Source organism: Micromonospora sp. DT47 (genome assembly GCF_049844475.1).
GTDB lineage: Bacteria > Actinomycetota > Actinomycetes > Mycobacteriales > Micromonosporaceae > Micromonospora.
The window spans coordinates 1-56,907 of the sequence record NZ_JBNCLC010000004.1 but is presented as its reverse complement, the minus strand read 5'-3'; the positions used below and the strand labels follow the sequence as shown (position 1 = coordinate 56,907).

Annotated in this window: 53 protein-coding genes, 1 tRNA gene, 1 other RNA gene and 1 pseudogene (1 of these 56 only partly in view); 37 read left to right on the top strand and 19 right to left on the bottom strand. The window is 72.2% G+C overall.

The window, feature by feature from the left end; genetic code table 11:
- The 8 genes from nfi to ahcY form a co-directional block, all read left to right on the top strand.
- A protein-coding gene (gene nfi / locus ACLQ2U_RS07405; RefSeq protein ID WP_425749800.1) for a deoxyribonuclease V crosses the window boundary here: on the top strand, window positions 1-81 show its end. 615 nt of this gene lie to the left of the window's left edge; 81 of the gene's 696 nt are visible here — the last part of the coding sequence; the start codon falls outside the window, past its left edge; its stop codon occupies window positions 79-81.
- A 250-nt stretch (window positions 82-331) separates the two neighbouring features.
- A complete protein-coding gene (locus ACLQ2U_RS07400) occupies window positions 332-1,477 on the top strand; it encodes a hypothetical protein (protein ID WP_425749799.1) in 1,146 nt (381 codons plus the stop codon).
- 69 nt (window positions 1,478-1,546) lie between these two features.
- Window positions 1,547-2,929, top strand: coding sequence for a phosphomannomutase/phosphoglucomutase (locus ACLQ2U_RS07395; RefSeq protein WP_425749798.1), 1,383 nt, complete (start codon window positions 1,547-1,549; stop codon window positions 2,927-2,929).
- 60 nt (window positions 2,930-2,989) lie between these two features.
- A complete protein-coding gene (locus ACLQ2U_RS07390) occupies window positions 2,990-3,175 on the top strand; it encodes a Trm112 family protein (RefSeq protein ID WP_425749797.1) in 186 nt (61 codons plus the stop codon).
- Window positions 3,172-4,368 carry an SIS domain-containing protein gene (locus ACLQ2U_RS07385; protein WP_425749796.1) on the top strand — a complete coding sequence of 399 codons (1,197 nt, stop codon included), beginning with the start codon at window positions 3,172-3,174 and terminating at the stop codon, window positions 4,366-4,368. The genes ACLQ2U_RS07390 and ACLQ2U_RS07385 overlap by 4 nt, the downstream gene beginning before the upstream one ends.
- The gene (locus ACLQ2U_RS07380; RefSeq protein ID WP_425749795.1) at window positions 4,365-5,372 is read left to right on the top strand and encodes a cation diffusion facilitator family transporter; all 1,008 of its coding nucleotides are present in this window, start codon (window positions 4,365-4,367) and stop codon (window positions 5,370-5,372) included. Before ACLQ2U_RS07385 ends, ACLQ2U_RS07380 begins: the two co-directional genes overlap by 4 nt.
- Before the next feature lie 2 nt (window positions 5,373-5,374).
- The gene (manA, locus tag ACLQ2U_RS07375; RefSeq protein ID WP_425749794.1) at window positions 5,375-6,541 is read left to right on the top strand and encodes a mannose-6-phosphate isomerase, class I; all 1,167 of its coding nucleotides are present in this window, start codon (window positions 5,375-5,377) and stop codon (window positions 6,539-6,541) included.
- A gap of 278 nt (window positions 6,542-6,819) precedes the next feature.
- A complete protein-coding gene (gene ahcY, locus ACLQ2U_RS07370) occupies window positions 6,820-8,307 on the top strand; it encodes an adenosylhomocysteinase (RefSeq protein ID WP_425749793.1) in 1,488 nt (495 codons plus the stop codon).
- Between the two features lie 90 nt (window positions 8,308-8,397).
- Here ahcY and ACLQ2U_RS07365 read toward each other — a convergent pair whose 3' ends face one another.
- Entirely contained in the window at window positions 8,398-8,556 is a 159-nt protein-coding gene (locus ACLQ2U_RS07365) for a hypothetical protein (protein WP_425749792.1), read from the bottom strand.
- A gap of 292 nt (window positions 8,557-8,848) precedes the next feature.
- On the opposite strand from ACLQ2U_RS07365, the gene efeU reads away from it, so the two are divergent.
- Genes efeU through efeB form a run of 3 tightly spaced genes read left to right on the top strand, consistent with a single transcriptional unit; the run spans window position 8,849 to window position 12,224 of the window.
- Window positions 8,849-9,724 (top strand): iron uptake transporter permease EfeU, encoded by an 876-nt coding sequence (efeU, locus tag ACLQ2U_RS07360; RefSeq protein ID WP_425749791.1) that lies wholly within the window; start codon window positions 8,849-8,851, stop codon window positions 9,722-9,724.
- Window positions 9,725-9,753: 29 nt separating this feature from the next.
- Complete coding sequence (gene efeO, locus ACLQ2U_RS07355) at window positions 9,754-10,887, top strand: iron uptake system protein EfeO (RefSeq protein ID WP_425749790.1); 1,134 nt, start codon at window positions 9,754-9,756, stop codon at window positions 10,885-10,887.
- Between the two features lie 23 nt (window positions 10,888-10,910).
- Entirely contained in the window at window positions 10,911-12,224 is a 1,314-nt protein-coding gene (gene efeB, locus ACLQ2U_RS07350) for an iron uptake transporter deferrochelatase/peroxidase subunit (protein ID WP_425749789.1), read from the top strand.
- Between the two features lie 18 nt (window positions 12,225-12,242).
- Here the strand turns inward: efeB and ACLQ2U_RS07345 are convergent, their stop codons facing one another.
- Window positions 12,243-13,214: an RDD family protein gene (locus tag ACLQ2U_RS07345; RefSeq protein WP_425749788.1), complete on the bottom strand. Its 972-nt coding sequence runs from the start codon at window positions 13,212-13,214 to the stop codon at window positions 12,243-12,245.
- A 36-nt stretch (window positions 13,215-13,250) separates the two neighbouring features.
- On the opposite strand from ACLQ2U_RS07345, the gene ACLQ2U_RS07340 reads away from it, so the two are divergent.
- The gene (locus ACLQ2U_RS07340) at window positions 13,251-14,300 is read left to right on the top strand and encodes a stage II sporulation protein M (RefSeq protein WP_425749787.1); all 1,050 of its coding nucleotides are present in this window, start codon (window positions 13,251-13,253) and stop codon (window positions 14,298-14,300) included.
- Window positions 14,301-14,308: 8 nt separating this feature from the next.
- Here ACLQ2U_RS07340 and ACLQ2U_RS07335 read toward each other — a convergent pair whose 3' ends face one another.
- Genes ACLQ2U_RS07335 through ACLQ2U_RS07315 form a run of 5 tightly spaced genes read right to left on the bottom strand, consistent with a single transcriptional unit; the run spans window position 14,309 to window position 19,473 of the window.
- The gene (locus ACLQ2U_RS07335; RefSeq protein ID WP_425749786.1) at window positions 14,309-15,619 is read right to left on the bottom strand and encodes a DUF58 domain-containing protein; all 1,311 of its coding nucleotides are present in this window, start codon (window positions 15,617-15,619) and stop codon (window positions 14,309-14,311) included.
- Window positions 15,616-16,590, bottom strand: a complete 975-nt coding sequence (locus ACLQ2U_RS07330) for an AAA family ATPase (protein ID WP_425750126.1) — start codon at window positions 16,588-16,590, stop codon at window positions 15,616-15,618. The genes ACLQ2U_RS07335 and ACLQ2U_RS07330 overlap by 4 nt, the downstream gene beginning before the upstream one ends.
- An 11-nt stretch (window positions 16,591-16,601) precedes the next feature.
- The gene (locus ACLQ2U_RS07325; protein ID WP_425749785.1) at window positions 16,602-18,011 is read right to left on the bottom strand and encodes a DUF4350 domain-containing protein; all 1,410 of its coding nucleotides are present in this window, start codon (window positions 18,009-18,011) and stop codon (window positions 16,602-16,604) included.
- Complete coding sequence (locus ACLQ2U_RS07320) at window positions 18,008-18,628, bottom strand: DUF4129 domain-containing protein (protein ID WP_425749784.1); 621 nt, start codon at window positions 18,626-18,628, stop codon at window positions 18,008-18,010. Before ACLQ2U_RS07320 ends, ACLQ2U_RS07325 begins: the two co-directional genes overlap by 4 nt.
- The gene (locus ACLQ2U_RS07315) at window positions 18,625-19,473 is read right to left on the bottom strand and encodes a hypothetical protein (protein ID WP_425749783.1); all 849 of its coding nucleotides are present in this window, start codon (window positions 19,471-19,473) and stop codon (window positions 18,625-18,627) included. Before ACLQ2U_RS07315 ends, ACLQ2U_RS07320 begins: the two co-directional genes overlap by 4 nt.
- 219 nt (window positions 19,474-19,692) lie before the next feature.
- Here ACLQ2U_RS07315 and mtrA point away from each other — a divergent pair, with 219 nt between their 5' ends.
- The 5 genes from mtrA (at window position 19,693) to hpf (ending at window position 25,585) form a co-directional block, all read left to right on the top strand.
- Window positions 19,693-20,382: an MtrAB system response regulator MtrA gene (gene mtrA / locus ACLQ2U_RS07310; protein ID WP_425749782.1), complete on the top strand. Its 690-nt coding sequence runs from the start codon at window positions 19,693-19,695 to the stop codon at window positions 20,380-20,382.
- A 12-nt stretch (window positions 20,383-20,394) separates the two neighbouring features.
- Window positions 20,395-22,152, top strand: a complete 1,758-nt coding sequence (gene mtrB / locus ACLQ2U_RS07305; protein WP_425749781.1) for an MtrAB system histidine kinase MtrB — start codon at window positions 20,395-20,397, stop codon at window positions 22,150-22,152.
- Window positions 22,149-23,987, top strand: a complete 1,839-nt coding sequence (locus ACLQ2U_RS07300) for an LpqB family beta-propeller domain-containing protein (protein WP_425749780.1) — start codon at window positions 22,149-22,151, stop codon at window positions 23,985-23,987. The genes mtrB and ACLQ2U_RS07300 overlap by 4 nt, the downstream gene beginning before the upstream one ends.
- Before the next feature lie 7 nt (window positions 23,988-23,994).
- Window positions 23,995-24,702, top strand: a complete 708-nt coding sequence (locus ACLQ2U_RS07295; RefSeq protein ID WP_425749779.1) for a ComF family protein — start codon at window positions 23,995-23,997, stop codon at window positions 24,700-24,702.
- 250 nt (window positions 24,703-24,952) lie between these two features.
- Window positions 24,953-25,585 (top strand): ribosome hibernation-promoting factor, HPF/YfiA family, encoded by a 633-nt coding sequence (gene hpf / locus ACLQ2U_RS07290; protein ID WP_425749778.1) that lies wholly within the window; start codon window positions 24,953-24,955, stop codon window positions 25,583-25,585.
- A 74-nt stretch (window positions 25,586-25,659) separates the two neighbouring features.
- Here hpf and ACLQ2U_RS07285 read toward each other — a convergent pair whose 3' ends face one another.
- Together ACLQ2U_RS07285 and ACLQ2U_RS07280 are read right to left on the bottom strand one after the other, a co-directional pair.
- Complete coding sequence (locus ACLQ2U_RS07285) at window positions 25,660-26,769, bottom strand: GNAT family N-acetyltransferase (RefSeq protein WP_425749777.1); 1,110 nt, start codon at window positions 26,767-26,769, stop codon at window positions 25,660-25,662.
- Window positions 26,766-27,920, bottom strand: coding sequence for a GNAT family N-acetyltransferase (locus ACLQ2U_RS07280; protein WP_425749776.1), 1,155 nt, complete (start codon window positions 27,918-27,920; stop codon window positions 26,766-26,768). The genes ACLQ2U_RS07285 and ACLQ2U_RS07280 overlap by 4 nt, the downstream gene beginning before the upstream one ends.
- 169 nt (window positions 27,921-28,089) lie before the next feature.
- Here ACLQ2U_RS07280 and secA point away from each other — a divergent pair, with 169 nt between their 5' ends.
- Window positions 28,090-31,008: a preprotein translocase subunit SecA gene (secA, locus tag ACLQ2U_RS07275; protein WP_425749775.1), complete on the top strand. Its 2,919-nt coding sequence runs from the start codon at window positions 28,090-28,092 to the stop codon at window positions 31,006-31,008.
- A 154-nt stretch (window positions 31,009-31,162) separates the two neighbouring features.
- Here the strand turns inward: secA and ACLQ2U_RS07270 are convergent, their stop codons facing one another.
- Window positions 31,163-31,759: an Rv3235 family protein gene (locus ACLQ2U_RS07270; RefSeq protein ID WP_425749774.1), complete on the bottom strand. Its 597-nt coding sequence runs from the start codon at window positions 31,757-31,759 to the stop codon at window positions 31,163-31,165.
- Window positions 31,760-31,861: 102 nt separating this feature from the next.
- Window positions 31,862-32,089 (bottom strand): helix-turn-helix transcriptional regulator, encoded by a 228-nt coding sequence (locus ACLQ2U_RS07265; RefSeq protein ID WP_425749773.1) that lies wholly within the window; start codon window positions 32,087-32,089, stop codon window positions 31,862-31,864.
- 196 nt (window positions 32,090-32,285) lie between these two features.
- Here ACLQ2U_RS07265 and ACLQ2U_RS07260 point away from each other — a divergent pair, with 196 nt between their 5' ends.
- Complete coding sequence (locus ACLQ2U_RS07260) at window positions 32,286-32,795, top strand: DUF6912 family protein (protein WP_425749772.1); 510 nt, start codon at window positions 32,286-32,288, stop codon at window positions 32,793-32,795.
- A gap of 30 nt (window positions 32,796-32,825) precedes the next feature.
- On the opposite strand, the gene ACLQ2U_RS07255 is transcribed toward ACLQ2U_RS07260, so the two are convergent.
- The gene (locus ACLQ2U_RS07255; RefSeq protein ID WP_425749771.1) at window positions 32,826-33,851 is read right to left on the bottom strand and encodes a hypothetical protein; all 1,026 of its coding nucleotides are present in this window, start codon (window positions 33,849-33,851) and stop codon (window positions 32,826-32,828) included.
- A 354-nt stretch (window positions 33,852-34,205) separates the two neighbouring features.
- Here ACLQ2U_RS07255 and pruA point away from each other — a divergent pair, with 354 nt between their 5' ends.
- The 10 genes from pruA (at window position 34,206) to ACLQ2U_RS07205 (ending at window position 43,070) form a co-directional block, all read left to right on the top strand.
- Window positions 34,206-35,834 carry an L-glutamate gamma-semialdehyde dehydrogenase gene (gene pruA, locus ACLQ2U_RS07250; RefSeq protein ID WP_425749770.1) on the top strand — a complete coding sequence of 543 codons (1,629 nt, stop codon included), beginning with the start codon at window positions 34,206-34,208 and terminating at the stop codon, window positions 35,832-35,834.
- Between the two features lie 235 nt (window positions 35,835-36,069).
- Entirely contained in the window at window positions 36,070-36,585 is a 516-nt protein-coding gene (locus tag ACLQ2U_RS07245; protein ID WP_425749769.1) for a helix-turn-helix transcriptional regulator, read from the top strand.
- A 70-nt stretch (window positions 36,586-36,655) separates the two neighbouring features.
- Complete coding sequence (gene prfB, locus ACLQ2U_RS07240) at window positions 36,656-37,777, top strand: peptide chain release factor 2 (protein WP_425749768.1); 1,122 nt, start codon at window positions 36,656-36,658, stop codon at window positions 37,775-37,777.
- Between the two features lie 118 nt (window positions 37,778-37,895).
- Window positions 37,896-38,576, top strand: a complete 681-nt coding sequence (ftsE, locus tag ACLQ2U_RS07235) for a cell division ATP-binding protein FtsE (protein WP_425749767.1) — start codon at window positions 37,896-37,898, stop codon at window positions 38,574-38,576.
- A gap of 70 nt (window positions 38,577-38,646) precedes the next feature.
- On the top strand, window positions 38,647-39,522 hold the full coding sequence (ftsX, locus tag ACLQ2U_RS07230) for a permease-like cell division protein FtsX (protein ID WP_425749766.1): 876 nt from the start codon (window positions 38,647-38,649) through the stop codon (window positions 39,520-39,522).
- Between the two features lie 138 nt (window positions 39,523-39,660).
- Window positions 39,661-40,140, top strand: a complete 480-nt coding sequence (gene smpB / locus ACLQ2U_RS07225; protein ID WP_425749765.1) for an SsrA-binding protein SmpB — start codon at window positions 39,661-39,663, stop codon at window positions 40,138-40,140.
- 105 nt (window positions 40,141-40,245) lie between these two features.
- Window positions 40,246-40,621, top strand: a transfer-messenger RNA (tmRNA) gene (ssrA, locus tag ACLQ2U_RS07220).
- Between the two features lie 81 nt (window positions 40,622-40,702).
- Window positions 40,703-41,380 (top strand): hypothetical protein, encoded by a 678-nt coding sequence (locus tag ACLQ2U_RS07215; protein ID WP_425749764.1) that lies wholly within the window; start codon window positions 40,703-40,705, stop codon window positions 41,378-41,380.
- Window positions 41,381-41,596: 216 nt separating this feature from the next.
- Window positions 41,597-42,061, top strand: a complete 465-nt coding sequence (locus ACLQ2U_RS07210; protein WP_425749763.1) for a hypothetical protein — start codon at window positions 41,597-41,599, stop codon at window positions 42,059-42,061.
- A 40-nt stretch (window positions 42,062-42,101) separates the two neighbouring features.
- Window positions 42,102-43,070, top strand: a complete 969-nt coding sequence (locus ACLQ2U_RS07205) for a hypothetical protein (RefSeq protein WP_425749762.1) — start codon at window positions 42,102-42,104, stop codon at window positions 43,068-43,070.
- Here the strand turns inward: ACLQ2U_RS07205 and mdlC are convergent, their stop codons facing one another.
- Complete coding sequence (gene mdlC, locus ACLQ2U_RS07200) at window positions 43,071-44,666, bottom strand: benzoylformate decarboxylase (RefSeq protein WP_425750125.1); 1,596 nt, start codon at window positions 44,664-44,666, stop codon at window positions 43,071-43,073.
- A 133-nt stretch (window positions 44,667-44,799) separates the two neighbouring features.
- Window positions 44,800-45,603: an S-methyl-5'-thioadenosine phosphorylase gene (locus ACLQ2U_RS07195; protein WP_425749761.1), complete on the bottom strand. Its 804-nt coding sequence runs from the start codon at window positions 45,601-45,603 to the stop codon at window positions 44,800-44,802.
- Between the two features lie 150 nt (window positions 45,604-45,753).
- On the opposite strand from ACLQ2U_RS07195, the gene ACLQ2U_RS07190 reads away from it, so the two are divergent.
- From ACLQ2U_RS07190 to ACLQ2U_RS07155, 8 genes are all read left to right on the top strand, one after another.
- A complete protein-coding gene (locus ACLQ2U_RS07190; RefSeq protein WP_425749760.1) occupies window positions 45,754-46,344 on the top strand; it encodes a YqgE/AlgH family protein in 591 nt (196 codons plus the stop codon).
- 89 nt (window positions 46,345-46,433) lie between these two features.
- Window positions 46,434-46,506 (top strand) — tRNA-Ala (locus ACLQ2U_RS07185).
- Between the two features lie 339 nt (window positions 46,507-46,845).
- A complete protein-coding gene (locus tag ACLQ2U_RS07180; RefSeq protein ID WP_425749759.1) occupies window positions 46,846-47,373 on the top strand; it encodes a hypothetical protein in 528 nt (175 codons plus the stop codon).
- A gap of 31 nt (window positions 47,374-47,404) precedes the next feature.
- On the top strand, window positions 47,405-48,028 hold the full coding sequence (locus tag ACLQ2U_RS07175) for an SMI1/KNR4 family protein (protein ID WP_425749758.1): 624 nt from the start codon (window positions 47,405-47,407) through the stop codon (window positions 48,026-48,028).
- Window positions 48,029-48,408: 380 nt separating this feature from the next.
- Window positions 48,409-48,996 (top strand): YcxB family protein, encoded by a 588-nt coding sequence (locus ACLQ2U_RS07170; protein WP_425749757.1) that lies wholly within the window; start codon window positions 48,409-48,411, stop codon window positions 48,994-48,996.
- Between the two features lie 1,382 nt (window positions 48,997-50,378).
- A complete protein-coding gene (locus tag ACLQ2U_RS07165) occupies window positions 50,379-50,870 on the top strand; it encodes a hypothetical protein (protein WP_425749756.1) in 492 nt (163 codons plus the stop codon).
- 213 nt (window positions 50,871-51,083) lie between these two features.
- A complete protein-coding gene (locus ACLQ2U_RS07160) occupies window positions 51,084-51,470 on the top strand; it encodes a hypothetical protein (protein ID WP_425749755.1) in 387 nt (128 codons plus the stop codon).
- Window positions 51,471-51,916: 446 nt separating this feature from the next.
- Window positions 51,917-53,098 (top strand): low temperature requirement protein A, encoded by a 1,182-nt coding sequence (locus ACLQ2U_RS07155; protein WP_425749754.1) that lies wholly within the window; start codon window positions 51,917-51,919, stop codon window positions 53,096-53,098.
- Window positions 53,099-53,314: 216 nt separating this feature from the next.
- Here ACLQ2U_RS07155 and ACLQ2U_RS07150 read toward each other — a convergent pair whose 3' ends face one another.
- The 5 genes and pseudogenes from ACLQ2U_RS07150 to ACLQ2U_RS07130 all read right to left on the bottom strand — a co-directional run.
- Window positions 53,315-53,770 (bottom strand): hypothetical protein, encoded by a 456-nt coding sequence (locus ACLQ2U_RS07150; RefSeq protein WP_425750124.1) that lies wholly within the window; start codon window positions 53,768-53,770, stop codon window positions 53,315-53,317.
- Window positions 53,689-54,243: pseudogene (locus ACLQ2U_RS07145) on the bottom strand (redoxin domain-containing protein); the annotation flags it as partial. The gene ACLQ2U_RS07150 and the pseudogene ACLQ2U_RS07145, both read right to left, overlap by 82 nt.
- 24 nt (window positions 54,244-54,267) lie before the next feature.
- Window positions 54,268-55,494: an epoxide hydrolase family protein gene (locus tag ACLQ2U_RS07140; protein WP_425749753.1), complete on the bottom strand. Its 1,227-nt coding sequence runs from the start codon at window positions 55,492-55,494 to the stop codon at window positions 54,268-54,270.
- A gap of 56 nt (window positions 55,495-55,550) precedes the next feature.
- Window positions 55,551-55,979: a peptide-methionine (S)-S-oxide reductase gene (locus ACLQ2U_RS07135; RefSeq protein ID WP_425749752.1), complete on the bottom strand. Its 429-nt coding sequence runs from the start codon at window positions 55,977-55,979 to the stop codon at window positions 55,551-55,553.
- 121 nt (window positions 55,980-56,100) lie between these two features.
- Window positions 56,101-56,907 (bottom strand): alpha/beta fold hydrolase (locus tag ACLQ2U_RS07130; protein ID WP_425749751.1); only part of this gene is annotated, 807 nt, incomplete at its 5' end.

Genomic DNA, 56,907 nt, shown 5'->3' with positions numbered 1-56,907 from the left:
GAGACCACCCGGACCGCCGACCGGCTCTGCCGCGACGCCCTGGCCGCCGCCGCTCCGACCGGTGGATCACCGGCCCGCTGAGCGTCGCGGCCCCTGCCGCCGCGGCCGCGTCGACATCGGACGGCGTCGACCGCCGGTTCAGGTGCGTACCGGGGTCGCCGGCAGATCCCCAGGTGGACGCCGAGCTCGTCGCGCGGCGAGCCGGTCGGCATGCCCGGAGCCGCCGGAGGGTAATCCGGCACACATGCCGGGCGCTCTATGAGCGAGGGGTACCCCGCCCCGGTAGTAATCTGACCGGCGGACCCCAACGGGGAGAAACGGTGAGGTGAACATGTCGGTGCGTCGGCACATGGCGCGACTGGTGGCGGCCGGCGCGCTGCTGGGCGGCCTGCTGGTCGTCGGGGCGGCACCGGCATACGCCGACGAGGACCGGATCGGTGTCCGCGCGGCGAGCAGCTTCACCGCCGGCGGCTCCCCGGGCGGCGTCGCGATCGAGGTGCGCAAGCGCACCGACGGCTGCGTGATGCTGCGCACCGCGCTCGGGCTGCGCCTGGACGGTGTCTCCGCCGACCAGGTGCGGGTAGAGGTGAACGCGGGCGGCCGCTGGTTCCCGGTGCCGGTCTCCGGCGGTGGAGGCGAGGTGAGCGTGCCCCGTACCTCGCCGGCGAATCCCACGTTGTGCAAGGGAAAGAGCATCACCGTCCGCTACCGGGTGGCGTTCCTCGCGGGCGCTCCGGCGGGCCGGTTGGAGGTGGTCGGCGAGGCGACGACCGCGTCAGGCCGGCTCCTCGGCCGGGAGGTCGACACCTCCAAGGTCGGCGGTAGGGCCGCCGGGTTGCCGACCAGCAGGCCCAGCCCGACCCCCAGCGCGGTGCCGACCGAGACCCCGGCGGCCGCCGCGGACGAGCCGACCCAGGCCGTCCTCGCCGCCCCGATCACCGGCCAGGCCGCCGCCGATGCCGACCAGTCCTCCGGAGGATCCATGATCATGTTTTTCGGCATCGCCATGGTCGCCGTGGGCGCCGGGTTGATCGCCCTGCTCATCCGGAACAACCGCAAGGACCCGACGGACGACGGCGGGCAGGTCGGCTACCCGGGCGTCCCGCTGTCGCCCAACCCCGGCCCCACCACCTACCGCTCCGGCGGCGGGCTGCCGGGCGGGACCCCCGCGCCGACTCCCCAGATGTACGGCCAGCAGCAGCCCCCGGCCCGCCCCACCGGCCTGTACGGGGCGGCCGGCACCTACCCCACGGTCACCCCGGCCGCCGGCGGGACGTACGGCGCCCGGCCCACCTCGGCCCCGCCGTCGCCGGCCTCCGCGCCCCCGGTCTCGGCGCCCCCGGCGCAGGGCCGGCACGCCTCGGCTCCGCCCGCGCAGGGCCGGCACGCCCCGGCCCCGCCGGCCGGTCAGACCGGCCCCCAGCATGGCCCCGCCGGCGGGGACGCCACGACGTTCATGCCCCGCCTCCCCGGCTAGAACGGGGCCGGCGCCGCCGCTCCGATACGCTCAGGGTCGTTGACGGCCTGCTGGCGAGGAGCGAAACCTGTGTCTGACCTGTCCCAGATCGTGAAGGCGTACGACGTCCGGGGGACGGTGCCCGACCAGTGGGACAAGCGCGCCGCCGAGGCCCTCGGCGCGGCCTTCACGCAGGTGCTCAACGCCGCCGGTGAGCCGGGCGACGCCGTCCTCATCGCCCACGACATGCGGGCCACCGGCCCCGGTCTCGCCACGGCGTTCGCCACCGGCGTCCAGGCCGAGGGGCGCACCGTGATCGAGCTCGGGCTCGCCTCCACCGACATGCTCTACTACGCCTCCGGCGCGCTGGACCTGCCCGGGGCGATGTTCACCGCCAGCCACAACCCGGCGCAGTACAACGGCATCAAGATGTGCCGCTCCGGCGCCCGGCCGATCGGCCAGGACAGCGGCCTTTCCGACATCCGGGACCGGGCGCAGGCCCTGCTGGATCGCGGCGAGCGCCCGGCCGGCGAGCCGCAGCACGCGATCAAGCGGCGTGACCTGCTCCCGGACTACGCCGCCTACCTGCGCAAGTTGGTCGACCTCTCCACCATCCGGCCGCTGAAGGTGGTGGTGGACGCCGGCAACGGGATGGGCGGCTACACCGTGCCCAGCGTGCTCGGCGAGCGCACGCTGCCGGCCCTGCCGCTGGAGATCGTGCCGCTCTACTTCGAGCTGGACGGCACCTTCCCCAACCACGAGGCCAACCCGCTCGACCCGAAGAACCTGGTCGACCTGCAGCGCGCGGTGGTCGAGCACGGCGCCGACATCGGTCTGGCCTTCGACGGCGACGCCGACCGCTGCTTCGTGGTCGACGAGCGGGGCGAGCCGGTCTCCCCGTCCGCGGTCACCGCCCTGGTCGCGGCCCGGGAGCTGGCCAAGCACCCCGGCTCCACCGTGATCCACAACCTGATCACCTCCCGCGCGGTGCCGGAGATCATCCGCGAGCACGGCGGCGAGCCGGTGGTGGCCCGGGTCGGCCACTCCTTCATCAAGGCCGAGATGGCCCGTACCAACGCGATCTTCGGTGGCGAGCACTCGGCGCACTACTACTTCCGCGACTTCTGGTTCGCCGACACCGGCATGCTCGCCGCCATGCACACCCTGGCCGCGCTCGGCGAGCAGTCCCAGCCGCTGTCGATCCTGGCCAGCGTCTTCGAGCGGTACGTCGCCTCGGGTGAGATCAACTCGACGGTGGCCGACCAGGCGGCGAAGGTCGCCGAGGTCCGGGTCGCGTACCCGGAGGCGGAGGCCGACGAGCTGGACGGGCTCACCCTGCGGTTCCCCGACGGCGCCTGGTTCAACCTGCGCGCGTCCAACACCGAGCCGTTGCTGCGGCTCAACGTGGAGGGCCCGACCGAGGAGCGGATGATCTCGCTGCGCGACGAGGTGCTGGAGCGGGTTCGCGGATAAGATCGCCTGCGCCGGTCGGCACCGCCGTCCGACGAGACCACCCACGTGGAAGGAGCCGCAGTGGCCCTGGACCCGCAGTTGCTCGAGATCCTCGCCTGCCCCGACACGCACCACGCCCCGTTGGACTACGACGCGCAGGCACAGACCCTGACCTGCACCGAGTGCGGTCGCGTCTTCGAGGTACGCGACGACGTGCCGGTGCTGCTGCTCGACGAGGCCCGCGGCGGCCCGGAGGCGCAGCCGTGATGGACGGTGTGGCCGGCGTCAGCGGCCGGCGGGTGGCCGACGAGTCGGTGCTGGACGACCCGGACGCCGTCGCCGAGCACGACCCGGGAGGCATGCTGCGCTACACCGCCTCGGCCGGCGCCCAGGTGCGCGAGTCGGCGGCGCTGGCCGCCGAGGCGAACCTGTCGCTGCTGGAAGACGGTGGCCGCCCCCGGGCGGTGGTCATCGCCGGCATCGGCACCGCCGGGCGTACCGGTGACGTGCTGGCCACGGTCGCCGGGCCGCGCTGCCCGGTGCCGGTCATCCCGCACCGCAGCTCCGGCGTGCCCGGCTGGGTCGGCGCGGCGGACGTGGTGATCGCGGTCAGCGCCTCCGGCCGCAGCCCCGAGGCGCTCGGCGCCGCCGAGGCCGCGCACCGCCGCGGCGCCCGGCTGGTCGCCGTCGGCGCGCCCGACTCGCAGTTGCAGGCGGTCGCCGAGCGGGCCCGGGCGCCGTTCATCCCGGTGCCCCGGCGCGCCCCGGCCCGGGCCAGCCTCTGGGCGCTTACCGTGCCGGTTCTGCTCGCCGCCCGTACGCTCGGCCTCGTGAAGGTCAACGAGGCGGATCTGGCGGAGACCGCGGCCCGGCTGGACGCCGACGCCGACCGGTGCCGGCCGACCGCCGAGTCCTTCGTCAACCCGGCGAAGTCGCTGGCCCTCGGGCTGGCCGGGTCGATCCCGATCGTCTGGGGCTCGTCCCCGCTGGCCACCGTCGCGGCCCGGCGTTTCGGCGACACCCTGTCGGCCAACGCCCGCTACCCGGTGGTCACCGGGGCGCTCGGCGAGGCCGGTCGGGGGCGGGTCGGCCTGCTCGACGGAGTCTTCGGCGGTCTGGTCGAGTTGGCGCGGGACATCTTCGTCGACCGCGACGAGACCGAGGGTGACTCGACCCGGCTGCGGCTGGTGCTGCTTCGCGACGGCGGCCTCAACGCCGACGACGACACCGACGAGCCGCTGGCCGTCGAGGAGCGCCGCGCCGACGCGGTGCAGACCCTCGCGGAGCGGCGCGGCGTGCGCTGCGACGTGGTCACCGCCGAGGGCGGTTCCGCGCTGGAGCGGCTCGCCTCGCTCATCGCGGTGCCCGACTTCGCCTCGGTCTACCTTGCCCTGGCCCACGGACTGGACCCGATGGCGGTCCCGGCCATCACGGAAATGAAGGAGCTGTCGAACCAGTGAGCGCAAATGGCGGGACGAAGGCGATCGTCGCCGCCCTGCTGGCCAACGTCGGCATCGCCGTCACCAAGTTCGTCGCGTTCCTGCTGACGGGTTCGTCGTCGATGCTCGCCGAGGCGATCCACTCAGTCGCCGACTCCGGCAACCAGGGCCTGCTGCTGCTCGGCGGCAAGCGGGCCAAGCGGGAGGCCACCCCGCAGCACCCCTTCGGGTACGGCCGGGAGCGCTACATCTACGCGTTCATCGTGTCCATCGTGCTGTTCAGCGTCGGTGGTCTCTTCGCGCTCTACGAGGCGTACCACAAGTGGTCGCACAAGGGGGGCATCGACGAGTGGCAGTGGGTGCCGGTCACCGTCCTGGTGGCCGCCATCATCATGGAGTCGTTTTCCCTCCGGACCGCCATCAAGGAGTCCAACCTGGTCCGGGGCAACCAGTCCTGGGTGCGCTTCATCCGCCGTGCCAAGGCCCCCGAGCTGCCGGTGGTGCTGCTGGAGGACCTCGGCGCGCTGATCGGTCTGGTCTTCGCGCTCTTCGGCGTCGGCATGACCCTGATCACCGGCAACGGCGAGTGGGACGCCGCCGGCACCGCCGCGATCGGTGTCCTGCTGGTGACGATCGCGATCGTGCTCGCCATCGAGACCAAGAGCCTGCTGCTGGGTGAGGGTGCCGAACGACACGACCTCGAGGCCATCGAAAAGGCGATCACCGAGGGCCCCGAGGTCGAGCGGATCATCCACATGAAGACGCTCTACCTCGGCCCCGAGGAGCTGATGGTGGCCGCGAAGATCGCCGTGCCACCAGGCGACAGCGCCGAGGACCTGGCCCGCGGCATCAACGCCGTCGAGGCGCGGATCCGTGCCGCCGTCCCGGTCGCCCGGGTCATCTACCTGGAGCCGGACGTCTACTCCGCCGCCGCCGACCAGGCCGGCACCGGCGCCGCCGCGCACACCGCCGCACCGCAGCCGGAGTCCGGGCCGGGTGAGGCGGCCGAGCGGGCCGGAGGCTGAGCGTGGAGCTGCTGTACGGGCCGATCCGCGACTACGCCTGGGGGTCCCGCTCGGCGATCGCCGAGCTGCAGGGGCGCCCGGTGCCCAGTGCGGGTCCGGAGGCGGAACTGTGGCTGGGCGCCCACCCGGGCGCCCCGGCCATGGTCGACCGGGGCGGCAACCGGGTGAGCCTGCTCGACCTGCTGGTCGCCGAGCCGGGCCACTGGCTCGGCGAGCGGGTCGTCGGCCGGTTCGGCACCCGGCTGCCATTCCTGCTGAAGGTGCTCGCCGCGGACGCCCCGCTGAGCCTGCAGGCCCACCCGGACGCCGAGCAGGCCCGGGCCGGGCACGCGGCCGACGCGGCGCGCACCGACGGGCGCCGCAACTACGTCGACCCGTTCCACAAGCCGGAGTTGCTGGTCGCGCTCTCGCCGATGGAGGCGCTCTGCGGTTTCCGTGACCCGGCGGTCTCGGCGGAGGCGCTCGCCGGGTTCGGCGTACCCGCGCTGGCGCCGGTGGTGGACGCGTTGCGCACCGGGCCGGCGGGGCTGCGGGAGGGCGTACGCCTGCTGTTGACCTGGCCGGCCGCGGAGCGGGCCGGGCTGGTGGCGGCCGTGGTGGCGGCGCCGGTCGCCGGCCCGGACGCGGAGCTGGCCCGGGCGCTGGCCGCCGCCTATCCGGGCGACCCGGGGGTGCTGGTGGCGTTGCTGCTGCACCACGTGCGGCTGGCGCCGGGGGAGGCGATCTGGATGCCGGCCGGCAACCTGCACGCCTACCTGCGCGGCACCGGCGTGGAGATCATGGCGGCCAGCGACAACGTGCTGCGCGGCGGGCTGACCCCGAAGCACGTGGACGTCGACGAGCTGCTGCGGGTGCTCCGTTTCGAGGTGCTGGACGACCCGGTGGTCACCGCGCGGCCGGTGGCGCCCGGGGTGGTCTGCTGGCCGGTGCCGATCGAGGACTTTGCGCTGCACCGGGTGACGGTGGGCGCGGCGACGCCCTCGGTGCGGCTGCCGCTGCCCGGGCCGCGGGTGGTGCTCTGCCGCGGCGGCAAGGTCTCGGTGGACGACGGGGCGGGCGCGGTCATCCTCGGCCCGGGGCAGGCGGCGATCGGTACGGCCGCCGCCGCCGAGCCGCTGGTCTTCGCCGGCGAGGGCGAGGCGTACGTGGCCACCTGCGGCGCCTTCTGACTCGTCGGCCGACGATACAAGTCCGACTTTTCCTGAAATCGCTTGACGTGGCCCTTGCCCAGTGTGACTCTATGGGTACGCAGCGTTGTCGCGACGAAGGTCCGAGAGCGCGCGCGGGGGAACCAAACCGGGGGGATGCGCGGGGCGGCCGGCTCGTGGACGGAAATTCCGTCCACCACCGACCGCCCCGTGCGCTGTCTCCGGCGGTCCTCCGTGCGGCCTCAAGGCACGGGCGTAAGGTGAATGGTTGCGCAGCCCATCGTTCGACAGGAGCTTCTATGACCAGCACCCTCCCGGCGTCCACCAGTGGCACGCGGCCGAGCACCCTCGCTGAGGGCGACTACAAGGTGGCGGATCTGTCGCTCGCCGAGTTCGGGCGCAAGGAGATCCAGCTCGCCGAGCACGAGATGCCCGGCCTGATGGCGATCCGCCGTGAATTCGCCGACGCCCAGCCCCTGGCAGGCGCCCGCGTCACCGGCTCGCTGCACATGACCATCCAGACCGCCGTCCTGATCGAGACCCTGGTCGCGCTCGGCGCGCAGGTCCGCTGGGCGTCCTGCAACATCTTCTCCACCCAGGACCACGCCGCCGCCGCGATCGTGGTGGGCCCGACCGGCACCCCCGAGGCGCCGGCCGGCGTCCCGGTCTACGCCTGGAAGGGCGAGAGCCTGGAGGAGTACTGGTGGTGCACCGAGCAGGTGCTTACCTGGCCGGACGGGCAGGGCCCGAACATGATCCTCGACGACGGCGGCGACGCCACCCTGCTCGTGCACAAGGGCGTCGAGTTCGAGAAGGCCGGGGTCGTCCCGCCGGTCGAGTCCGCCGACTCCGAGGAGTACGCGGTCATCCTCGAGGTGTTGCACCGCTCGCTCGCCGAGGACGGCCAGCGCTGGACCCGGATCGCCTCCGGCATCAAGGGCGTGACGGAGGAGACCACCACCGGCGTCCACCGGCTCTACGAGATGCACCGCGCCGGCACCCTGCTCTTCCCGGCCATCAACGTCAACGACTCGGTGACCAAGAGCAAGTTCGACAACAAGTACGGCTGCCGCCACTCGCTGATCGACGGCATCAACCGGGCCACCGACGTGCTGATCGGCGGCAAGATGGCCGTCGTGCTCGGCTACGGCGACGTGGGTAAGGGCTGCGCCGAGTCGCTGCGCGGCCAGGGCGCCCGGGTCGTGGTGACCGAGGTCGACCCGATCTGCGCGCTCCAGGCGGCGATGGACGGCTACCAGGTCGCCACCCTGGACGACGTGGTCGAGCAGGCCGACATCTTCATCACCGCGACCGGCTGCTTCGACGTCATCACCAACGAGCACATGGCCCGGATGAAGCACCAGGCCATCGTCGGCAACATCGGCCACTTCGACAACGAGATCGACATGGCCGGCCTGGCCAAGCGCTCGGACGTCACCCGGGTCAACATCAAGCCGCAGGTCGACCTGTGGAAGTTCAACGACGGCCACGCCATCATCGTGCTCTCCGAGGGCCGCCTGCTGAACCTGGGCAACGCCACCGGTCACCCGAGCTTCGTGATGTCGAACTCGTTCGCCAACCAGACCATCGCCCAGATCGAGCTCTTCACCAAGACCGAGGAGTACCCGATCGGCGTCTACGTGCTGCCGAAGCTCCTGGACGAGAAGGTCGCCCGGCTGCACCTGGGCGCGCTCGGCGCCAAGCTGAGCAAGCTCACCAAGGTGCAGGCCTCCTACCTCGGCATCGCCGAGGAGGGCCCGTTCAAGCCGGAGCACTACCGCTACTGAGATCCATGTCGAAGGACCGGGTCGGCCGCCACGCGGCCGGCCCGGTCCTTTCGTGTACGCCGCCCGTCGGGCCCGGCGGGGGCAGGCGGGTCAGCGGGGGTTGGGGCCGCGGCGGGTGGGGCGGATCCAGGTCCAGACGCACCAGGCCAGCCAGGCGAGCGAGACCGCCACGGCCAGCGGCCGCAGCCGCAGCGCGCTGAGGACGACGACCAGCGCCAGCACCGTCAGCCACGGCGTCAGGCCCCTCACCCGTGCGCTCCCTTCGTCCTGTGTCGATCCGCACAGGGGTCGGAAGTCCCTGGTGGCGCGGGGGCGGGCGGACGGAGGGTGGGAAGCGCGTCGGGCACGGGTCGTCCTGTCCTCGGAGTCCGTCGGATCCTCCCACGACGGCGGCCGGCGCCCGCCCTCCGACGACGCCCCGACCAGCACGCGGAGCCCGGGTGAAGTCGTCGCGAACGACTTGACGCCACCCCCGGGGCGGGAGGAAGGTATGCCTGCCCTAAGTTAGTTGAGGCAACCCTTACTACGACACGGAGTACCGATGTTCGCCACGTACCTGATCGGCCTGCGGGAGGGCCTGGAAGCGACCCTGGTGGTCAGCATCCTGGTCGCGTTCCTGGTGAAGTCGCGGCGTCGGGACCGGCTGCCCCAGGTCTGGACCGGCGTGGGTCTGGCCGTGGCGCTGTCGGTGCTCTTCGGCTGGCTGATCGAGTACACCTCGACCTCCCTGCTGGCCCGATCCGAGGACCGCGAGCTCTTCGAGGCGGTGACCTCCGTCGCCGCCGTGGTCTTCGTGACCTGGATGATCTTCTGGATGCGCAAGGCCGCCCGGACGATCGCCGGCGAGCTGCGCGGCAAGCTCACCGAGGCGCTCGCGGTCGGCTCCCTCGCGGTGGCCGGGATGTCCTTCCTCGCGGTGATCCGGGAGGGTCTGGAGACCGCCCTGATCTTCTACTCGGCGGCGCAGAGCGCGGCCGGTGGCGCCGGGCGTGGCCCGCTGCTGGCGCTGATCGGCGGCGTCGCGACCTCCGTGGTGATCGGATTCCTGCTCTACCGCAGCGCCCTGAGGATCAACCTGTCGAAGTTCTTCACCTGGACCGGCGCGCTGCTGATCCTGGTCGCCGCCGGCATCCTCAAGTACGGCGTACACGACTTCCAGGAGGCCGGTGTCCTGCCCGGCCTGAACGACCTGGCCTTCGACATCTCCTCGGTGCTCGATCCGAGCACCTGGTACGCCGCCCTGCTCGCCGGGATGTTCAACATCACCGCCGCGCCGAGCGTGCTGGAGATGCTCGCCTGGGTCGCCTACGCGGTGCCGGTGATGGTGCTCTTCCTCCGGAAGCCGGCCACCCCCGCCAAGCCGACCCCCGCGACGTCGTCCGCCGACGCACCGACCCCCGCCGTCCCGCGCGCCTGACCCGCCCTTCTCCGAGGAGACAAGAACTGATGCGTACCACCCGCTTCCTGGTGCTCGCCGCCGCCGGCGTGCTGGCCGTCACCGGCGTCACCGCCTGCACGGACGGGGAGGAACAGGAGGCCGCGAAGGCCGGGAACGCGGTCAAGGTCAAGGCGACCGACACCGCCTGCGAGGTCGACCTCACCGACCTGACCGCCGGCCAGGCCACCTTCACCGTGACCAACTCCGGCAGCAAGGTCAACGAGTTCTACGTCTACGCCGCCGGTGACCGGGTGATGGGCGAGGTGGAGAACATCGCCCCCGGCCTGAGCCGCGAGCTGCGCGTCGAGCTGCCCGGCGGGAGGTACGAGACGGCCTGCAAGCCCGGGATGAGCGGCCGCGGCATCCGCGGCGCGCTCAAGGTCAGCGGCACGGCCGCGACCGTCGCGCCGGACGCCGCGCTGACCGAGGCCACCACCAGCTACCAGCGGTACGTGACCAGCCAGACCGGCGCGCTGCTGACGAAGACCGAGGAGTTCGTCACCGCGGTCAAGGCCGGCGACGTGGCGAAGGCCAAGGCGCTCTACCCGGTCGCCCGCATCTACTGGGAGCGGATCGAGCCGGTGGCGGAGAGCTTCGGCGACCTCGACCCGAAGATCGACGGCCGCGAGGAGGTCGTCGAGGAGGGCATGGAGTTCACCGGCTTCCACCGGATCGAGAAGGACCTCTGGACCACCGGCGACATCAGCAAGGACGGCCCGATCGCCGACCGGCTGCTCGCCGACGTCAAGGAGATCGTGGCGAAGGCCAACGCCGAGAAGCTCACCCCGCTCCAGCTCGCCAACGGCGCCAAGGCGCTGCTCGACGAGGTCGCCAGCGGCAAGATCACCGGCGAGGAGGAACGGTACTCGCACACCGACCTCTGGGACTTCAACGCCAACCTGGAGGGCTCGAAGGCCGCCATCGCCGCGCTGCGCCCCGCCCTGGAGCAGCGCTCGCCCGAGCTGGTCACCCAGCTCGACGCCGAGTTCGCCAACGTGGAGTCCGCGCTCGGCAGGCACCGCGCCGGTGACGGCTGGAAGCTGCACACGGCGCTGAGCAAGACCGAGCTCAAGGAGCTCTCAGACAGCATCAATGCCCTCGCCGAGCCGATCAGCAAGGTCGCCGCGGCCGTCGCCCGGTGACCACGGGTCCGTCAGGAGAGTCGATGAGCGAGCAGAGCACCGAGCCGGCCGCGGACGGCGGACGGCGTGGTACGCCGCTGTCCCGGCGGCGGGCCATCACCCTCGCCGGGGTCGGCGTCGCCGGCGTGGCCGGGGTCGCCGCCGGCGCCGGCGCGCTGGTCCGGGGTGCCGACCACGCCGCGGCGAACGACCTGGCCGCCGGAGCGGTGCCGTTCCACGGCGAGCACCAGGCCGGCATCGCCACCCCCGCCCAGGACCGGCTGCACTTCGTCGCGTTCGACGTGATCACCAAGGACCGGGCCCGGCTGGTCGCCATGCTCCAGGAGTGGACGGCCGCCGCCGCCCGGATGACCGCCGGGAAGGACGCCGGTGTCATCGGCGCCGTCGGCGGCATGCCGGAGGCCCCGCCGGACGACACCGGGGAGGCGCTCGGCCTGCCCCCGTCGCAGCTCACCCTCACCGTCGGGTTCGGCCCGACGCTGTTCCGGGACGCGCAGGGCAGGGACCGGTTCGGCATCGCCGACCGGCGTCCCGCCGCCCTGGCCGACCTGCCGCACTTCGCCGGGGACGCGCTGCGCCCGGAGATCTCCGGCGGCGACCTCTGCGTCCAGGCCTGCGCCAACGACCCGCAGGTGGCGGTGCACGCCATCCGCAACCTGGCCCGGATCGGCATGGGCGTGGTCAGCGTCCGCTGGTCCCAGCTGGGTTTCGGGCGTACCTCGTCGACCTCGCGGGAGCAGGCCACGCCGCGCAACCTGTTCGGCTTCAAGGACGGCACCGCCAACCTCAAGGCCGAGGACGCCGGCCTGCTGCGCGAGCAGCTCTGGGCCCAGCCGGGCGACGGGCCGGACTGGATGACCGGCGGGTCGTACCTGGTCACTCGCAAGATCCGGATGCAGATCGAGACCTGGGACCGCAGCTCGCTGGCGGAGCAGGAGCAGATCGTCGGGCGGACCAAGGGCAGCGGCGCCCCGCTGGGCCGTAAGGACGAGTTCGACGAGCCGGACTTCGTGGCCAAGGGCGACGACGGCCAGCCGGTCATGGCCGAGGACTCCCACGTCCGGCTCGCCCACCCCAGCACGAACAACGGCGCCCGCCTGCTGCGCCGGGGCTACAACTTCGTCGACGGCTCGGACGGGCTGGGCCGGCTCGACGCCGGGCTCTTCTTCATGGCGTACCAGCGGGACCCGCGCAAGCAGTTCGTGCCGATCCAGACCCAGCTGGCCCGGCACGACGCGATGAACGAGTACCTGCGGCACGTCTCCAGCGCGGTCTTCGCCTGCCCGCCCGGCGCCCGCGACGCCGCCGACCACTGGGGCCGCGCCCTCTTCGGCTGACCCCACCCGGCTCGGCGGTCAGCCGGTGCGGGGAGCGGGGACGGCCGGGCGCACGTCCGTCGGGGCGGGCGTCGACGCCGGCGGGCCGGCAACCAGGGCGAGCTCCGGGCCGGAATCCAGCTCGGGCCAGAGGCCCGCGCTCATCGTCCGGCTGCGGTGCAGCCGGAGCGCGCCGCGGCGGTTCCGCTCGGCCAGCACCGCCGCCAGGGCCAGCGTCTCCGGTACGCCCGGCGGCGGTGGCGGGAAGGTCACCGCGGCCACCTCGCGCCACAGCCCCCAGGCCAGCCGGGAGCGGGACGGCTCGGCGAACTGGTGCGCCCGGGTCAGGTACTGCCGCACGGCCAGGGCCAGCGCGTCGTCCATCCGGGTCAGGTCCAGGGTGGCCGCCCAGCGGGCCAGCGGCGGGATGATCCTCGGCGCGGGTCGCCACGGATGGGTCGTCCGGGTGTGCACCACCATCGTGCCGCCCACCAGGTCGCCCAGCCGCCGCCCACGCGGGTCGGTCAGCATCACGGCCACCCCCGCCACCCAGCTGAGCAGGGGCAGCACCAGGCCCGGCCACTCCACGGCCACGCCGACCAGCGCCCGGGTCAGCGACTGCCGCAACCCGACCGGGCCGCCGTCGGCGCTGACCACCCGCAGCCCGACCGCCATCTTGCCGACCGTCCGGCCGTGGTTGAACCGTTCCCACAGCACCGGGTAGCCGACCAGCACCACCACCAGCCCGACCGTCTGCAGGGCCTCGCCCAGGGCCCGGTCCACCGCCCCCCCGGGCAGCGCGAACAGCATCAGCGGGATCAGCACCACGGCCAGCAGCGCCGCGACCACCAGCTGGGCCACGATGTCGATCAGCAGCGCCAGCACCCGGGAGCCCAGCCGGGCGACCCGGACGTCCAGCTCGACGGCCTCACCGCTGACCAGACCGGCGTCGGCCGCACGGTCGGCCCGCCGGACCGTGGCGGGCACCGGTGGTTGCGCTGTCACCCGCACAGTGAACACTATGGGCGCCGGACGGGGGAGGACCTAGTGGATCTCGACGCGTACGTCGCCGAGCACAGCCACGAATGGCGGCGGCTGGAGCTGTTCTGCGACCGTCGTCGGCTCGACGCCGACGAGGTCGACGAGATGGTGGCGCTCTACCAGCGCACCGCCACCCACCTGTCCGTGCTGCGCAGCCGCTCGCCCGATCCCATGCTGGTCAGCCGCCTGTCCCAGCTGGTGCTGCGGGCCCGGGCCCGGGTCACCGGGCGCCGCCGTCCGTCCTGGTCCGCGCTCGGCCGGTTCGTCACCGTGGGCTTCCCGGCCGCCGTCTGGCGCGCCTGGCCCTGGTGGTGTGCGGTGGCGACCGGCTTCAGCCTGCTCAGCGGCTTCCTCATCTGGTACGTCGCCGGGAATCCGGCCACCGCGGCGGCCTTCATCGGCCCGGAGGCCGCCGCCGACCTGGTGGATTCCGGCTTCGCCGGCTACTACACCGAGTTCTCCGCGCCGACCTTCGCCTTCCACCTGTGGACCCACAACGCCTGGATCGCCGCCCAGTGCCTGGCCTCCGGGGTGCTGGTCGTGCCGGTGTTCTACCTGCTGTGGCAGAACGCGCTCAACGTCGGCGTGGTCGGCGGCGTGATGGTCTCGTACGGCCGGGCGGACGTCTTCTTCGGCCTGATCACCCCGCACGGGCTGCTGGAGCTGACCGGGGTCTTCGTCGCCGCCGGGGTGGGGCTGCGCACCGGCTGGGCGTGGATCTCCCCGCCGGCGCACCTGACCCGGGGCCGGGCGGTCGCCGAGGCCGGCCGGTCGGCGATCCTGGTCGCCGTCGGCCTGGTCGGGCTCTTCGCGGTCTCCGCGCTGCTGGAGGCGTTCGTCACCCCGGCGCCGGTGCCGACCGCGCTGCGGATCGGCGTGGGCGCCGCCGTCTGGCTCGGCTTCCTGGCGTACGTGGTCGGGTTCGGCCGGCGGGCGGTCAGCGCCGCGGCGACGGCGGACCGGAACGACCCCTGGCTGGCCGAGCTCTGGCCCTCCACGGATCCCGCCCGGGCCTGGCAGCCCGCCCGGCCGACGGCCGACCACATCCCGGACTGAGCCGCCGGTCAGAGCTGGCCGAGAGCCTTGAGCCGCAGGTAGGTGTCGGCCACCGCCGGGGCCAGCCGGTCCGCCGGGGCGTCCACCACGGTGACGCCGTACCGGGCGAGGACGGCGCGCACCCGGTCCCGCTCGGCCAGCGCCCGCCAGCCCGCCGCCGCCGCGTACGCGTCCTCCCGCCGGGCCGGCGCGGCGGTGGTCAGCGCGGTGAGCACCGGGTCGTGCACGGCCGCGATCACCACCCGGTGCCGGGCGGCCAGCCGGGGCAGCACCGGCAGCAGCCCCTCGGCGAGCGCGCCCGCCTCCAGCGCGGTGAAGAGCACCACCAGGCTGCGCCGGCGCTCCCGGCGCAGCACCTCACCGACGATCAGCTCGAAGTCGGTCTCCACCAGCGCCGGTTGCAGCGGCGCCACCGTGGTCACCAGCCGGTTGAGCAGGGTCGGCCGGCCGCTGCCGGTGACCGTGGCCCGGATCTCGGCGTCGGCCGCGATCAGGTCGACCCGGTCGCCGGCCCGGGCGGCCAGCACGGTGAGCAGCAGCGCCGCGTCGATGGCGGTGTCCAGCCGGGGCTCGTCGCCGACCCGTACCGCCGACGTCCGGCCGGTGTCGAGCACGCAGACCAGCCGGCGGTCCCGCTCCGGGCGCCAGGTGCGGACCAGCACGTCGGAGCGGCGGGCGCTGGCCCGCCAATCGATCGAACGCACGTCGTCGCCGACCACGTACTCGCGCAGGGTGTCGAACTCGGTGCCCTGGCCACGGCCGTGGCTGACCTGCATCCCGTCGATCACCCGCAGCCGGGAGAGCTTCTCCGGCAGGTGCCGGCGGGAGTCGAAGCGGGGCAGCACCCGCAGCGTCCAGGCCGGGGTGGCGGGCCGCCCGGAACGCTGGCGGAAGGCCAGCCCGAGCGGGCCCAGCGACCGGACCGCCAGCGCCACCGCGGGCCGGTCGCCGCGCCGGGTGGGGGTCAGCCGGCTGGGCAGCAGCACGCTGCCGCCGGCCCCGACCCGCAGCATCCGCCCCGGAGGTACGTCCGGGCGGGCGCCCGCCGAGGGCACCCAGGCGTCGCGGACCTGGGCCCGCAGCGTACGGCCGGAGGTGTTGGTCAGCCGCAGCGCGACCGTGGCGGTGCCGCCGAGGCGGACCGTATGGTCGCCCTCGCGGGCGGCGGCGATGCCGCGCAGCGGGGCGGCCAGCGCCCAGTCCAGGGCGGTGAGCAGCAGCACGGCGCCGGCCATCACCGCGACGCCGAGGAACGGCGCCGGCCAGACCGGCAGGGTCAGCGCGCCCGCCAGCAGCAGGACGGCCGCCCGCCAGGTCATCGCGGCGTCGGCACGGTGGCCAGCACCGTGTCCAGCACCGCGTCCACGCCGACGCCCTCCAGTTCCACCTCGGGCCGCAGCCGTAGCCGGTGCCGCAGCGTCGGCCGGGCGGTGGCCTTGACGTCGTCCGGGGTGACGTGGCCCCGGCCGGCCAGCCAGGCCCACGCCTTGGCCGTGCCGAGCAGCGCCGTCGCGCCCCGGGGCGAGGCGCCCAGCTCCAACGCCGGGGCGACCCGGGTGGCCCGGCACAGGTCCACGATGTAGCCGAATACCGGCTCGGACACGTGCACCCGGCCGACCGCCGCCCGGGCGGCCGCCAGGTCGGCCGCGGTGGCCACCGGGCGTACGCCGGCGGCGTAGAGGTCGCGCGGGTCGAAGCCGGCGTGGTGGGCGCGCAGCACCCCCAGCTCCTCCTCCCGGTTGGGCAGCGGCACGGTGAGCTTGAGCAGGAACCGGTCCAGCTGCGCCTCGGGCAGCTGGTAGGTGCCCTCGTACTCGATGGGGTTCTGGGTGGCGGCCACGATGAACGGGTCGGGCAGCGGACGGCGACTGCCCTCGACCGACACCTGCCGTTCCTCCATCACCTCCAGCAGCGCCGACTGGGTCTTCGGCGGCGTCCGGTTGATCTCGTCGGCGAGCAGCAGGTTGGTGAAGACCGGCCCCTCCCGGAAGGTGAACGCGGCGGTGTGCGGGTCGAAGATCAGCGACCCGGTGACGTCGCCCGGCATCAGGTCGGGGGTGAACTGGACCCGCTTCGAGTCCAGGTCCAGCGCGGTGGCGACGGTCCGGATCAGCAGCGTCTTGGCCACTCCCGGCACGCCCTCCAGCAGCACGTGGCCGCGGCAGAGCAGCGCGATCACCAGCCCGGTGACCACGGCGTCCTGCCCGACGACCGCCTTGGCCACCTCGATACGCAGCCGGTGCAGGGCGGCCCGGGCGTCGTCCGGGCCGGCCGTGGTCTCGGCGGTCATGGCGGGTCGGGTCACCGGTGGTCTCCTTCGGTCGGGTGGTCGGGGGCTGCCGTGACCGTACGGGTCACCCGGTCCAGCGACCGGGCCAGCTCCAGCAGTTCGGCGTCGGAGTCCGGGTCCGCGCCGTACAGCAGCTCGTGGACCTGCTCCGGGGTGTCGCCGGTCCGGCCGGCGACCAGCGCGGCCACCTCGGCCGGCGGGGCGGTGCCGGGCAGGTTGAGCCGGGTGAGCAGCCGGTCGAGGGCGGCGGCGCGCAGTGTGCCGGCGGCCGGGCCGCGGGCCCGGGCGCGCTGGTAGAGCCGGGCCCGGCCGAGCACCGTCTCGGCGGAGCGGACCCGCACCGGCAGCGGTTCGGCCACCGGCGGGCCGAGCCGGCGGGCCCGCCAGAGCACCACCAGCAGCGCGGCGAGCGCGAGCTGCACCAGCAGCGCCCAGAACCAGGCCGGGAAGGCGTCCCAGAGCGGGTTGCGCGGATCGGACCCCTCGGCCCGGTCCTCCCGCTCGCCCTGCTGCTGGCCCTGCCTGTCGCCGCCGCCCTTGGACGAATCGCCGTCGCCGGTGCCGTCGCCCCGGCCGGTTCCGGAGCCGCCGTCCCAGGTGGTGGAGCCGCCCGGGGTGGGGGACCAGGCGGGCTCGCCGCTGGTGCCGGTGCCGAACTCCGGCGGCTTGGCCGGCCCGTCGAGGTCGAGCCAGACCACCCGCCGGTGCACGCCGAGCAGCCCGGTGGCGAGCGCCTCGTTGCCCCAGTCGGCGATCCGGTCGTTGCGGAACGGGTCGCTGGCGCCGATCACCACGACGTCGGTGCTCCACGGCACCCGGACCAGTCCGGCGGAGTAGCAGCGGTCCAGGCTCACCGTCCGGCCGGGCGGTGGCGCGTACCGCTGGAGCAGCGCGGCGGCCGTGCCGGCGCGGGTGGCCTCGGGCAGCGGGCAGGGCCGCCCGTCGGTGTCCGGGCCGACCGCGCGGGCGGCCCAACGGCGGTCGGCCGGCAGCAGCGGCAGCTCGGCCGACTCCAGCACCCGGCGGGACGGGTCGACCAGGACCAGCCGGCTGCCCGCCGGCAGGGCGCCCAGCGCGCCGACGGTGTCCTGGTGCAGCAGCTCCGGCGACGGTACGAAGAGCGTGGCCGACCCGCCGTCGAGCGCGACCAGCGCCCGCAGGGTGTCCGTCTCCCGCTGCACGGTGACGCCCCGACCGCGCAGCGCCCCGGCGAGCCGGCTGCCGCCGTCGTCGCCGGTCGCGACCGGGGAGAGGAAGCCCCGCTCGGCGGGGTCCGGCTGGTCGACCGAGCGGGTGACCAGGGTGACGGTGAACAGCACGGCGGCCAGCGCGAGCGGGATCAGCACTCGGTGCCGGCGACGTCGCCGGCTGGCGGTGGTCGTCGCGGGCGCGGGCGGGGCCGGCGCGGCGGTGGCGATCATCGCGGTTCCTCCGGGCGGCCGGCCAGCACCCGGTCCAGCTCGTCGGCGAGTTCCCGCATCCGTCGGTCGTGCTCGGCGGAGGCGGGCCGCTGGGCGTACCAGAGTTCCGAGAAGATCGTGCCGGCCGCGCGCAGCGCCGGGTCGACCGGGGGTCGGTTGGCGGCGGCCTCGGCGGTCAGCTCGGTGACGGTCAGCCCGGGACGTGGCTCCACCGCCCGTACGGCGACCAGCGCCCGGACCATCCCGCGCAGCCGTTCCCGGACGGCCTCGGCGAAGCGGCCCTCGGCGGCCAGCCGGTCGGCGAGGGAAAGCCCCGGCCCGAGCGGCTGTGCCGCGCCGCCGTCCCGGGGTCGGGGCAGCTCCGGCGCCTCCGACGTGCGCTTCTTCCGGGTGCGGCGCCGCCACCGGGGCCGGCGGAAGCGGGGCCGCCGCAGCCGGGGTGGGCGGACGCGGGGCAGCCGCAGCCGGGGCAGCCGGCGGGGCACCCAGGCCGGGAAGTGGTACCAGGCCAGGGCGACCAGCGCCGCGGCCAGCACCAGCAGCAGCGCCGCCAGCGGCAGCGGTACGACGTCGCCGAGCGCGGCGGTGGTCTCGGTCCACCAGCGGCTGAAGCTCATCGGTCGGCCGCCAGCAGGACGGGCTCGGCGAGGCCGGCCGGCGAGCGGGACAGCCGGATGTCCAGCCCCTCGGTGCGCATCCGGTTGTCCAGGTGGATCACCGCGTCCAGGCAGGCCAGCGCCGGGTACGCCACGCTGTTCACCGCCGCCCAGACGATCATGGCGGTCCACCGGTCGGCCACCGATCCGCCGGCGACCAGGTCGAGCTGGTCGAGCCCGTACCAGGTGCCGAGGGCGAGGCCGACCCGGAGGATCCACCAGCCGAGGTAGCCCAGCAGCCGGACGGCGGCGGCCCGCCCGCCGCCGCGTACCGCGAGCGTGGCGGCGCGTCCCGGCGCCCGGGCCGCGCCGACCCGGTCCACCACCAGCGCCGCCGCCACCGAGCCGAACAGGGCGTACCCGAGGAGCCAGACCGGTCCGAGCAGCGCGGCGACGAGCACGACGAGGCCCACCAGCGGCGCGAGGACCAGGGTGGCGCCCCACCGGGCTCCGCCGGGCCGGAGCAGTTCCGGTACGCGGGCCTTCCGGCCGAGCAGTGCGGCGCCGGCGGCCCGGGCGGCCGGGTTGCCGAGCAGCGTGATGATCACCGCCTCGGTGGCGGCGCCGACGGCCAGCAGGAGCCAGTACCGGCCGGACAGCCCGAGCTGGGGCAGGTAGGCCGGCGGGACGATGCCGGGGTCCGCCCGCAGCGGTCGGAGCAGGAGCTGCTCACCGACGGCGAGGAGCGCGCCCAGCGGGATCAGCAGGCGACCGTGGCCGCGCAGCAGCAGCACGGCGGAGTCGAGCAGCTCACCGACGGTGAGCGGGCGCCTGGGGAGCACGGCGGTCGGGCCGACGTCGGACACGCGTACTCCTGGCGGGTGGTGGTGGCGGGCGGCGGCGCGCCCGGGGATCATGGTGACACGCCCGACCCGATCGGGTGGACCCGCACGCCGGGTGGTCCTCGACGGGCCCCAGGGGTGGCGATGTTGCGCGTGGGACGTGCGGTGACGCCGCTCACGGCAGTACCGTGCCGGGTGAACGCCGATCCCACCGAACTGAACGGGGATGGAAACATAAATCCCATGAGAGCCCGGGTACTGGTGGTCGACGACGACCCCGCGCTCGCCGAGATGCTCGGCATCGTCCTGCGCAGCGAGGGCTTCCTGCCCGCCTTCGTCGCCGACGGGGAACGGGCACTGGCCGCGTTCCGGGACAGTCGACCCGATATCGTCCTGCTCGACCTGATGCTGCCCGGGATGAGCGGCATCGACGTGGCGCGGGCGATCCGGGGCGAGTCCGGCGTGCCCATCGTGATGCTGACCGCCAAGAGCGACACGGTGGACGTGGTGCTCGGGCTGGAGTCCGGCGCCGACGACTACGTGGTCAAGCCGTTCAAGCCCAAGGAACTGGTCGCCCGGATGCGGGCCCGGCTGCGCCGGGGCGAGGATGTCGCCCCGGAGATGCTGACCATCGGGCCGCCCGGCAACCAGATCACCATCGACGTGCCGGCGCACATGGTGAGCCGGGACGGCGAGGAGGTGAAGCTGACGCCGCTGGAGTTCGACCTGCTGGTCGCGCTCGCCCGCAAGCCGCGCCAGGTCTTCACCCGGGAGGTGCTGCTGGAGCAGGTCTGGGGCTACCGGCACGCGGCGGACACCCGGCTGGTCAACGTGCACGTGCAGCGGCTGCGCGCCAAGATCGAGCGGGATCCGGAGGGGCCGGAAATCATCCTCACCGTTCGGGGCGTGGGTTACAAGGCGGGTACCGGATAACCTGGTCGCACTGTGGCCACCTCCCCGACGTCCCACTCCGCGACAGCAGCCTCCCGCCGGCGCCACGCCGTGCGGGAGGTGTGGCGTGGGTTGGCAGGCGGCGCCGTCCGGCTGGTCGCCGGCCTGCATCAGACCTGGCGGCGGTCGCTGCAGGTCCGGGTGGTGACCATCACGCTGGTGGCCTCGAGCCTGCTGGTCGGCGGCTTCGCCTACCTGATCGCCGACAAGATCACCAACATCCTGCTGGAGAACGCCCAGACCGACGTGCTGCTGCGGCTGCGCAGCGGCAGCGACTACTCGGCGAAGCAGTTCACGCTCTACAGCCAGCCGCAGGACGCCCAGCTCCAGGACACCATCGAGGGCACGGTCAACTACCTGGCCGGGGGCGACCCGCAGCAGACCAGCGGGGTGGTCGTGGCGATCACCGCGGACAACCACGCCGGCATCATCAAGACCCGGACCTCACCGGCCCTGAACGTCCAGCCGTTGATCAGCAAGGAGTTGCGGGCCGCGGTCACGGACGGCAAGATCGCCCACCAGATCCAGACCGGCCGGCTCACCGGCGAGCGGACCAAATACCTGGTGTACGGCTCGCCGGTGCCGACCCGGTTCGGCCAGGTGGAGCTCTACTACCTCGTCCCGCTCAACCGGCAGGACGCCACCGCCGCTGACGCCCGGGCCACCGTGCTCGCCACCGGAGTGGCCCTGGTGCTGCTGCTCGGCCTGCTCGCCGCGCTGGTCACCCGCCTGGTGGTGACCCCGGTCCGGGTGGCCGCCCGGACGGCCCAGCGGCTCTCCGCCGGCCTGCTCGACCAGCGGATGGTGGTCAACGGCGAGGACGACCTCGCCCTGCTGGCCGCCTCGTTCAACCAGATGGCGACCAACCTGCAACGGCAGATCCTGCGCCTGGAGGAGATGTCGCGCCTGCAGCGCCGGTTCACCTCCGACGTGTCGCACGAGCTGCGCACCCCGCTCACCACGGTCCGGATGGCCGCCGACCTGATCTTCGCCGAGCGCGACGAGTTCGACCCGGCGGTCGCCCGCAGCGCCGAGCTGCTCCAGGCCGAGCTGGACCGGTTCGAGGAGCTGCTCACCGACCTGCTGGAGATCAGCCGCTTCGACGCCGGCTTCGCGGTGCTCGACTCCGAGCCGACCGACCTGGTGCCGGTGGTGCACCGGGTCGCCGACCGGCTCGCCGGGCTCGCCGAGCGGGTCGGCGTGGTCATCGAGCTGGCCGTGCCGACCACCCCGGTGATCGCCGAGGTCGATCCGCGCCGGGTCGAGCGGGTGCTGCGCAACCTGGTCGGCAACGCCGTCGAGCACGGGGAGGCGAAGCCGGTGCTGATCACCCTGGGGATGGACCAGACCGCCGTCGCGATCACCGTGCGCGACCACGGGGTCGGGCTCAAGCCGGGCGAGGAAAAACTGGTCTTCAACCGGTTCTGGCGGGCCGACCCGTCCCGCGCCCGGCAGACCGGCGGGACGGGCCTGGGCCTGTCGATCAGCCTGGAGGACGCCCGACTGCACGGCGGCTGGCTGGAGGCGTGGGGCGCGCCCGGGCAGGGCGCCCAGTTCCGGCTCACCCTGCCGGCCCGGGCCGGGGACCGGCTCACCACCTCGCCGCTGCGGCTGGTGCCGGCCGACGCCACGCTGCCGTTCGGCGGCCCCCGCGACGGCGGGACGCTGGCCATCGGGCCGGGCGGCGACGGGGCGCTGGCGATCGGGCCGGGGCCGGCGGCCGGCGACGACCGGGCGGAGGTGCGCTCATGAGGCGGTGGGGCGGGGTGTCCGGCCGACGGCCGGCGCTGGCCGGAGCGCTCTGCGCCGTACTGTTCGCCGTCGGCGCGGCCGGCTGCGGCATCCCGGAGAACTCCGAGGTGCGGGTGGTCGGCTCCGGTCCGGCGGCGGAGGCCGGTGCGTCCAGCTTCCGGCGGGAGGAGCCACCCACGCGTACCGCCAGCGGTACCGACCCGCGATTGTTCGTCGACAACTTCCTGGCCGCCGCGGCCGGCGAGCCGGAGCGGGCGCACGCCCGGGTGCGGCTGTTCATCGCCCCGGAGAACCAGAGCCGGTTGCACGAGAAGCCGGGCAACGAGATCGCGATCAACGTGGTCCGGGTGACCAAGCGGCCGGTGATCACCGAGGACCGCAACGGGCTGTTCAGCGTACGGCTGCCCGTGCAGCAGGTCGGCCAGTTGCGCGCCAACGGGGTGCTCGGCCCGCCGGTGGCCACCGAGCCCGAGTACGGGTTCTCGCTGCGCAACGGCGGGGGAGAGGGCGCCGAGGGGGGCGGCCTCTACGTCACCGATCCGCCGAACGTGCTGCTGTTGAGCACCGACGCGCTGCAGCGGTACTACCAGACCCGCAACGTCTACTTCTGGAACTCCAACCAGACCCGGCTGGTGGCCGACCAGCGTTACCTGCCGCTGGCCGTGCCGAGCGAGCGGCTGGTCAGCGAGGTGGTCAAGTGGCTGATCGGGGGGCCGTCGGAGTGGTTGAGTCAGGGCGTCAGTCGCCTGCCGGAACGGACCAACCTGATCAACAACGCCATCGAGACGGACGAGCGCTGGGAGGTCGCCCTCGACCTGCCCGGTGACGACAAGCGCAAGCTGGAGAAGGTGGCCACCCAGCTCGCCTGGTCGCTGCCAGAGCTGAACGACGGGCTCCAGCTGACCACCCGCAACCAGTCCCGGGTACGCATCGACGACCTCAAGAAGCACCGCCTGGCGAATCCCCTCTACCCGCTCACCGAGGGCCCGCAGCCGTTCACCGTCTACGACGGCGCGATCCACCCGCTCTCCTTCCCCGGCCAGGTCAGCGGCGCCGTGCCGGTCGGGTCGGCGGCCAACCGGGGCGTGGTGTCGGCGACGGTCCGGCGGGCCGACGAGCAGCTCCTCGCCGCCGTGGTCGCCACCGTGCCGGGCGGGCGGCAGCGGTTGAAGGTCGGGGCGGGTGCCGACCCGGTGCCGGCGCTGCACGACGGGGCGAAGACGTTCGGCGCGATCGGGCGGCCGGTCTGGCTGCGCTCGCTCGAGTCCGGCCAGCCGTACGGCCTGGTGGTGGCCGACGGCCAGCTCCACCGGTTCGACGACCGGGCCCGGCTGGTCCCGGTGCCGCCGCTGGGCATCACCGGCAAAGTCACCGCGGTGGCCGCCTCGCTGGACGGGCACCGGATCGCGCTGATCGTCGGCGGCACCCTCTACCTGGCGGCGTTGAACCTGGATGGCGGGATGGTCTCGCTGGGCCCGGCCCGGGAGGTGCGCACCTCGCTCACCGACCTGTCGGCGGTGGACTGGGCGGCGGAGAACGCCCTGGTCGTCGCCGCCGGTACGGCCGACCGCTCGGCGGTCTACGAGGTGAGCATCGACGGGACCCTGCAGACCGAGCTGGTCCCCGACGTGGGCGCCCGGGTCACCCACCTTGCCGCGTACCCCACCAATCTGGTCTACGCCCTGCCCAGCGCGCTGATCATGTACGAGGCGAACGGGGTGGCCTACCGGTACCCGTCGACCGACAAGATCCGCGGGGACCAGGTGCTGGAGGTGACGCCGCCGCCGGCCGGCGGCCGGCCGGGCAGCCCGACCGCGCCGTTCTTCCTGTTCTGAGCGGGTCGTGCGGGACGTCGGCGGGCTCTGGGCGGACCTGACCGACCTGGTGCTGCCGGCCGGGTGCGCCGGCTGCCGGCAGCGCGACGCGACCACCCGGCGAGGCTTCTGCCCGGCCTGCGCCGGCGCGCTCCAGGCGCTGCGTCCCGGCCCGGTACGCCCCACCCCGCCCCCGCCCGGCCTGCCGCCCTGCCACGCCCTCGGCCCGTACGCCGGGCCGCTGCGGGAGGCGTTGCTGGCGTACAAGGAGCGGGGCCGGCACGGGCTGGCCAGGCCGTTGGGCGCGCTGCTGGCCGAGGTGGTGGCCGACGCGGTGGGCCCGGCGCGGCCGGTGCTGCTGGTGCCGGTGCCGGACACCGCGGCGGCGGCCCGGTCCCGCTACGGCGACCACCTGACCCGGCTGGCCCGGTACGCCGCGGCCCGGCTGCGCCGGGCCGGCTGGGACGTCCGGGTGGCCCGGCCACTTCGGGCGCTGCCCCGCCCCGACTCGGTGGCGCTGGACAGCGCCGGCCGGGCCGCGACGGCGGAGGCGGCGTTCCGGCCGCGCGCCGGTGCGGCCGGACGGGAGGCCGGTGGCCGGACGGTGGTGGTGCTGGACGACATCGTCACCACCGGGGCCACCCTGGCGGCGGTGAGCCGGACTTTGCAGCTCATGGGAATGACACCAAACGGCGCGGCAGTGCTCGGCGCAACGCAAAAGCGGCGTCATCGGTGACGCTTCGTGTTTCCGTTTCACCCCATGGTGTAAGCAGCTGTGGATTTTCTGAGCCTTCTCGACAACCGGGGGTGACTGCCGCCCGAACAGGAGTTAGCGTTTTCGTGTCGGGGGTAGGAGCTTTCCCAGCCGCTCCCGGCGGTGGAAGGAGGCGTAGCCGTGCTTGACCGGTCGACGCCGTAGGGACGCCCCCAAGGTCGGTCGACCGCATATTCGAAGATCAGACGACCATCCGAAAAAGGGAGGTCACGTGGACATCGTGGTCAAGGGCCGAAACGTCGAAGTGCCGGACCATTACCGGGTGCACGTAGCCGAGAAACTCGCGAAAATCGAGCGCTACGATCACAAGCTCATCCGCGTCGACGTGGAGTTGTTCCACGAACGCAATCCCCGCCAGTCCGACACCTGCCAGCGGGTGGAGATCACCTGCGTGTCCCGCGGGCCGGTGATCCGGGCGGAGGCCTGCACGAGCGACTTCTACAGCGCGCTCGACGCGGCGATCGCCAAGCTGGACACCCGACTGCGCCGCGCGGCCGACCGCCGCCGGGTGCACCGGGGCCGGCACGCGCCGCTCTCCGTCGCCGCCGCCACCGCCGGCCTGCCGGTGGCCGGCCTCGACGGGGTGGCCGCCCGTTCCGCCGGCACCGCCACCGCGGTGGCCGAGCGGGACGAGGACCCGGACGACCAGTACGACGACCAGCCCTGGCACCTCGCCCGGGCAAAGGTGCACCCCGCCGAGCCGATGACCGTGGACGACGCCCTGTTCCAGATGGAACTGGTCGGGCACGACTTCTACCTGTTCCACGACAAGGAATCCGGCCGGCCGAGCGTCGTCTACCGGCGGCACGCGTACGACTACGGCATCATCTCGCTCGACACCTGACCCCTGTCCACCCTCGCGGTCGGTCACGGAGTCGCGGTGGTCCGCCACCGGCGGCTCCGTGGCCGACGCGCGTCTCAGTGAGGGTCTCCCGCCAGCAGCGCGTAGAGGGTGGAGTCCACCCGGGAGCCGTCCGGGCCGGGCAGCCGGCCGCGCATCAGCCCCTCGCGCCGGAAGCCGGCCCGTTCCATCGCCCGCTGCGCGGCGACGTTGTCCGGGCGGGTGCCGGCCCAGAGCCGGGCCAGCCCGACCTCGTCGAACACCCACCCGACGAGCAGCCGGACCAGGCGGCTGCCGAGGCCGCGCCCGCGCCACTCGGGGAGGAGGCTGAACCCGAGCATGGCCTGCCCGGTGGAGGGCTCGTCGTACATCAGCGCGCAGCCGCCGGCCACCGCGCCGCTCGCCGCGTCCAGCACCGCCAGGTCCGCCGAGGCGCCGGTCAGCCACCTGCTCTCGGCCAGCGCGCAGCGCGCGGCGACCGCCTCCCGCGTCGGCGCCACCGGCGGCACCCGGTTGGCCACCACCTCCGGTAGGCCGTGCAGCCGGTGCAGCGCGTCCACGTCGTCCGGGCCCAGCCGGCGCAGCGTCACCACGCCGTCGGTGAGCCGGCCGTCGGGCAGGTCCGGCAGCGGGCGGGGAGCCGGGCCGGTCGGGTCGTCGGCGAGGCGTACCCAGGCCAGCAGGTCGTGCCGGCCGCCGCCGCGGGTCGGGTTCGCGGCCCGGCGGGTCCCCTCGTACCGGAAGCCCGCGGCGAGCGCCACCCGCTGGCTGGCCGGGTTCTCGGCGCGGGTGAGCAGCTCCAGCCGGGCGGTCCCGGCGGCGAAGGCGCGCGCCGAGAGGACCCGGGTGGCGGCGGTGGCCACCCCCCGGCCCCGGGCCCAGGGGGCCACCCAGTAACCGATCTCGGCCTGGCCGCGGGCCGCGACCACCTGGCTCAGGCCGATCCCGCCGAGGAGCCGGTCGGAGGCCGGATCCGCGATCGCGTACGCGGCGCCACCGGCGGCCCGGGCCGCCGGCGCGCCCTCGGTGATCCACCACCGCGCGGCGTCCTCGGTGTACGGGTCGGGCATGCCAGAGATGAACCGCTGGGTCAGCGGGTCAGCGCAGGCGGTGGCGGTGTCCGCGATGTCGTCGAGCCGGAACGGCCGCAGGTGTGTCCCCTCCGACCGGATCGTCTCAGGCGTCACCGCAGGTCCTCCGGGAGTAGCGCGGCGATCCAGACGTCCGCCCGTTCCCCCCGGTGCGACACACCGCCGCGGGCGGTGCCCTCGAAGGTGAAGCCGGCCTTCTCGGCGACCCGCTGGGAGGCGGTGTTGCCGACGTTCGCCCTCCACTCGATCCGGGCCAGGCCGAGGGTGGTGAAGCCCCAGATGCTCAGCGCGCTGAGCGCGGCCGGCATCCAGCCGCGACCCCGGGCGTGCGGCGCGGTCATGAAGCCGACGTCGGCCAGCAGCGGGTCGGCCGGGCTCAGCCGCAGGTCGATGGTGCCGGCGTAGGCGTCGTCGGCGTCCCCGATCACGAAGGTGGCGCTGGTGCCCCGCGCCCAACTGAGCCGCGCGTGGTCGAGGTACCCCTCGGCGTCGCCACGCTGGTACGGGTGCGGCACGGTCGTCCAGCGGACGGCGTCGGGGTCCCGGCAGGCCGTCACGATGCCGTCCAGGTCCCGCTCCTCCATCGGGCGCAGCCGCAGCTCGCTCGCGCCGGCGGTGGCGAACAGCACGGGCTGCGGCCGGCCGAAGACGGCGGCGCGCCGGGCCTCCAGGGTGTCCGGGCCGGCCGGACCCGGCTCGCCGGCGGCCGGCACCTCGCCGGGGAGCAACGAGCCGATCCAGGCCTCGGGTCGGCCGCCCTGGTTCGGGTGGGCCAGCGGCAGCTCGCCGGAGACCCGGAAGCCGGCCCGCAGCGCCACCAGCCGGGACGCGTGGTTGCCGACCTCGGCCTGCCAGATCAGCCGGCGCAGCTTCAGCGTGTCGAAGGCCCAGCGGGCGACCGCCCGGGCGGCCCGGACGGTGACTCCCCGGCCGCGCGCCCAGGGTGCGGTCCAGTAGCCGAGCTCGCCGGAGTCGAGGCCCCGGTCGATGGAGATCAGGCCGCAGGAGCCGAGCAGTTCACCGGTCTCCGCGTCGCAGACCGCGAACGGCGCCCCGGTGTCCTCCGCCCAGGCCGTCGGGCTGATCCCGGTGATGAAGCCGTGGGCGTGTTCGGGCAGGTACGGGCGCGGTACGGTGGTCCAGCGCTGGATGTCCGGGTCCTGGCACGCCCGGTGCACGTCGTCCGCGTCGGTCGCCCGCCACGGTCGCAGCAGCAGGCCGTCCTCGATGATCTCCACAGGCTCCATCCGAGCCATGGTGCCGGATCGTTCGCGGTGGGCGTAACCGGAATTGGGCCGGCGACGGCGTCGCCCGTGCGTTATGTCGGTTTCGCCGGGCCGTACCGCCGCCACCAGTGACCATCGCCGGAACGAAGCGCCTACGATGGTTCGAGACTGTCTAGGGGAGCGTAGATCCGTGTCGATTCTGGAAAAGGTCCTTAGCGCGGGCGAGGGCCGTATGGTGCGCCGGCTCAAGGCCATCGCCGCCGCCGTCAACTCGATCGAGGACGACTACGTCAACCTCACCGACGAGGAGTTGCGCGGCCTGACCGAGCAGTACCGCGAGCGGCTCGCCGACGGTGAGACCCTCGACGACCTGCTGCCGGAGGCGTTCGCCACGGTGCGCGAGGCCGCCGCCCGGGTGCTCGGCCAGCGTCCGTACGACGTCCAGGTGATGGGCGGCGTGGCGCTGCACTTCGGCAACATCGCCGAGATGAAGACCGGCGAGGGCAAGACCCTGACCTCGGTCATGGCGGTCTACCTCAACGCGCTCTCCGGCAAGGGCGTGCACGTGGTCACGGTCAACGACTACCTGGCCCAGCGCGACGCCGCCTGGATGGGCCAGGTGCACGAGTTCCTCGGCCTCACCGTCGGCGTGGTCCTGCCCAACCGGCCGGCCGCCGAGCACCGCGCCGCGTACGAGTGCGACATCACCTACGGCACCAACAACGAGTTCGGCTTCGACTACCTGCGCGACAACATGGCCTGGTCGCGGGATGAACTGGTCCAGCGTGGCCACAACTTCGCCGTGGTCGACGAGGTCGACTCGATCCTCATCGACGAGGCCCGGACCCCGCTGATCATCTCCGGCCCGGCCGAGCACTCCGCCCGCTGGTACCAGGAGTTTGCCGGCGTGGTGGCCCGGCTCCAGTCCGGCACCGACGGCGAGGGCGACTACGAGGTCGACTACGCCAAGCGGACCATCGCGGTCACCGAGCGCGGCGTGGCCAAGGTCGAGGACCGGCTCGGCATCGACAACCTCTACGAGTCGGTGAACACGCCCCTGGTCGGCTACCTCAACAACGCGATCAAGGCCAAGGAGCTCTACAAGCGCGACAAGGACTACATCCTCAGCGACGGTGAGGTCCTGATCGTCGACGAGTTCACCGGCCGGATCCTGCACGGCCGTCGCTACAACGAGGGCATGCACCAGGCGATCGAGGCCAAGGAGGGGGTGGAGATCAAGCAGGAGAACCAGACCCTGGCCACCATCACCCTCCAGAACTACTTCCGCCTCTACGGGAAGCTCTCCGGCATGACCGGCACCGCCCAGACCGAGGCGAGCGAGTTCAACAAGGTCTACAAGGTCGGCGTCGTGACCATCCCGACGCACCGGCCGATGGTCCGCCTCGACCGGGCCGACGTCATCTACAAGACCGAGAAGGCCAAGTTCAACGCGGTCATCGAGGACATCGCCGAGCGGCACCAGGCCGGCCAGCCGGTGCTGGTGGGCACCGTCTCGGTGGAGAACTCCGAGATCCTCTCCCAGCTGCTGCGCCGCCGTGGCATCCCGCACTCGGTGTTGAACGCGAAGTTCCACGCCAAGGAAGCGGAGATCGTCGCCCAGGCCGGTCGCAAGGGCGGGGTAACCGTGGCCACCAACATGGCCGGCCGTGGTACGGACATCCTGCTCGGCGGCAACCCCGAGTACCTGGCCGCGAACGAGCTGCACCAGCGCGGTCTGGACCCGGTCGAGCAGGCCGACGAGTACGCCAAGGCGATGGAGGAGGTCCTGCCCACCTGGAAGCAGGCCTGCGACGCCGAGGCGGAGGAGGTCGCCGCCGCCGGCGGTCTCTACGTGCTGGGCACCGAGCGGCACGAGTCCCGCCGGATCGACAACCAGCTGCGCGGTCGCGCCGGCCGGCAGGGCGACCCGGGCGAGTCCCGGTTCTACCTGTCGCTGCAGGACGAGCTGATGAAGCGTTTCCGGGCCGGTGCGGTCGAGGCGGTGATGGAGCGCTTCAACATCCCGGAGGACGTGCCGATCGAGTCGAAGATGGTCACCCGCCAGATCAAGAGCGCGCAGGCCCAGATCGAGGGCCAGAACGCCGAGATCCGCAAGAACGTCCTGAAGTACGACGAGGTGCTCAACAAGCAGCGCCAGGTGGTCTACGGCGAGCGGCGCCGGGTGCTCAACGGCGAGGACCTCTCCGACCAGGTCCGCAACATGATCGACGACACCGTCGGCGCGTACGTCGTCGGCGCCACCAGCGACGGCTACGCCGAGGACTGGGACCTTGAGCAGCTCTGGTCGAGCCTCAAGCAGCTCTACCCGGTGGGCGTCACCATCGAGGAGCTGGAGGAGGAGGCCGGCTCCCGGGCCGGCATCGACCAGGACTTCCTGGTCGCCCGCCTCAAGGAGGACGCGCACGCCGCGTACGACCGGCGCGAGGAGACCCTCGGCGCGGAGGCGGTACGCGAGCTCGAGCGGATGGTGCTGTTGCAGGTCATCGACCGCAAGTGGCGCGAGCACCTCTACGAGATGGACTACCTCCAGGAGGGCATCAGCCTGCGGGCGTACGCCCAGCGCGACCCGGTCATCGAGTACCAGCGCGAGGGCTTCGACATGTTCGCCACCATGATGGAGGGCATCAAGGAGGAGACGGTCGGCTTCCTCTACAACGTGGAGGTGCAGGTCCAGGAGCCGGAGGCCGAGGAGGTCCAGCTGCTGGAGAAGCCGGTCGAGATCCGGGCCAAGGGTCTCAGCCGCGCGCCGCAGCAGCAGGGCCTGCAGTATTCGGCCCCGACCATCGACGGTGAGGCCGGTGCGGGTGCGGTCGCCGTCGAGCGGCCCGAGCAGGAGGCGCCGGCCCTCGGCGTCGGGCGCCCGGAGGCGGCGGCTCGTCCGGCGGCGCCGGGCCGGTCCGGCGCGCCGCGTCGCCCGGCTGCGACCGGGGCGAGCGGACAGGCCTTCGCGGCGAGCACCGCCCGGCGGGGCCCGGCGCCGGCCGACGGGGCCGAGGCGGGCAACGGCCCGTCCCGCAACGCGCCCTGCCCGTGCGGTTCCGGCCGCAAGTACAAGCGCTGCCACGGCGCGCCCAACGGCGGCGCCTGATCCTGAGCGGGGCCCCGGCCCCGTGCGAGTGGCGTGAGTCGAGCCGCGGTCCTTCGGGGCCGCGGCTCGATCGCTGTCCGGCGCCGGATCCGCGCCGCCCGCCGCCCGCGTCGAGCACGTCCCGTGCCGGGCGGTGCGCCGGCGCCGGCGGTGGTCAGATCACCTGCAGGACGGTGCAGAGCCAGCTGCCCCGGCGCTGCTCCAGCCGCAGCGCCATCGCCCAGCTCCGGCCGCCGCCGGCGAGCACGGCGGCGACCTCGACGGCCGCCGCCCGGGGCTCGCAGACCCGCAGCCGGCGCAGGTGCAGCGCCGCCCGGGTGGACCGGCGGCGGACCGGTCCGCCGCGCGTCGCCGCCTTCGCCAGCTGCTCGGAGACCTCGATCGAGTGGCCCGGCTCGACCAGGGAGCGGATCTGCCCGGGTGGCCGGTAGCCGTTGAGGATCTCCAGGCAGGTGCCGACGAACCGGTGCGCGGCCCGGGTGGCCTCCGGCGTGGCGGTCGTCAGGGCGCCGGCCGGCGGCCCGGGGTGCGGTGGCGACCCCGGCCGGACCGGGCCCGGTCGCGGGTCGGCTCGGCGCCCGGCAGGACGCCCCGCGGGCGGGTGGGCCGCCCCGAACAGGTCGAGGGCGAGCTGGCCGGTCGGTCGGGGCCAGAGGTCGGCCGACTCGTCGACGTAGGGCGGATCGCTGACCGGTGCCGGGCGCAGCCGGATCGGCGGGCGGGTAGGCCCCGGGCGGCGGGAGTCGACCATCGTCAGCCCCTCAATTCCTACGTTTGCCTTCGTTTGCCTCCGACGCGCTCGATTCTGGGGCACGGCGGTGCCGACCGTCAATGGCGCGGTGCGGTCGACCGGCTACTCCGCGTCGCGGTCCAGGAGGGGGTTGCCGCGCACCCACTCGGCGGTCTCGGCGTACTTCCGCGCGATGTACTCCTCCAGCCGGGCGCGCTCCACCCGCCACTGGCCCCGGCCGCCGATCTTGATCGCGGGCAGCTCTCCGCTGCGCACCATGTGGTAGACCTGCGAGTCCGACACGTTCAGCTCGGTGGCCACGTCGGAGAGCAGGAGAAACCTCGGCTCCACGGAAACCCCCGATGTTGGCGTCGTTTGCCTCAGTTTGCCATCGACGGCCAGCGCGGCCCAGCACCTCGAGGTCCCGCGCACGGTGCGGGAACTTCCACCGGGCCGGTGCGCGGTGTATGACGGTCTCGACATACGGCATGATCGGCGGCCGGGACCGGCCCGCCCGCCGGCCCGCGAGCGACAGTGGGAGACGACGGTGAGCGACGAGCTGGTCCGGGTGTACGTCCCGGCGACCGTGCCGATGCTGGCCCGGCTGGGGGAGCAGGGGCTGCCGGCGGTGCAGGCGCACGCCGTCACCCCGGCGCTGCGTGAGTGGTACGCCGAGGGCGACGAGGAGGAGCTGGAGTACGTAGCCTTCACCCGCGCCGCCCAGGACGCCCTGCACCTGCTGCGCGAGGACCCGGCCGCGCCCCGGCGCCGGGTGGTGGTCTCGGTGGACCTGCCCCCGTCGGCGGTCGGCCGGGCGGACGTCGACCTCGGCTCCAGCGCGGTCCGGCTCGAGCGCCCGGTGCCCGCGTCGGCGATCGCCGCGCTGCACGTGGACGGCGCCGACGCGGTCGAGGACGTCGCCGCGGCGGTCGACGTGGTCGTCGAGGCCGCCGCCGGCGACCCGGACGCCCAGTTCACCGTCGACGGCGCCGAGGACCACGAGCTGGAGTGGTACGACCCCTCGGAGCTGGAGCTGCTGCTCCGCTCCGCCTCCTGACCGGCCGGCCGGCTCGGGCCGGCCCGCAGGTCAGCGCTCGGACGCCTCCTCGGCGGTCTCCGGCTCCTCGTCGTCGCGCGGCGCCGGGCCGAGGGTGCGGCCGAAGGCGATGAGCGCGGTCAGCGCCCCCACGAAGAGCACCCAGATGCCGTTGTCCACCCGCGAGGTGCCCAGGCTGGTCTGCGCCACCGCGTCCGCCTCGCTGAGCGCGCCGGCCAGGTCCAGCAGGGTCCGGCCGCCGATCCGGATGATCACCTCGGCGAGCAGCAGGAGCAGGCCCGGCCCGGCCCCGGCCAGCAGGTACGCCGGCCAGCGCGGCGCGGGTGTGGCCGGGTCGCGCCGGGTGGCCCGGCGGCGGGCCCAGGTGAGGTAGCCGAAGGCGAGCAGGCCGGCCACCACCCCGGCGACCAGCGACTCGGTCCGCGACACCCACTTGGCGGCGCTCACCAGCGACGCCTGGGAGCCGTCCGAGCCGAAGACGTCGAAGAGTGGGTCCCGGGCCCGGCTGAAGGCCACCACGAAGACCAGCGTGCCCAGCGCGGCGGTGACCACCGCGCCGACCGGGGCGGCGCTGCGGGCCCCGGCGAGCGCCCCGCCGATGATCGCCGCGGCGGCGCTGGTGCCGGCGATCGTGTTGGTCGTCGCGTTGTCCGGGTAGGTCAGGTTGATCGCGACGGCGGTGCCGAGCCCGACCAGCAGGCCGGTGCCGATCGCCGCCATGAAGCGCAGGGTGGCCCGGTCGCTGCGCCGGGCGAGCAGTTCGGTCACCGCCAGCGCGACCGCGGCGCCGGCCACCAGGGCGGCGGAGATCACGCCGGGCAGGGCGAAGGCGGAGAGGCTGATCGCGGTGAGGCCGGCCGCGGCCGAGGTGATCGCCTCCCGGGTCGACCAGAGCATCGCCGCCAGCCAGCCGACCGCGAGCAACGCCAGCACGGGCGCGCCGGGGGCACCCGCGGGGTGGCCCTCGCCGGCCGCCGGCGCGGCGTCGTCGACCGGGTCGGTGGTGTCCGGCTGGTCCGGCTCCGCGGCGGTCGAGCTGCCGGGCTGGTTGCTCATCGTCTCCCCTTCGACGCCTGACCCACGCGACCCACGCGGGCGGGCACATCCGGCGACCCAGCGTACGCGCCCGCCCGCGCCGCGCCCGCCACGCCCGGGTCCGCGCCGACACCCTGGTTTCCTTCGGCGGATCGGGACTTTCGGGTACGGATCCGCGCAGGGACGTCGACGCGTACCTGGTGATCTACGGCTCCGGGCGGGCGGCGCGCGATCGGCGGTGAGGGGGCGTGGGAGAATCGGCCGAGGTCCCGCCGCCGCGACCGGTCCACCGCGCGGCGCCCGGCGTCCGGCCGTCCGGTCGGTGCCCGCGGGTCCGAACTCGCCACCGCTGTCGAGATCGCACAGGAGCCTGTGATGGACGCCGTGTTCTCCGTACCCGAGCCCCACAACGAGCCGGTACGCACCTACGAGCCGGGCAGCGCCGACCGGGAGCGGCTCCAGCGGCGGCTGACCGAGCTGGCCGCCGAGCGGATCGACCTGCCGATGACCATCGCCGGTGAGCGGCGGATGGCCGGCGGCGCGCCGATCAACGTGGTCCAGCCGCACAAGCACGCGCACGTGCTGGGCGTCACCGGGCACGCCAACCACGAGGACGCCCGCGCCGCGGTCAAGGCTGCCAAGGACGCCGCCCCGATGTGGCGGGCGCTGCCGTTCGAGGAGCGCGCCGCGATCTTCCTGCGCGCCGCCGAGCTGCTCTCCGGCCCGTGGCGGGACACCCTCAACGCGGCCACCATGCTCGGCCAGTCCAAGACCGCCGTCCAGGCGGAGATCGACGCGGCCTGCGAGTTCATCGACTTCCTCCGGTTCAACGTGCACTTCGCCCGCCAGCTGCTGGAGGCCCAGCCGAAGTCCTCGCCGGGGGTGTGGAACCGGTTCGACCACCGCCCGCTGGAGGGCTTCGTCTACGCGGTCACCCCGTTCAACTTCACCGCGATCGCCGGCAACCTGCCCTCGGCGCCGGCCCTGGTCGGCAACACCGTGGTCTGGAAGCCGGGCCCGACCCAGCAGTTCGCCGCGCACTTCACCATGCGGCTGTTCGAGGCGGCCGGCCTGCCGCCCGGCGTGATCAACATGGTCACCGGGCGCGGCGAGGAGGTCTCCGACGTCGTGCTCGCCGACCCGGACCTCGCCGGCATCCACTTCACCGGCTCCACCAAGGTTTTCCAGCACCTGTGGCGGACCGTCGGCGAGAACGTCGCCGGCTACCGGGGCTACCCGCGGCTGGTCGGCGAGACCGGCGGCAAGGACTTCGTGGTCGCGCACACCAGCGCCGACGTGGACGCCCTGCACACCGCGCTGATCCGGGGCGCCTACGAGTACCAGGGCCAGAAGTGCTCGGCCGCCTCCCGGGCGTACGTCCCGCGCTCTCTCTGGGAGGGTGGGCTGCGCGACCGGCTGGCCGCCACCGCCGAATCGCTGACCTACGGCGACGTCACCGACTTCAGCAACTTCGGCGGCGCGGTCATCGACGACAAGGCGTTCAGCCGGCACACCGCCGCGCTGGAGCTGATCAACGACGACGACACCTGCCGCGTCCTGGCCGGCGGCACCGCCGACGACTCGGTCGGATACTTCGTCCGGCCGACCCTGTTCGAGTGCACCGACGCCGCGCACGAGACCTTCACCACCGAGTACTTCGGGCCGATCCTCGGCGTGCACGTCTTCGACGACGCCCGTTTCGACGACGTGGTCACCCAGGCCGAGTCGATCGCGCCGTACGCGCTGACCGGGTCGATCTTCGCGACCGACCGCCGGGTGGTCGACGCGGTGGCCGAGAAGATGCGGTACGCGGCCGGCAACTTCTACATCAACGACAAGCCGACCGGCGCGGTGGTCGGGCAGCAGCCCTTCGGCGGCGCGCGGGCCAGCGGCACCAACGACAAGGCGGGCTCCTGGCACAACGTGGTCCGGTGGATGTCGCCGCGGACGATCAAGGAGACCTTCGTCCCGGCGACCGACCACACGTACCCCCACATGGGCTGAACCGGCGGCGGCCGCCGGTGGCGCGACGCGCGTCGCCGGCGGCCCGGCCGGCCCCGGCGGGAGCCGGGGGGCCGCCGGCGGTCGGCCGTCCGGCGGGCCCGGCTGGCCGACCGGCCGGCAGGCATAGACAGTCCTGCAGCACTGTCGTCGGCCGACAGTGCACATAGGAAATCCTGCCCGGTGGCAAATACGGAAATCCTGGACGCCGTGGCGGCAAAGTGGCAGCTTAGAGGGCATGGCGGATTCCGGAGTCAACCCCACCGCGGCGGCCCTGCTCGGCCTGCTGCACGAGGGTCCCATGACGGGCGGTCAGTTGATGGCCGCCGCCGAGCGCCGGCTGGCGCCGTACTGGTCGATGACACGCAGTCAGGTCTACCGCGAGTTGCCGGTGCTGGCCGAGCGGGGTTTCGTGCGGCTGGGCAAGCCCGGGCCGCGGATGAGCCAGCCGTACGCGATCACCGCGGCTGGGAAACGGACATTCTCCCGCTGGCTGGCGGAGAACCCGGGCCGGGACACCATCCGCAACCCGATCGCCCTGCGGATCGCCTTCGGCGACCTGCACTCGGCCAGTCAGCTCAAGAACCTGTACGCCTCGGCCAGCGAATACCACAACGAGGCCCTGGCGTACGTGCGTGAGCAGGTCAAGAACGCCAAGAAGGAGGGCGACACCTACGACGCCAGCGCGCTGGAGTTCGCCGTCGCCTACCACAAGGCCGCCCTGTCCTGGCTGAAGACCGCCCCGGTCGGCTGAGCCGCCTTTTTCCCTCCGGACCGCGGGGCTCGCACGCTTGCTCACCGCCCTCGCAGTACGCTTTTGTGTCGTGACTGCTGCCGATTACGCCGAACAGCTCAAGGAACTCGACGCCACCCTGCGCAACATCGAGTCCGTGCTCAACCTCGACCGCCTGCACGAGGAGAAGGCGCGGCTCGAGGAGCAGGCGTCCGCGCCGGACCTCTGGGACGACCAGGCGCGCGCGCAGCAGGTGACCTCCCAGCTGTCGTACGTCAACGGAGAGATCAGCAGGCTGGGCAGCCTGCGCTCCCGGCTCGACGACGCGTACGTGCTGCTGGAGCTGGCCGAGGACGAGGGCGACTCCGGGGTGCTGACCGAGGTCGAGAACGAGATCACCGGGCTGACCAAGGCCATCCAGGAGATGGAGGTCCGCACCCTGCTCTCCGGCGAGTACGACTCCCGGGAGGCGCTGGTCGCCATCCGGGCCGGCGCCGGCGGGGTGGACGCCGCGGACTTCGCCGAGATGCTGCTGCGGATGTACCTGCGCTGGGCCGAGCGGCACGGCTACCCGACCGAGGTCTACGAGACCTCGTACGCCGAGGAGGCCGGCCTCAAGTCCGCCACCTTCACGGTCAAGGTCCCGTACGCCTACGGCACGCTCAGCGTCGAGTCGGGCACCCACCGGCTGGTCCGGATCAGCCCCTTCGACAACCAGGGGCGCCGGCAGACCAGCTTCGCCGGCGTCGAGGTGCTGCCGGTGGTGGAGCAGACCGACCACATCGACATCCCCGAGAACGAGATGCGGATCGACGTCTACCGCTCCTCGGGGCCGGGTGGGCAGAGCGTCAACACCACCGACTCCGCCGTCCGGATCACCCATATCCCGACCGGCATCGTGGTCACCTGCCAGAACGAGAAGTCCCAGCTGCAGAACAAGGCCTCCGCGCTGCGGGTGCTGCAGGCCCGGCTGCTGGAGCGCAAGCGCCAGGAGGAGCAGGCCAAGATGCAGGGGCTCAAGACCGAGGCCGCCGGCTCCTGGGGCGACCAGATGCGCTCGTACGTGCTGCACCCGTATCAGATGGTGAAGGATCTCCGAACCGAGCAGGAGACCGGCAATCCGTCGTCCGTATTCGACGGGGAGCTGGACAGCTTCATCGAGGCCGGCATCCGGTGGCGCAAGCAGCAGCAGCTCGCCAACGACGCTGCGTGATCGGCCGTGGGCGGAGCGCGTCATGGATCTCCGGTTGACCGGCTGAATCGATGACACGTTTCGCATCGCCGGGGCGGGGGGCTTGGCTCTGCGGTTACACCGCGTAGACTCACCACCCGTGATTCAGCTTGAGCAAGTGACGAAGACGTACCCGAAGGCGTCCCGGCCTTCGCTCGACAACGTGTCCGTCTCGATCGAGAAGGGCGAGTTCGTCTTCTTCATCGGTCCATCCGGCTCCGGCAAGTCCACGATGATCAAGATGCTGATGCACGAGGTCAGCCCCAACAAGGGCCGGGTCGTCGTGAACGGCAAGGACGTCACCTCGATGCGCTCCTGGAAGCGACCCCACTTCCGGCGTTCGATCGGCTGCGTCTTCCAGGACTTCCGGCTGCTGCCCAACCGCACCGCGTACGAGAACGTGGCGTTCGCCCTCGAGGTGATCGGCAAGACCAAGGCGGTCGCCCGCCGGGTCGTGCCCGAGGTGCTGGAGCTGGTCGGGCTCGGTGGCAAGGAGCACCGCTACCCGCACGAGCTCTCCGGTGGTGAGCAGCAGCGGGTCGCCGTCGCCCGGGCGTTCGTGAACCGTCCGCTGATCCTGCTGGCGGACGAGCCGACCGGAAACCTGGACCCGGACACGTCGATCGAGATCATGCGCCTGCTGGACCGGATCAACCGCACCGGCACGACCGTCGTGATGGTCACCCACGACTCCAACATCGTGAACCAGATGCGTCGTCGCGTCGTGGAGATCGAGAGTGGCCGCATCGTGCGCGACCAGGCCCGCGGCGTCTACGGGTGAGCCGTTGCTCCACCCCCGCCGTACACCCTGACGACGAACACCTCACGCCGGAGAGCCGGAGGAACACCCGATGCGGATGAAATACGTCCTGTCCGAGGTACTGGTCGGACTGTGGCGCAACGTCACCATGACCATCGCGATGATCATCACGATGGCGGTGTCGCTCACCATGCTCGGCGCCAGTGGCCTGCTGTACCAGCAGGTCGGCGACATGAAGGACCTCTACTACGAGAACGTCCAGGTCTCGATCTTCCTGAAGACGGATGTCAGCGACGAGCAGCGTGCAAGCCTCGACGCCAAGCTGAAGAGCGACCCCCAGGTGAAGGAGGTCATCTACGTCAACAAGGACGAGGCGTACAAGCGCTTCCAGGAGATGTTCCAGGACGCTCCCGACCTGATCAGCGCGGTCAAGGCGGACAGCCTGCCGCCGTCGTTCCGGCTCAAGCTGGTCAACCCGGAGCAGTACAAGACCATCTACGACCAGTACAAGGACGCCGAGGGGGTCGACGAGATCGTCGACCAGAGCAAGCTGCTGGACCAGATCTTCAAGATCCTCACCGCGATCCAGAACATCGCGCTGGCCGCCGCGGTCGTGATGGCCGTCGCCGCGCTGCTCCTGGTCGCCAACACCATCCAGGTGGCGGCGTACAGCAAGCGGCGTGAAGTCGCGGTCATGAAGCTGGTCGGCGCGTCCAACTGGTTCATCCAGGCGCCGTTCGTGCTGGAGGCCGTGGTCGCCGGTCTGATCGGTTCACTGCTCGGCCTGCTCGCGCTGATCGGCGCGAAACAGTTCCTCTTCAGCGGTTCGCTGAAGGCCCTGGAGGGGCTGCTCTCGCCGATCCAGTGGGCGGACATCTTCCTGGTGTTCCCGCTGATGGCCGGCGTCGGTTGCGTGATCAGCGCGATCACCGCCTGGGTCACGCTCCGCTTCTACCTGCGGGTCTAGTCACCGCCGGCTCTCCGCGAGGGCCCTTCCGCGCCAGGAATAAACGGCGCGGGAGGGCCCTTGTCATTCAGGTAGCATGATCTCCGCCCCGCGGCCGGTCACACCGGGTGCGGGTGATCCGGAAAGGGGGTGGCGCCGATGCCACGGGAAAAGGGTCGCAAGGTGGTCGCCTCCAACAAGAAGGCGCGCCACGACTACGCCATCCTCGACACGTACGAGGCGGGCATGGCGCTGACCGGCACCGAGGTCAAGTCGCTGCGCGCCGGGCGGGCCTCGCTGGTCGACGCCTTCGCCCAGGAGCGCAACGGCGAGCTCTACCTGCACGCGATGCACATCCCGGAGTACACCCAGGGCACCTGGACCAACCACGAGCCCCGGCGTACCCGCAAGCTGCTGCTCAATCGCCTGGAGATCGACCGGCTGATCGGCAAGACCCGCGAGGGGGGCCTGACCATGGTCCCGTTGCAGGTCTACTTCTCCGACGGCTGGGCCAAGGTGGAGATCGCCCTGGCCAAGGGTAAGAAGTCGTACGACAAGCGTCAGGACCTGGCCAAGCGGGACGCCGACCGGGAGATCGCCCGGGTGGCGGGCCGTCGCGGCAAGGGCATGGACGACTGATTTGTCGTGTTCGTCCCGGTCGGCATGCCCGCCGGGGACCTCGGGATGAAACCCGTTGCGGCAGGCGTTAGGCTTGTCAGTGCCGCCACATCGGCGGCCTGTCGAGGGGGTGACTGGTTTCGACTTCGTACGTTGCGGCAGGGGAAGCGAGCCGAGGAAGCCGACGTCGTCTCGAGAATCGTTCGTCGGAAACTATAAGCGCCAAGAACAATCGCGCTGACTTCGCTCTCGCCGCCTGAGGCGAGTAGTTGAGTCTGTCGGCCTGGGAGCGCCTTCGACCCAGTTTGCCGGCATCAGCTAGAAGGCTGGCCAACCGGACCCGGTCGCGGGGTCCGTGCGGCGAGATTAATCAGCGACTGGGCCCGTCACACCAACTCGCTCGCGTGAGCGGTGGGGCCGAGTAGAGGCATAGCGAGCTGCGCTCGGAGAAGCCCTGTCAAACCGGCGAAGGACCCGGGTTCGATTCCCGGCACCTCCACCACCTCATGTGCGCCCCGGTCCACCGGACCGGGGCGCACAGTCGTCTCCGGGGTCGTTGGCCCCACCGCCTAGGCTGCCCGCTGTGACGTGCGAGAAGATCTGGCTCTCCATCAGCGTTCCGCCCGCGCAGCGCGCCGTCGCGGCCGTGGTCGGCCTGTTCTTCGCCGCCTTCGGCGCGGCGTTCGTGCTGCTGCCGATGGTCGCCGACGGGTTGGTCCGCCGTCTGCTGACCGGCGACGACCCGCTCGCCTCGTACGACCAGGCCCGGGACCTCCCACCCGGGCTGCTTCCACCGGAACTGCGCGACTCCCCGCCGGCCGACGACGGGCTGGGCGCCGGTCGGTTCCTCGGACTGTGCGGACTGCCGTTCGTCCTGCTCGGGCTCTATCTGGTGCTCCGGACGCTGCGGACCGCCGCCTGGCTGGAGGGCACCCGGGCCACGGTCCGGGGCGCCCTCGGCACCCGCACGGTCGACCTGGCCCGGGCCGAGATCACCGCCGGCGCGCAGACCCACCGGGACCCCGACGACGGACCCGGGCACGTGCACCGGGTGCCGACCATCGTGGCCCGCGACCCGGACACCGGCCGCACCGTCACCGTGCCGTTGCGCGGGGCGGGGCTGGCCACCCTGCCGCCGCACGAGCTGCGGGCGCTCGCCGACGCGATGACCGTCGGCCGACCCGACGGCGGCCGCGAAGGCGACGTGCACGTGCTCGCCGGCCAGCTCCGCGCGATGGCGGCCAACCCGCTCGGCCTCTGACCCTCGCCCCTGCCGTCACTCGGCCACGCAGGGCAACCGCAGATGCTCCACCTCCGGTGGAGTGCGGTATGACGGAGAGGCATAAAAGTGGCGGCCGGGGCTGGTGGGGCCGGTGGTGCGGGAGCGGACCAAAGAGGCGGCCGGCCCCTCTGGACAGCGCCGACCTGCGGGTTCACCATCGCTGTACGCGGTAGCGCAGCAACGCGGGAGGTGCCCATGGTCACCGGTCCGATCCAGCAGCCGTCCGTCGTCCCCGCGGCGGTCCGACCGCCCGCCGACCGCCGGCCCGCTCCGCTCGGCGACGTCCACGCCCTGGCCCGGGCGCTCGCCGTACCGCCCGGGGAGCCGCGCTGGCGGGAACGGGTCATCGGCCACCTCGCCCCGGTCCGCCGGGGCTTCGTCGAGCACGTCCGCCACACCGAGGGCCCGGCCGGCCTGTACGCCGAGGTGGTCGCCCAGGCACCCCGGCTGCACCGCGGCGTACGGCTGCTCACCCGGGAGCACGGCGCCATCGTGGCCGCGCTCGCCGAACTCCAGCGCGCCGTCGAACGCCCGGGGGTGTGCGCCGAGGAGCTGTCCCGCCGCACCGACGAGCTGCTGCGGGCGCTGGCCCGGCACCGGCAGCGCGGCGCGGACCTGCTCTGGCAGGCGTACCAGACGGATCTCGGCGGGGAGACCTGAGCGCCGGGAACCGGCCGGGAGCGGGCGGCGTCCAAGTGGTATGCGTCGACTTCTCGCCCTGCTGGGCCTGCCCCTGGTGATGACGGCGACCGCCTGCGCGCCGGCCGGCTCCGACCCGTCCACCGGCGGCAGCCCGTCCGTCGGCGGCTCGTCGGTGCGCACCCCGGACCACCGGTGGGAGGCCTTCGCCCAGCGGGCCGCCGAGGTCGCGGGGGCGTGGCGGCCCGACCCGGCCTGGTCGAAGGGGTACGTGCCGCTGCAGGACCCGACGGTGCTCACCGGTGACCCGGGCTTCAACGCGGACACCGAGACGGCGTTCCAGGCCGGCTGGTACCGGGACCAGATCGAGATGCCGGGCACCCGGCCGGCCGACGGCACGATCCGGTTCCCCGACGGCACGATGACAGTGCCGCTGCTCAGCGCGGCGGAGGCGTACCGGCAGCTCGACCAGGGTGACCCGCCGCCCTGTGAGGGCCGGCCCAAGGTGCCCCGGCCGACGGTCGAGCCGGGCCCCGACGGGCCGGTCAGCAGCCCGGTCGCCACGGCCTGCATCCCGCTCACCGTCACGGCGGTCAAGCTCGGCACCGCGCCGGTGCGGACCAGCCGGGGTGTGGCCGACGTGCCGGCCTGGCTCTTCACGGTGGAGGAGCTGACCGCGCCGGTGGCCCGGCTCGCCGTGGCGCCAAGCGCCGTCACCGCGCCGAAGGATCCGCAGGCACCGAGCCGACCCGCGCCCGAGAACGTCGTCGGCGCGGCGGACCTGACCGCCGTCGACGACGCCCGCCTGACCGTGCGGCTCGGCGTCGGCGCCTGCGACACCGGCATCACCCCGCTGGTCCAGGAGCACCCGAACGTGGTGGTGGTCGGTGGCGGGGTCGTCCGGTCCACCGGCGCCTGCATCGCCATGCTGAAGCTCGAGCCGGTCACCGTCACGCTGAAGGCCCCGCTCGGGGCCCGGCCGGTGCTGGACGTGGTGACCGGTGCGCCGCTGCTGCTCGGCAGGCGGTGACTACAGGATCCGCGGCACGTCGGTGCTGATCGGGGCCGGCAGCACGGTCGGCCCGTCGGCGCGCAGCGCCTCCGCGACGGCGTCCCCGAGTTCGTCGAGCGACCCGATCACCCGGGTGGCGCAACCGTAGCCGCGGGCGATCGCGGTGACGTCCAGGCCGGGCAGGTCCAGCCCGGGCACCCCGGGCGTGGACTTGAAGTCGGCGAACGACTTGAGGATGGCGTACTGCTGGTTGACCGGGACCAGCACGACCACCGGCAGGCGCAGCCGCGCCGCGGTCCAGAGCGCCTGGACCGAGTAGTGGAACGAGCCGTCACCGATCACCGCGATCACCGGCCGGCCGCGCCCGGAGTCCCGCTCGGCGAGCGCGATGCCGACCGCCGCCGGCAGGCCGTAGCCGAGCCCGCCGCTGGCCATGGTGAAGTACGACGCCGGCCGGGTGACCTGCACCCGGCGGCGCAGCGCGGCCAGGTTGGACGGCGACTCCTGGACCAGCACCCCGTCGGTCGGCCAGCACGCGGCCAGCGCGGCGAAGAGCGCGTCCGAGCTCGGTGGGTCGCCGGCCTCCGGCGGCTCCGGCGCCGGTCGCGGGGCCGGTCCCGGCCGATCGGCCGCGGGCAGCAGGTCCAGCAGCGCGGCCAGGGTCAGCCCGGCGTCGCCGAGCAGGCTGTCGCCGACCGGGGCCCGGGCCGCCTCGTCGGCGTCGTCGGTGACGTGCAGCAGCCGGGTTCCTTCCGGCAGGTGGTCGCCGGGCACGTGCGGGTAGTAGCGGAACACCGGCGCGCCGACGACCAGCACGGTGTCGTGGCCGCGCAGCTTCTCCGCCAGCGGGGCCATCGCGAACGGCAGCACTCCCCGGTAGTGCGGGTGGTGCTCCGGGAAGGCGGCCCGTTCCGGCGCCGGGGCGGACCAGACCGGTGCGGCCAGCCGCTCCGCCACCGCCACCGCCACCGGCCAGGCCGCCGCCCGGTCCACGGCCGCGCCGAACACCAGCACCGGGGCGCGGCTGCCGGCCAGCACCGCGGCGAACTCCCGCAGCCGCCGGGGGTCGGGGGCGAAACGGGTGGCCACGGTGCGCACCTGGGGCGGCGGGTTGGCCGGCTGATGCCAGTCGTCCAGGGGCAGCGACAGGAAGACCGGCCCGGTCGGCGGCTGGACCGCGGTCGCGTACGCCCGCATGATCGCGGCCGGGACGTCCTGCGCCCGGACCGGCTCGTGGCTCCACTTCACGTACGGCTGGGGCAGTTCGGTCGGGCGGCGGCTGGTCAGCCGGGGCTCCATCAGCAGCATCTCCCGGCTCTGCTGGCCGGCGGTGACGATCAGCGGCGTCCGGTTGTGCCAGGCGGTGACCAGGTTGCCCATCCCGTTGCCAGTGCCCGGGGCGGTGTGCAGGTTGACGTGCGCCGGGCGGCCGGTGGCCTGGGCGTACCCGTCGGCCATCGCCACCGCCGACGCCTCGTGCAGCGCGAGGACGTAGCGGAAGTCCTCCGGGAAGTCCTGGAGGAACGGTTCCTCGGTCGACCCGGGGTTGCCGAAGACCGTGGTCAGGCCGAGGGCGCGGAGCAGGTCGTAGGTGGTGTCCCGGACGGTCGCCATCACCCCTGCCTCCCTGTCCCGGCGCGTGCTGCTGGGCGCCGGGAGGGCGCAATGACCAGACCCGACCTGCCGAATCTATCGGGCGTCGGGGGACGGGTCGGGCGATTTGCCGCTCACCGGCCGACCGGGGCCGTCAGGGCAGCGGGAACGGGGTCTTGATGCCGTCCAGGGCGTGCCCGCACGGGCAGTCCCGGTCGGCGGGCAGCGCGCCCACCGCGTCCAGCAGCACCCCGCGCAGCCGGTCGGTGTTCTCGGCGAAGACCCGGAACACCTCCTCCTGGGTCACCGACTCGCCGACCCCGACGCCGGCGTCCAGGTCGGTGACGAGCGCGATCGAGGTGTAGCAGAGGGCCAGTTCGCGGGCGAGCACGGCCTCCGGGTGGCCGGTCATGTTGACCACGGTGCCGCCCATCGAGGCGTACCAGCGGGACTCGGCGCGGGTGGAGAACCGCGGGCCCTCGACCACCACCACCGTGCCGCCGTCCACCGCCGCCACGTCCCGTCCGGCCGCGGCGGCCAGCAGCGTACGCCGGCCCACCGGGCAGTACGGGTCACCGAAGGGCACGTGCACCGCGCCCCGGTCGTAGTAGGTCTGGGCCCGGCCGCTGGTCCGGTCGATCAGCTGGTCCGGCACGACGAAGGTGCCCGGGCCGAGCTCCGGGCGCAGCCCGCCGACCGCGCACGGGGCGAGCACCTGGCGTACCCCGAGGGAGCGCAGCGCCCACAGGTTGGCCCGGTACGGGATCAGGTGCGGCGGGTACCGGTGGTCGCGGCCGTGCCGGGGCAGGAAGGCCACCGACCGGCCGCCGACCTCGGCGATGGTGACCGCGTCGGAGGGCGCGCCGTACGGCGTCTCGACCTGGTGCGAGGTGGCACCCTCGAGCAGCGCGTAGAGCCCCGACCCGCCGATCACCGCGATGTCCGCCGTCGGACCCATCGTGCCTCCCTCGATCCTGCTCGGTCACCCGCCGGTCAGACCTTAGCCAGCACCCCGGGTGCAGGCTATGGTGCCAGGCATGGCGGTGACAGCGCGGATGGCCGGCGGCGACCGGTTCCATGGCCGGGTGCGCGGCTGACGGTGTCCGACATGCAGGAGGAGGGGCGGGCGATCGGGGGTCGAGCCATGGAGTCGATGACCGGGCGGCTGCTGGTCGCGGCTCCGGCCCTCAAGGATCCGAACTTCGACCGTACGGTCGTGCTGCTGGTGGCGCACGAGGCCGGCGGGGCGCTCGGGGTGGTGCTCAACCGGGCCACCGAGGTGCCGGTCGCCGACGTGCTCGGCGACTGGAGCGACCTGGCCCGCCATCCGGCGGTGCTCTTCGAGGGCGGTCCGGTGCAGCCGGACTCGGCGATCTGCCTTGCGCGGATGCGGCACCCGATGCGGCGGTTGAGGGGCTTCCAGCAGGTCTCCGGCGCGGTGGGCACCGTCGACCTGTCGGCCGACCCGGAGAAGATGCGCGACAGCATCGGCGGCATCCGGGTCTTCGCCGGCTACTCCGGATGGGGCTCCGGGCAGCTGGAGCAGGAAATCGAGGACGGGTCCTGGTTCGTGCTCGACGCGCTGCCCGGGGACGCCTTCGTCGACCGGCCGGACGACCTCTGGCCGATGGTGCTGCGCCGCCAGGGCGGGATGATGGCGGCGGTCGCGCATTTCCCCCCGGACGTGGCGCTCAACTGAGGCCCGGTGGGTGCCCCCGCGAGATGACCATGCCGAGCGGCGTGTGTATAGTTCTCTGCGTGCCCGGGGGCGACCGGGGACGACAGCAAGGGGCCGTGGCGCAGCTGGTAGCGCACCACACTGGCAGTGTGGGGGTCAGGGGTTCGAGTCCCCTCGGCTCCACCTTGAGGCAGGCGACACAAACGCCCTGGTCAACACCGAGACGGTGCAGGCCAGGGCGTTCGTCGTTCTCATCCTCCACCCGGTCGACGTGCCAGATCCATGCCAGATCATGTGCTGGCCTGTCCTCTCGCCTCCTCTATGAGCGCATCCAGGGCAGCGGCGATGGCGTGATCCCGGTCACGCGTCGCGTGCTGGTAGATCATGGCCGCCCGAGTGCTGGAGTGGGCCGATGCGCGCCATGAGCTCCTTGAGCGTGGCCCCGCTCTGCCCAGAACTTGCAAGCGAGGGGTCCGGTGCAACCCGCTGGACGGGGATCAGCGGAGCCCCGACACTCGGCGTGTGATCGACATGCGGGACGTCGGGGTGTGCGTGCTGGCTGGTGAGCTGGCTAGCGAGGAGTTGCCGATGATTGCAGCGCAAGCGCTTGCCAACGGGCTGGACAGTCCGTCGTTGCGGGAACTCGCTGGACTCTCGCGAGGTGAGTACCGCGAGGCGCGTGAGCTGTTGGACCAGGTGATCGACGAGCTGGGCTTGCCTGAGCTGCCAGACGAGGACCGGGCCGTCTGGGAGGTGGCCCGTTCCTACGCGCGCCGTACCGTGTTCGGGGCTATCGCACCGGTGGATGGCGCGCATGCCATCGCTTCGCATGCCGGTTCTTTGATGTTCCCGGAGCCCCTTGCCACGTTCGCTTTCCTGACCGACCTGTGGCAGGACAACGTGGGTGAGCGCGCTCAACTTGAGCAGGACATCGTGCGCGAGGCGGAGGCCTTGCTGCGTGAGGCAGCAAGAAGGCAGCGCGAACCTCGATCAGAGTCGGTGCCACACACCAAGGCCTCGCGGCGGGTGCGACAAGACAGGGACCGGTAGGCCGCCCGGTCCGGCGATCGAGAGGTGAATCATGGTGAGTACGGACCGGGCGATGGTCTCCGAGGCAGCGATACGCCGCATCGACGCATGGCTCCACCAGCATGCGCCCCGAGCCCGCGCGGTTCTGCGACCACCGGCGTCCGAGCCCGACCTGGCAGCGGCCCAGGAGGCGGTCGGCCGGCCACTGCCGCCGGACCTGCGGGCCTGGTGGTTGTACGCCGACGGAGCACATTTTGGCCTCAACGCCGACGGCGGCTCGCTCATCCCACCCGGCTTCGTTCCCTACTCCATCGCCGAAGCCCTGAAAAGCCGCCGCGTGTGGATGGACGTCGCCCGGCAGGTCGCCCGGCAGATCGCGCCGGTCGGCCAATGGGACGCCTTCATCAGTTCGGAGAACAACCACCCGGCCGGAAAGCGATGCGAAACCTGGCTACCCGCCTGGCTACCCGTCGCCACCAACCAGGGCGGCGGGAATCTCTTCGTGGACTTGCGCGGCGGCCCCATGTACGGCTGCGTCATGGCGTTCTACCGGGACACGGGAGCATTGGCCGAGCCCGAATGGGCGGACATGGCGGCCATGCTCTACGACATCGCCGACCGACTGGCGGAGAACGAGGCGCAGCTCGATAACGCGGGCCGGATCTTCTGGCGGTGATGCCACATGGACCGTCGCTGGGTGCACCAGTCCATCTTCCGTACGTCGGCGCAGATCCACACCAAACATCGCGCAGGAAAGCCGAGCCGACCCGCTGCTCCGCGTACCATCGCGGTCGACAGCAACGGTGACTGCAACGGGGCGGAACTTCGGCGGACGACGCGGGCCGGCAGTGGATCAGCCGCCGAGGTCACAGACGCGCACGGACAGGCCCGGACGAGGCGCGCAGTTCTTACAAACGAGGGGTCGGAGATGGGGTGGAGCTGCCGCCGCGCATCGACGATGAGGACCAGGTCCAGGCCGTCACCAGCCCGTCAAGGCAGACCGAGGCGACCAATGATGACCACAGGGATGCACGGCGGTGAGTAGGCTTCTCGGTCATGCCCTCGGAGAACGTCACGGCCCACCCCGTGCAGCTGCACTACACTCTCACGTCGGACGACCTGCTAGACGGCTTCGCCGCCCAGAACCGCAGCATCCCGCGTCCCTGGTATCTGCGGTGGCTGAGCACCCTACTGGCGGTCGGCGTGCTCGCTGTCGTCTTCGTTTCCTCTGCGGTGTCGGGGAATGTGGCGGCGGGCACCGCTGTGGTAGGTGCCGTCGTCGTGTTCGTCGTGGTGGTGCCCGTCGCCGTCGGGTTCAGCCTGCTGCTGCGTCGGCTCTTCGGCGGCTCCCGCTGGATCTACCGGCTTCATGTTCGGCAGATCATGCGCGGCAATCCTGCGCTGTCCCAGCCCATGCAGGCCACGGTTACCGACACCGGGGTGCATCTCAGCAGCGCCGCCGGACAATCGACGACAAGTTGGGCTCAGCACCCGCTGCACCTCGAGACGGATCGATCGTTCGTCCTGCTTGCATCGGAGCGGCGCGGCGGGGCAGTGCTCGTACTGCCGAAGCGGGGGCTTGATGCGGCGGGCCTGGCACCGCTGCGGTCGTTGCTCTCCGCCCACTCCCGCCGGCTTTCCTGACCCGGACAGCGCCGTATCTGGGCGGACCCGTTGAGCAGGACCGGCGAGGCTGACCGCTCCTGTGCCGACTCCTGGCGGTGTGGGCTCATGCCGGTCTCGTAAGCCTTGGCGACCAGGCAGGCCCAAACGTCCTGACCGTTGCTTCAGGGGCAGACTGTACGTCAGGAAGACAGGTCGCAGCGGGGTGTGGGTGGCAACGTAGATGAAGGGGTCCGGCCAGCCCTGCCAGACCTGCCACGCTCCGAGCCTGCTCGCCGGCCAAGCGCCCCAGCCGTACAGCACATGCCCTGCGCCCCGAGGTCCGTAGCAGACTCAACACCGCCTACATGACCTGCGCCTACCTCGGGGGCAGTGTGGGTTCCTGGCTCCCAGCGCCCAACCGCCGCTAACCTCTATCGCTCATGATCGGACCAGCACCGACTGGTAGTCGCAGTCCGGCTCCTTGGGCGTAACGGAGCAGCGCAACGCGCGCAGGTTCCCGCCCTTACTCCCGTCGAACGAGAATCACTGACTTGCCATGTCATCCGGCAGAGAGGCTCCCTGGCGTGACGCTGCCATGCAGCAGCTGGCCCACCTTGTCGCTGCCCATCGGGTCCCGGCAGTCCCGCGGGCTGTAGAGCTTCTCGCCGCAGCGTTCGCTGTCTATTCTTCCGGGATGCAGGACACCCTGAATCTGCGCGCCAGCGGCGGTGATCCCAGGCCTTGGGCTGGGCGTGCCAACCGCACTCGCTTCGTGGCGATTGCCTGTGGCGTGCTTCTCGCGGTCGGGGTTGTGATGGGGGCCCGACACTGGCTCGCCAGCCCGCAGGCTGCCGCGGAGCAGGGTGGCCAGTCAGCGGTCGCCTTCGGGTGCGGCGGCATTGAGGTGCCAAAGGGAGCCACTGAGGTGCCAGCGCGAGAGCGTGCCTACTGTGAGCGGGCAGCGGTTGACTACGGGCGCCGCCTACCGTTGAGCGATGAGCAGCGCCGGGAGGCGGAGGCCATGACCGATGCGGTGACGAAGGCAGCATCGGGCGGTGGCTGGTGCATGGGGCCTATGGAGCCTGCTTGTTTGAAACGCCCGTCGTCGCATCCACCTCGTCCTGAGGATGTCGACACGGCCCGCCTCTGGCTTGCGAAGACGAAGGCCTCCGATAGCACCGCACGGCTGGCTCGGCCGGATGATCCGGCACCCGTCGGCACCTTGCTCTACGCGGCCCGAGTGGGAGATGCCTGCATCGTCGGCCATGTCGACTCGATTCCCGGGGGTGGGGGCGCGCGTCAGGTTGTAGGGCTGCTGCCGGGCGGGCGGTGCCTATCCGACTAGCGCGGGCATCGCATGCTTGACAGTTGACCTTGGTCTGCGGCGAGACTTCGGGGGACACGAAGACTGGGAGGGTGGCTTGATCTCGACGGAGTTGGAGCTCTTCGCGGACTACTACCAGATCCACCTGTTCGATGACCGGTCCGTGACCGATCTTGGGGACGCCTGGACCGAAGAGGCCGTGCTCGACCACCTTGCGGTGGCCACGGACGCCATGGCGGTCGGCACCACCGTCAACGTCAACGTGGCCGTGACCTTGGAGGTGTTGGATGCAGCTCCAGCAGACGACAGCGCGGAGTTCGACCACGTCGCGGAGGGAAGCCTGCAAGTTCCGTCCGGCCGACTCGTCGTCATGGGCTGCACCGACTACGAGCCGGAGGCCGCACGGTTCCGGGTAGCGGCGGGACCGATTCGTGTGCGGGTCGCGAGAAGCAACCTGGCCGAAGCAGTCCGTCTCGGCATCGACTCTGACGAGGATTCGGCGACCATGGAGCGGCTTCGACTGCAGGTGTGGCCTGCCCCGCATGCTGACCCAGTTGTCATCAAGCGCTGGAAGTCGCTGGAGGCTTAGCTCACCCACCGGGGGAACGCTGGACAGAACGGGGATGAGGGACGAACCCAAGCTCCTCATCAGGTCACCACGCCGGCCCGTGCAAGCGCCGAGAGAAGCGCCCCACCGACCGGGTCGACGGGTCCACATGAGGGCACGGAGCCAGTCCAAAGTAGGCCGCCTGGCGTCTAGCCGGTTGATCGCTCCGGCTCACGATGAGCAAAGATGCGGCCTATGAGCCATGAGCATCACGTCTTCCGCAACCCACCGCCGGCAACACCGGGCGAGGTGCGTGCGGCGCTCGATCGCGGCGAGCTTTTCAGCGCCCTGGACGCCATGGTCGGCGCCGTTCTGTATGGCGGTGGGGACTGGAAGGAGCTACAGGAACTCTATCTTGGTCTACTCGATCACGAGGATCGCCAGGTGAGGCGACTTGCCGCGACTTGCCTGGGGCATCTGGCGAGGGTCTATGGCCGACTGGACGAAGACCGGGTGGTTCCCGAACTACGCCGCGTTGGGTCGACCAGTGCGTTGAATGACATTGAGATCTGCCTCCATCCGCGCCGTGCACGTTGGCGCGGGCGCGTGTGGAAAGCCGTCCGTCCTTGGACGTGGATCTAAGTCCGGTGCCCGGGTTACGCCTACCGTGCTTGCCGGCATCGTCTTCTGCCGGAATGCGCGCCCCTGTTGTGGACCGTGAGGGCCTACGCGACGCCGCTTGAGGATCATGTCGGGCATCTGGTGGGACGCGACTGTCAATCGTGTCCCGTGACGGGACAAAAATTGTCACCAGAATTGTCCGGTCTCAGGACCTGCGTGACATATCGGTATCAGGACCTGGGTGACACTCCGCCCTCTGTAGCACCGGCCCGACGCTTGCCCAAGGTCGACGAGCTAATCCGAACCCGCGGCGACGGATGGAAGGAACTCACCGGCCTCGACCGTCGCCCGTCCGTGTAACGCGGGTCGCTCGATCCAGTCCACGGCAGCACGTCCGCGGTTAACGCCGCTGCCGCATGTCAGAATGCCCCCAAACCTGGAGCAGAGCTGACAGAACGGGCGAGCCGATGACGACGAGCAGGGCGGCCGAGCTGGTGCGGAAAGCAGGGGACCCGGAGCGGGCTACGTTCCTGGAACTCTTCTTCGACCTGGTGTTTGTCCTCGCGCTCGCTCAGCTCTCGCGCGGCCTGGCGGAGGATCTCGGGTGGAGCGGTGCCTTCCGGACGCTGGTGCTGTTGGGGGCCATGTGGTGGGTCTGGTCCAGCACCGCGTGGCTAACCGACCGGACGGACCCGCATCGACCGGTAATCCAGGCGCTGGTCATCGCGACCATGGTCGGCAGCCTGGTGATGGCGGCCGCGGTGCCCGAGGCATTCGGCGACACGGGCCTGATCTTCGCGGGCGCCTACGTCGCCGTCCAGCTCGGCCGCGGGCTCGTCCTCGTGGCCGTTCTGCGTGGCCACGAGCTGCAGCGCCACGTCGTGCGCGGGCTGTTCTGGTACGGCCTGTCGGCGCTGCCGTGGATCGCGGGAGCGCTCGTGCACGGTACGGCGCGTGGCGCGTTGTGGGCACTCGCGGTGCTCCTTGACCACACGGCAGGCAGAATCGGCTTCCCCACCCCGGGGGCGGGCCGCTCGCCCAATCAAGACCTTGTGATCTCGGGCGAGCACCTGTCCGAGCGCTACCGGCAGTTCTTCATCATCGCGCTCGGCGAGCTGATCCTGGTTACCGGACTGGCGCTGAGCAGCAGCGGCTTCGCGCCGGACGGAGCCGCCGCGTTCGCAGTGTCGATCGCGGCCACCGTGCTGCTGTGGCGGATCTATATATACCGCGCTGGGCAGGTCCTGGCGGAAGCGATTGCCGTGTCTGCCGACCCGGTCCGCCTCGCCCGATCGGCGTCATACGCCCACCTGGTGATGGTGGCCGGCGTGGTCGTCGCCGCCGTCGGCGACGAACTTGTCATCGCCCATCCACTCGGACACACCCCACCGGCCTGGGTCGCCGTCATCCTCGGCGGACCCGCGCTGTACTTGGCCGGGCGCGCCCGCTTCGAGCACGCGGTATTCGGCCGCGTGTCCCGGTCCCGACCGATCGGCGTCCTTGCGCTGGCCGCCCTGACACCGGCGATGCTCCCCCTGCCGCCACTCGTGGTCGCGGCCGCTGCTGCCCTCGTCCTGACCGCGATCGCCATATCCGACGCAGCCCGCGCCCGCAGACGCCCGCCCGAGCCGCCGTCACCACCCGGCTAGCCGGAAGCGTCACCCATGTCTTGAGACTGTTCTGTCACGCAGGTCCTGAGACCCGACAAATTGTCACCAGAATCCCCGTTCAAATTTCTATACGTCTTCAAGGCGGCCCTGAACGGGCCGCACGCGCCGCCGCCAGGGCGCGGCCTGCTAGCCCCTCCACCTTCGAGACGCTGCCGGGGATGCGGCATGGTTGATCAGGGATGTCGCCAGCTCTGGCTACCCGAACGTAAATACGTACGCTTCGGCGCCGGGCTCGAGGAACGTAATCTCCAGGGTCCGTTCGCGGACCGCGTCGTGCTCGCGCACGAGCTGGTACAGGCGGCCGTCCCGGAGCAAGCCGTCGCCACTTTCGTCGACGTCCACGCCGTGTGACGGGCCCGGAGCTTCGCCGTCGAGGAGCACGCGGAAAGGGATCGGCTCTCGCGCTCCGGGAGACAGCACGAGATGCGCGTCGCGCGTGTGGAACCGGTAGGCGATGCTCCCGCCGGCCTGGTCGAGCACGACATTCTCAGACCCGATCGTCCACTCGCCGGCAAGGCCCAGTGGTTGAAGCGCAGGCTCTCGGGGAGCTCGTAGGCGCGGCGTTCGTCGAACGCGGCGCCGTCCGGTGACGCGAAGTGCTCGCTGCGCTCGTAGCCGAGATACGTCTCGGGCGTACGCAGGTGGTCCCAGTCGGCCTCGGCCTCCACGCCGAGCCCTTCGACGGGGACGAGCTCGCGCTCGACGCCGAGCAGCCGCCGGATGACGCTCTCCGATTGCTCGTAGCGTCCCTCGCCGAAGTGGTGGTCGCGGATGATGCCGTCCGCGTCGACGAAGTAGAGCGCCGGCCAGTAGTGGTTGTCGAACGCGCTCCAGATCTTGTAGTCGTTGTCGACCGCAACCGGGTAGTCGATCCCTCGCGCCGTGATCGCCTGTCGCACCCGGTCGATCTCGTGCTCGAACGAGAACTCCGGCGTGTGCACTCCGATGACGACCAGCCCGTCGTTTCGGTAGGCCTGCGACCACGCCCGGACGTACGGCTCCTGGCGCAGCCAGTTGATGCATGTCAGCGTCCAGAAGTTCACGAGGACGACGTGGCCGCGCAGCTCGGCGGGACCGAGTGGCTCGGAGTTGAGCCACTCGGTCGCCCCGCCGAGCGAGGGCATGCGCAGACGTTCGACCACGGTTATCTAGCGAAGCGACCGGAAGCCGGCGCGAACCTCTTCTGAAAAGAGTTGCGGCTGTTCCCAGGCCGCGAAGTGCCCGCCCTTGTCGAGCTTGTTGTAGTGGATGAGATTGGGATACGCCTGCTCCGCCCAACTCCTCGGGGTCTCATACATCTCATCAGGAAAGACGCTCACGGCAGCCGGGACGGAGACGCCCTTGGCGGCGAAGAAGGAGAACTTGTTCTCCCAATAGATGCGAGCCGCGGAAACTCCCGTGTTCGTCAGCCAGAAGAGCGTGATGTTGTCGAGGACGTCGTCTCGCGTGAGGCCGACGGGTTGTCCGGCGAAGGCCTGGCAGATCAGCTCCAGGCTGGCCGCGTCGTGGTCGATCATGTAGCTCGCCAGGGCGATGGGCGAATCCGCGAATCCGGTCAGCGTCTCCGCGCGCGTGCCCATCATGAGGGCGTAGGCGGAATGCTTCCAGAAGAAGTTCAGCTGCTCGCACGCCCGCTTCTCCTCGTCGGAGAGGTTGGACGGCAGCGAGGCCAGCGCGTTGCCCGCTCCGGTGATGTCGGACTGGAGCAACGTGTCGATGTCGGGCGGAACGATGCCAGGCATGTTGGTGTGAATGCCGATCAGTTCCGGAGGCGCCTGCAGACCCATGACATCCGTGATGAGCGCGCCCCAGTCGCCGCCCTGCGCGACGAATCGCGTGTAGCCGAGGCGCTTCATCAGCTCGATCCAGGCGCGTGCGATGCGCTCGGGGCCCCAGCCGGGCGTGCTCGGCTTGCCCGAGAAGCCGTAGCCGGGCATCGACGGAATCACCAGATGGAAGGCGTCCGACGCGTCCGCGCCATGCGCCGTCGGGTCGGTGAGCGGACCGACGATCTTCAGCTGCTCGATGACCGAGCCCGGCCACCCGTGCGTGACGATGAGCGGCAGCGCGTCGTCATGCTTCGATCGGACGTGGATGAAGTGGATGTCGAGCCCGTCGATCTCGGTGACGAAATTCGGTAGGGCGTTCAGCCGCGCCTCGACCTTGCGCCAGTCGTACTCCTTCTCCCAGTAGCGCGCGAGCGCCTGGCTCGTCTCGAGCGGCACGCCCTGTGACTGATCGTCGACGGTCTGCTTCTCGGGCCAGCGCGTGGCCGCGATGCGCGCACGCAGCGCCTGGAGTTCCGCCTCGGGGATCTCTATCGTGAACGGCCGGATCCCTGCAACGTCCGCTCGCGCTTCGGTCTTGACAGCCATGTGGGCCTCCTTTCGGTTTCGAGCTCATTGGAGGTCGAGCGGGGCTTTCTGCCCTCCTACCGTGACGAACGGCATGCCCGGCTCCTGTCTCGCGAGGGGCATCTTGGATGAGGGCGCTGCCCGGGCTTGTGCCAGTTCGACAGAGGCACGCCGCCCCGTCTGGCCGAGCCTAGAACGCCTTTCCCCGGGTCACGGGCCATACGAGCAATCCCGCACGGCCTTCCAGAGCGGGCCGGGCCGGGCCCGCGCGAGTCATGGACCCGAACACCACCTGGCGCGGCGTCTACACCTGGCGTGCCCGTGGGTGACTGAGATAGGCGCCCTCCCGGGCTGGAGCACCAACTGGCGTTCTCCCTGCGACGGGGAAGCTTCCAGTTCGGTCGGACGTAGTGGCACGTGTAACCCGCGGGATACCGCTCCAGGTAGTCCTGGTGTTCAGGCTCGGCCTCCCAGAAGGGTCCAGCAGGGCTGACCTCGGTGACCACCTTCAGAAGTTCACGAGGACGACGTGGCCGCGCAGCTCGGCGGGGCCGAATGGCTCGGAGTTGAGCCACTCGGTGGCGCCGGCGAACGAGGGCATGTGCACACGTTCGAACAGGGTCATCGCTAGCGCAGCGATCGGAACGTCGCGCGGACGTCTTCCGAGAGCAGCTGCGGCTGCTCCCAGGCCGCGAAGTGCCCGCCCTTGTCGTGCCGGTTGTAGTGGACGAGGTTGGGGTACGCCCGCTCCGCCCAGCTGCGCGGAACCCGGTAGATCTCGTCCGGGAAGATGCTCACGCCGACCGGGATCGTCACGCCTTTGGTAGCGAAGAAGGGGAGCTTGCTCTCCCAGTACAGCCGCGCCGAGGACACCCCGCTGTTGGTCAGCCAGAAGAGCGTGATGTTGTCCAGGATGTCGTCGCGCGTGAGGTCGCTCGGCTTCTGCAGACGTCCCTCGAGGACCTGCTGAACGATGCCGGGCTGACCGCTTCCGTCGCCGTGGTCGAGCATGAACGCGGCGAGATCGATGGGTGAGTCCGCCAGGCCGTAGAGCGTCTGCGGACGCGTCCCCATGATCAGCCCGTACGCCACGTGCGTCCCAAAGAACCTGAGCAGCTGCTCGTACGTGCTCCGCTCCTCGTCGGAGAGACCGTCCGGCGCCGGGCTGCCGGCAAAGGCCGCGAGGAAGAGGTCCGGCGGAACCGCGCCGGGCATGTTGGTGTGAATGCCGATCAGCTCCGGTGGCGCCGGCTCGGCGGCCGCCGGGTCGGCGCGGCCGCCGGCCATCGCGTCGACGACGATCGCGCCCCAGTCGCCGCCCTGCGCGACGAACCGTGTGTACCCGAGCCGGCTCATCAGCTCGACGTAGGCCTTCCCGATGTGCACGGGATCCCAGCCGGTCGTGTTCGGCTGGCCGGAGAACCCGTATCCGGG

Coding starts and splice junctions, on each gene's coding strand:
- efeU (WP_425749791.1), top strand. CDS start 8,849: ATGTTCGCCACGTACCTGATCGGCCTGCGGGAGGGCCTGGAAGCGACC.
- ACLQ2U_RS07255 (WP_425749771.1), bottom strand. CDS start 33,851: ATGAGCAACCAGCCCGGCAGCTCGACCGCCGCGGAGCCGGACCAGCCG.
- efeO (WP_425749790.1), top strand. CDS start 9,754: ATGCGTACCACCCGCTTCCTGGTGCTCGCCGCCGCCGGCGTGCTGGCC.
- smpB (WP_425749765.1), top strand. CDS start 39,661: ATGCCACGGGAAAAGGGTCGCAAGGTGGTCGCCTCCAACAAGAAGGCG.
- ACLQ2U_RS07210 (WP_425749763.1), top strand. CDS start 41,597: ATGGTCACCGGTCCGATCCAGCAGCCGTCCGTCGTCCCCGCGGCGGTC.
- ACLQ2U_RS07170 (WP_425749757.1), top strand. CDS start 48,409: ATGCCCTCGGAGAACGTCACGGCCCACCCCGTGCAGCTGCACTACACT.
- ACLQ2U_RS07325 (WP_425749785.1), bottom strand. CDS start 18,011: ATGATCGCCACCGCCGCGCCGGCCCCGCCCGCGCCCGCGACGACCACC.
- efeB (WP_425749789.1), top strand. CDS start 10,911: ATGAGCGAGCAGAGCACCGAGCCGGCCGCGGACGGCGGACGGCGTGGT.
- ACLQ2U_RS07320 (WP_425749784.1), bottom strand. CDS start 18,628: ATGAGCTTCAGCCGCTGGTGGACCGAGACCACCGCCGCGCTCGGCGAC.
- ACLQ2U_RS07335 (WP_425749786.1), bottom strand. CDS start 15,619: ATGACCTGGCGGGCGGCCGTCCTGCTGCTGGCGGGCGCGCTGACCCTG.
- pruA (WP_425749770.1), top strand. CDS start 34,206: ATGGACGCCGTGTTCTCCGTACCCGAGCCCCACAACGAGCCGGTACGC.
- ACLQ2U_RS07330 (WP_425750126.1), bottom strand. CDS start 16,590: ATGACCGCCGAGACCACGGCCGGCCCGGACGACGCCCGGGCCGCCCTG.
- ftsX (WP_425749766.1), top strand. CDS start 38,647: ATGCGGATGAAATACGTCCTGTCCGAGGTACTGGTCGGACTGTGGCGC.
- ACLQ2U_RS07140 (WP_425749753.1), bottom strand. CDS start 55,494: ATGGCTGTCAAGACCGAAGCGCGAGCGGACGTTGCAGGGATCCGGCCG.
- ACLQ2U_RS07175 (WP_425749758.1), top strand. CDS start 47,405: ATGGTGAGTACGGACCGGGCGATGGTCTCCGAGGCAGCGATACGCCGC.
- ACLQ2U_RS07160 (WP_425749755.1), top strand. CDS start 51,084: ATGAGCCATGAGCATCACGTCTTCCGCAACCCACCGCCGGCAACACCG.
- ACLQ2U_RS07300 (WP_425749780.1), top strand. CDS start 22,149: ATGAGGCGGTGGGGCGGGGTGTCCGGCCGACGGCCGGCGCTGGCCGGA.
- ACLQ2U_RS07205 (WP_425749762.1), top strand. CDS start 42,102: ATGCGTCGACTTCTCGCCCTGCTGGGCCTGCCCCTGGTGATGACGGCG.
- ACLQ2U_RS07195 (WP_425749761.1), bottom strand. CDS start 45,603: ATGGGTCCGACGGCGGACATCGCGGTGATCGGCGGGTCGGGGCTCTAC.
- ACLQ2U_RS07245 (WP_425749769.1), top strand. CDS start 36,070: ATGGCGGATTCCGGAGTCAACCCCACCGCGGCGGCCCTGCTCGGCCTG.
- ACLQ2U_RS07400 (WP_425749799.1), top strand. CDS start 332: ATGTCGGTGCGTCGGCACATGGCGCGACTGGTGGCGGCCGGCGCGCTG.
- mtrA (WP_425749782.1), top strand. CDS start 19,693: ATGAGAGCCCGGGTACTGGTGGTCGACGACGACCCCGCGCTCGCCGAG.
- ACLQ2U_RS07190 (WP_425749760.1), top strand. CDS start 45,754: ATGCAGGAGGAGGGGCGGGCGATCGGGGGTCGAGCCATGGAGTCGATG.
- ACLQ2U_RS07270 (WP_425749774.1), bottom strand. CDS start 31,759: ATGGTCGACTCCCGCCGCCCGGGGCCTACCCGCCCGCCGATCCGGCTG.
- mdlC (WP_425750125.1), bottom strand. CDS start 44,666: ATGGCGACCGTCCGGGACACCACCTACGACCTGCTCCGCGCCCTCGGC.
- ACLQ2U_RS07280 (WP_425749776.1), bottom strand. CDS start 27,920: ATGGAGCCTGTGGAGATCATCGAGGACGGCCTGCTGCTGCGACCGTGG.
- ACLQ2U_RS07155 (WP_425749754.1), top strand. CDS start 51,917: ATGACGACGAGCAGGGCGGCCGAGCTGGTGCGGAAAGCAGGGGACCCG.
- ahcY (WP_425749793.1), top strand. CDS start 6,820: ATGACCAGCACCCTCCCGGCGTCCACCAGTGGCACGCGGCCGAGCACC.